Raw genomic sequence first — 56,498 nt, 5'->3', positions numbered from 1 at the left:
CCGAGGTGCGCACCGGCGACGTGCTCACCATCTCGGCCACCGACGCCGACCACACGTCCTACCTGCTCGACTACATCCCTCGCATCACCGGGGCCCTGACGGCCACCACGGTCAGTGCGGTCGGTCTCTGTCTCATTTCCGTACGCCTCGGGCTCGTGGTCCTGATCGGCACGCCGCTCGTGGTGCTGGCCCTGCGCCGCGCCGCGCCCCGGATCACGCACCGGGTCGCCCACCGTCAGGAGGTCGCCGGGCGGGCGTCCTCGCTGGCCACCGACCTGGTCACCGGGCTGCGGCCGATGCGCGGGATCGGCGGCCAGGACGCGGCGGCGGCGCGCTACCGCGACGTGAGCCGGGAATCGTTGCGGGTGACCATGGCGGCGGCCCGCACGCAGGGCACGTTCCTGGCCGCGTCCACCACGGTCAGCACCATGCTGGCCGGCGGCATCGCGATCCTCGCCGGGTGGTCCGCGCTCACCGGGCACATCACCGTGGGCCAGCTCGTCACCGTGATCGGCCTCGCCGCGTTCCTGGCCGACCCGTTCGCGACCCTGGCCACCGCGCCCGGCTGGATCGCGTCCGTGCGTGCCTCCGCGGACCGGATCACCCGGGTGCTGCGGTCCACACCGGTCGCCGCGGCGGCCCGCGGACAGGCCCCGCTCACCCCGTTGGACGGCGAGTGCGTGGGTGTCGTGGTCACGCCCGACGCGGCCGCGTTCACCGAACTCTTCGAGGACGGATCACCCGACGTGCTCGTCGTCCCGCACCACCCCGACCTGTTCACCGGCACGATCCGGGAGAACCTGCTGCGCGGCGGCCCGGTCGAGGACGCCCTGCGCGCCTCGGCCGCCGACGACGTGGTCGCCGCGCACCCCGACGGGCTCGACCACGAGATCTCCGAACGCGGCGCGGCGCTCTCCGGCGGCCAGCGGCAGCGGCTGGCGCTGGCCCGGGCACTGCTCGCGACCCCGGCGATGCTGGTGTTGCAGGACCCGACCACCGCGGTGGACGCGGTCACCGAGCACACCATCGCCCGGGGCATCCGCGACCTGCGGCACCGGCCCGGCTCCCGGCTGCGCACACTGCTGGTCACCACCAGCCCGGCCCTGCTCGCGGTGACCGACCGGGTGGTGGTGCTGCGCGGCGGGATCGTCGTGGCCACCGGGACGCACGAGCTGCTCGCGGCCACCGATCCGGACTACCGGGCGGCGGTGCTGCGATGACCGGCGCGGCGTTGCCGATCGCCTCGTCCGCCCGGACGTGCGCGTGGTTCCTTGCCCGGCTGCGGGAGCACAAGCTCGAGGTGGCCGGGACGGCGGCCGCCGGGCTGGCGGCGGCGACCTCGTCGGTCGTGCCGGTCACCGCGCTCGGCCGGCTGGTCGATCTGGTCCGCGCGGGGGCGCCGCCGCGGGCGCTGCTGCCCATCGCGTTCCTCATCGCCGGTGCGGCGCTGCTCGGCGGGGTCGCCGGCGGGGTTACGTCGGTGCTGGTCAACCGTCTCGCCGAGCGCATCCTGGCGGCACTGCGGGAACAGACCGTGGCGGTGGCGCTGCGGCTGCCGGCCACCGTGCTGGACCGGGCCGGGCGCGGGGACCTGCTGTCCCGGGTGGGGGCGGACGTGGCCGCGGTCGGACGGGCGGCCGCCGACGTGCTCCCCACGATCATCTCCGCGAGCCTGCTGGCGGCGCTCAGCGTGACGGCGATGTTCGGGCTCGACTGGCGGCTCGGGCTGGCGGGGCTTGCGGCGCTGCCGCTGTATCTGCTGGCGCTGCGCTGGTATCTGCCCCGCTCGGCGCCGATCTACGCGGGCGAACGGGCGGCGGTCGCGTCCCGGTCCCAGTTGCTCATGGAGAGCTTGCAAGGTGTCCGCACCGTGCACGCGTACCGGCTGGAACGACGCCACCTGGACCGGATCGAGGAGGCCTCGGAGCGCGCGCGGGAGATGTCTGTCGGGGTGTTCACGCTGTTCACCCGGTTCGTCGGGCGGATCAACCGGGCCGAGCTGGCCAGTCTCGCCACGATCCTGGTCGCCGGGTTCTGGTTCGTGCGGGCGGGGTGGGTGTCGGTCGGCGAGACGGCGGCCGCGGCGGTGCTCATCCATCGGCTGTTCACGCCGGTGTCCGAGATCCTCTACATCTTCGACGAGATCCAGGAGGCGGGCGCCGGCCTGGCCCGGCTCGTCGGGGTGGGGACGCTGCCGGTGGCGCCGGTGGGCACGATCGTTCCGGTGGTCCCGGACCTCACGCTGGACGGGGTCAGCTTCGGGTACGAGTCCGGGGTGCCGGTGCTCGGCGAGGTGGTGCTGCGGGTGGCGCCCGGGGAGCGGGTCGCGCTGGTCGGCTCGACCGGGGCCGGGAAGACCACGGTGGCCTCGATCGCCGCGGGCATCCTGCGGCCCGTCTCGGGCACGGCGTGGGTCGGCGGCGTGCCCGTCGATCAGCTCGCCCCGGGCGTCGTGGCGATCGTCAGCCAGGAGACCCACGTGTTCGCCGGTGCCCTGATCGATGACGTACGGTTGGCCCGCCCGTCGGCTACGGAGAGTGAGGTCGAGTCGGCGCTCGATACTGTCGGTGCTCTCGACTGGGTGATGCGGCTCCCGAACGGCATGGAGACGCTCGTGGGCGAGGGCGGCCGCCCGCTGACGTCGGCGCAGGCGCAGCAGCTGGCGCTGGCCCGGCTTGTCTTGCTGGACCCGCAGGTGGCGATCCTGGACGAGGCGACCGCGGAGGCGGGCAGTGCGGGCGCGCGGCAGCTGGAGGAGTCCGCGATGGCCGCGACCAAGGGCCGCACGACGTTGCTGGTGGCGCACCGGCTCACGCAGGCGGCGACAGCGGATCGTGTTGTGGTGCTCGAACACGGAAGGGTGGTGGAGGAGGGCACCCACGACGATCTGGTCACGGCGGGTGGCCGGTACGCGGAGCTGTGGTCGGCGTGGCAGTCCCGCTCCCGGGTGGCATCCCCCCTACGCACCTGCGGCGACGTCATGTCCTAGCCCACCCAGTGCCCGCCACCTCCGCAGTGCCCGCCACTCTTGCATATACGACATTTCCGGTATCGGCCGGGTCGGCTGGGGCTGCGTGGCCGGATGACAGCGGAGCCGCACGAGCAACGGTGCACGGCTGCGTGGTGGTTCCATTCTGTGGGACAGGTGGCCGCCTGCTGGGACCGGCGACCACATCTTGGGCCAGCGTCCGCATTGCGGGACCCCCGTCCATTGTGGACGATAATTTTTTCGTTTAATGCGGCTATTGCCCGGCAGCTTTTTCCGGCCGTATGTGAACCTTGGAGAGTTATGGCCCGTATGTGGGCGCAACTCTCCAAGGTCTTGAGCGATCCCACCATGTGAGCGAATGGTCTACATAGTGGAACTGTTCAGCTGGTTCTCGCGCCGCTCACCCTCCGATGCGGTGGCCTTCCGTGGCGGACCTGAGGGCCGTCGCTGTGGGGAGCCGGGACGTCCCGGCCGTGACGGGTCCCCACACCCGCTGTGGGTCGCCATGGTGTGGGGAGCCGCAGCCTCCCCGGCGTCGCGATTCCCCACACGTGGGTGTGGGTGGTCGCGGTGTGGGGAGCCACAGCCTCCTAGCCGTCGCGACTCTCCACACGTGGGTGGGGGTGGCCGCGGTGTGGGCAGCCGCAGCCTCCGCGGCGTCGCGACTTCCCACACGTGGGTGGGGGTGGCCGCGGTGTGGGCAACCGCAACCTCCCCGGCGTCGTGACTGCCCACACCCGGGTGGGGGCGCCCGCTGTGGGGAGCTGGGACCTGGCCGGGCCTGGCGGCGTCGCCTCGCACGGGGACTCCCGGCCGACGGAACCAGCTGAACAGTTACACGTAGTGGGAACTTGTACGCCGTTCGCGGATCTAGGCCAGGGGCGTCGTCCGGACCGGCCGCCGGCCTCGGGAGGTCTACTTCCGGGGATTCGCCGGGGACTAGGCCGGGGCGTCAGTAGGGTGCGCGCCATGAAGATCCGTGAGGAAGAAGTTCGGATTCCGGCGCCCGACGCTGCGATCCGGTCCATAGTGATCCGGCCGGTGGGGGACGGGCCGTGGCCCGGGGTGCTGTACTACACCGACATCTTCCAGCTCACCGAGTCCACCCTGCGGACGGCGCGGCGGCTCGCGGCGTACGGGTTTGTCGTCTGCGTGCCGGAGATCTATCCGCGGGGCGAGGTGGCCGGGGTGGCGCTGGAGTTCGACGACGCCGGGAAGCAGGCCGGGCTGAGCGCGGCGGCCGAGACGACGACGGCGCAGTTCGACTCGGACCGGGTGGCGGCGCTGGACTACCTTGGCGGGCGCGACGACGTGAGCCGGCTGTTCGCGACGGGGTTCTGCCTGGGTGGGCATCTGGCGTTCCGGGCGGCGTTCGACCCGCGGGTCGAGGCGACCGTGTGCTTCTATCCGACCGGTCTGCACAACGGCTCGCTGGGCGCGGACGACCCGGGCTCACTGTCGCAGGCCGCCGAGATCCGGGGGCCGATGATGATTGTCTTCGGCTCGCAGGACCCGCATGTGCCGGCCGACGCGCGCCTGCAAACCATTTCTTCCCTGTACGCCTCCGGGCTCACCGACCTGGAGCTGCACGTTTATCGGGGTGGTGAGCACGCGTTCATGCGCGACATCGGCGCACGTCACGACCCGGTGCTGACCGACCTGGCGCTGACCGAGGCGGTGTCGTTCTTCGCCGGGCGCTGACCCGACCGGGCCGTCCGCGCGGGACAGCCCGGTCGGGCGTGCGGAGATGGTTTGGCACCCGGCCGGGCGAGGTCCCGGGGGCTTTTCGCGTGGGCGTACGTCTAAAGGAGCGTGACCGTCCCCTCCTGGCGTGGGTCATCGAGAGCGTGTGCGGCGATTACCCGATATGTCCCAGGGATTCGCTGCCAGCCCGTGTCGGTCCACGTCTCGAATGTGCGGGGCGGGAGTGGGATGTGGACCGTCAGCGTCTCGCCGGGCTGCGCGGAGACGTTGGCGAAGCCGGCCAGCCAGCGCTCGGGGCGGTCCGGGTCGACCGGCGACGGGCCGATGTAGAGCTGCACCACCTCGCGGCCGGGGCGCGTACCCGTGTTGGTCAGCGTTACCGTTGCCGACTCCGCGGTCACCAAAATCGCGTCGTAATTCCAGCTCGTGTAGCCCAGGCCGTGACCGAACGCGTACAGCGGTGCCACTCCGGAGCGCAACCAGCCGCGGTAGCCGATGAAGATGCCCTCGCTGTACTCGACCACGCCGTCGTGCGGCTCGATCGCCAGCACGGGGCAGTCCTCCTCGTTGCGCGGCCACGTCGTGGGCAGCCGGCCGCCCGGCTCCACGACGCCCAGCAGCACGTCGGCCAGCGCGGCGCCGGCCTCCTGACCGGGGAACCAGGTCAGCACGATGGCGGCCACGTCGTCGGCCCACGGCATCAGCACCGGCGAGCCGGCGTTGACCACGACGATCGTCCGCGGGTTTGCCGCCGCCACCCTCGCGACCAGCTCGTCCTGGCGGCCCGGCAACGCCAGTGACGTGCGGTCGAAGCCCTCCGACTCGACCTGCTCGGTGGTGCCCACCACGACCACCGCCACGTCGGACCCGGCGGCCAGCGCCACCGCCTCCTCGATCATGCCGTCCGCGTCGGGGGACGGCGGGCGGTAACCGAGCGTGGTGGCGACCGAGTGGGCCGCACCCTGGGTGATGGACTGGTCGAGGACCACCTTCACCGGTTCGCCGGCCTCCAGCGACACGGTGAACCGCTCCTCGCGCGGCGAGAGCAGCAGCTCGGCCCGGCCCGCGCCCGGCGGGTGCAGGGTGCCGTCGTAGAGCAACCGCTCGCCCACGGCCAGCGTGAACGTGCCGAACCCGGAGATCGCGAGGGTGTGGTCGCCGCTGACGTCCGGCGTCAAGGTGGCTTCCAGGCGCAGACCGTCCACCGAGTCCAGATCCAGGCCGCCGGGCAGCGAGCCGATCCAGCGCACCGCCGTCCGGTCCAGGCCGAACGTGCGGCCGCCGATCGTCATCCGGATGTCCGACCACTGCTCGCCATGACCGGCGGGCAGGAACGGGCGCGGGTCGGCGCCGGTGGCGAAGGACACTCCGGACAGTGCCCGCCGCAGGCCGTCCAGCGGCGAGATCGTATGCGGCGGCGCGACCTGCGCGCTGCCCCCGCCCAGCACCCGGGCGTCCTCGGCCAGCGCGCCGATCACCGCGACCTTGCTGAGCATGGCGGGGTTGAGGGGCAGCGTCAGGTTCTCGTTGCGGACCAGCACGAACGAGCGGGCCGCGACCTCGTGCGCGATCGCGTCGCCGTCCAACGACATTTCCGATTTATCCGGAATGTCGCCGAGGGCGCCGACGCGCGAGGCCAGCAACAAGACGCGGCGCACCTTCTCGTCGATGAGCTTCTCCGGGACCAGGCCGGTGCGCACCGCGTCGATCAGCGCCGCACCCCACGGGTTCTCCAGGTTCGGCATCGCGATGTCCAGACCGCCCAGCGCCGAGCCCACGGTGGAGCGCGCCGCCCGCCAGTCGGATACCACGACCCCGTCGAAGCCCCACTCGCCCTTGAGGATGTCGTCCTGCAGCCGCTTGTTCGAGGCCATCGGCGAGCCGTTCACCCCGTTGTAGGCGCTCATCACCCCCCAACCGCCCGCCTGCACCACCCGCTCGAACGGCGCCAGATACAGCTCGCGCAGGGCCCGCTCGCCGATCCGGACGTCCACCTCCATCCGGTCGGTCTCGAAGTCGTTGCCGACCAGATGCTTGACCGTCGTCGCCACGCCGTGTGCCTGCACGCCGCGTACGAAACCCACCGCGACCTCGGCGGTGAGCAGCGGATCCTCCGAATAGCACTCGAAATGCCGGCCGCCCAGCGGGGTGCGATGCAGGTTGACCGTCGGGCCGAGCAGCACGTGCACGCCCTTGCGCCGCGACTCCTGGCCGAGCAGCCGGCCGGCCCGCTCGGCGAGATCCACATCCCACGCGGCCGCCAGCGCGGTCGGGCTGGGCAGCGCGATCGACGGATCGTCGGGAGCCCAGCCGGTTCCCCGTACGCCGATCGGGCCGTCCGACATCACCAGCGAGCGCAGCCCGATCCGCGGGATCGCCGGCAACGACCAGAGATCCTGCCCGGACAGCAGCGAGACCTTCTCCTCAAGGTCCAGCTGCCTCACGAGATCGTCGATCATGCAAAACTCCAAGCCTCAAGTACGCAGGTACGAGGCCCCATTCAAGTCCAAGATCGCGCCGCTGGCCCACTCGGCCTCCGCTGACGCCAGCCAATGCACCGCGGCGGCCACCTCCTCGGGCCGCGCGATCCGGCCGAACGGGCTCTGCGCGCGGATCGCGTCACCGGCCGGACCCTCCAGGTGTTCACGCACCATGTCGGTCTCGATGAAACCCGGCGCCACGCCCGCCACCGTGATCCCGTACGGCGCCAGCGCGATCGCCAGCGACTGGCCCATCGCGTTCATCGCGGCCTTGCTCGCCCCGTACGCCGGTTGTTCCGGCTCACCACGGAAGGCGCCCCGGGACGAGACGTTGATGATCCGGCCGCCCCGCTCGCGCATGTGCTGCGCGGCCGCCCAGGTCGCGTTCGCCGCCCCGAACAAATTGACCTCGAAGGTCTCCCGCCACGCGTCGCGCCACCCGGCATAGTCGAGCCCGAACACGGGATGCGGCCGGTCCCGTCCGCCGTAGGCGCCGGCGTTGTTGACGAGGACATCCAAGCCGTTCAGCTGTCGCGCGGCGAGATCCACCATTTCCCGTACGGCGTGCGGGTCTGACAAATCGCCTTTTATGAGGATGTGGCCGTCGCCTGGCAAGTCGGATAAGACGGACTCTGCCTCTTTTTGCGAGTCACGGTGGTGCACCGCAACCCGATCGCCCGACCCGGCGAACCGCTGGGCGATCGCCGCACCCAGCCCACGTGATGAACCGGTGACCAGCACCGCCCGAGAAATCATGCACTCACCTTAAGATTCCCCGCGTGGACACCGAATGCCTGTTCTGCCGCATCGTGGCCGGAGAGATCCCCACGACCGTGGTACACGAGACCGACACGACCATCGCGTTCCGGGACATCGACCCCAAGGCCGCCGTCCACGTGCTGGTCATCCCCAAAACCCACTACCCCGACATCGTCGCGCTCGCCGCCGACCCGGCCGCCGCCGCCGACGTGCTCGCCGCCTCCGCAGCGGTCGCCGAAGCCGAGGGCCTGACCGCCGACGGCTTCCGCGTCCTGTTCAACACCGGCCCCTACGCCGGGCAGGAAGTCTTCCACGTGCACGCACACGTCCTCGGCGGCGAACCCCTCGGCCCGATGCTGGCGATCCGATGACCGCACACTCACGCTACGAGCGCGCCACCCGCAAGGCCCAGGCCACCGGCCGCATCCCCGCCCTCTCGGTCGCGCTGCACCGCGCCGACCGCGAACCGTGGGTGCTCACCGTCGGCGACTCCGGCAACCCGGCCCACCCGCTCGGCCCGGACACCCGCTTCCGGATCGGCTCGGTCACCAAAACCTTCACCGCCGTCCTCGTCATGCAGGCCCGCGACGACGGACTGCTCGACCTCGACCGGCCCGTCGCCGACTACCTCGACGTCCCCGCACACGGCGACGCCACCATCCGGCGGCTCCTCTCGCACACCGCCGGCTTCCAGCGCGAACCCTTCGGCGACGTCTGGGACACCCTGCTCGCCCCGTCCTCCGAGGTGATGCTCGACCAGCTCGACCGGGCCGAACGCGTACTGCCCAACGCCCGCCGCTACCACTACTCCAACCTCGGCCTCGCCGTCCTCGGCCAGCTCGTCGCGAAACTCCGCGGCGGCACCTGGGCCGAAATCGTCGACGACCGCGTCCTGAGCCCGCTCGGCCTCACCGCCACCACCGTGACCGCCCCGCCCCAGGCCGCCGTCGGCTACCTCGTCGACAACTGGTCCGACGCGGCCCGCCCGGAACCCCAGATCGACATGGGCGGCGTCGCCCCCGCCGCCCAGCTCTGGAGCACCGCCCAGGACATGGCCAAATGGGCATCGTTCCTGGTCAGCCCCGACACCGTCGACCCGGACGGCAAGGTCCTGGCGGCCGGCACCCTCGACGAGATGCGCTGGCCGCTGACCACCACCGACGAGACCCTTTGGGCCGCCGGATTCGGACTCGGCCTGCTCCTCATGCCGCAAGGCGGACACGTCACCCACGTCGGCCACGACGGCGCGATGCCCGGCTTCCTGGCCGGCGTCTACGGACGGCGCGGCGACGACACCCCCGCCGGGCTCGGCTGCGCCGTGCTCGGATCATCCGGCACCGCCCGCGAAACCATCGAGCTCGCGCACGAACTGCTCCGGCTCGCCGCCGAACTCGACCCCGCCGACATCCGGCCGTGGACAGCCGCCGCCCCGGCCCCGGAGGCGTACCGGTCGGCGCTCGGACCCTGGTGGAGCGAAGGCCAGCAGTTCCACTTCGCCTGGCACCACGGCGTCCTGCAGGGCCGGCTCGCGGACGCCCCGGCCGGCACCCTGCCCGCCGTGTTCCAGCCGCTGCCGGACCGGCCCGACGTGTTGCGGACCACCGCCGGCCGGGAAGCCGGCGAGCTGCTGCGGCTCACCCGCGACGACGCCGGGGTGATCGTCCGCATGCACTGGGCGACGTACCGTTTCACCCGAGTTCAGGAAGGGTTCGACGGCGGCCCCGCCTCGGCCGGTCAGGGAGCGTGATCCTGGGCTCCGGGCCGATAATGGCATCGGCGTCCAAGCTGTCGAACGGATACGATGGCACGATCCTTAAACGCGCCGCCCGCGCCGGGCGACGACGAGAAAGAGAGCAGGTGGCGGAGGCCTCACGGGCCGCCCTATGACCGGTACGCCGAACCCTTCCAGCGCGGGCTCCAGCGGTGCCGCGCGGGTGCAAACCAAGATCTCGGTCTCCGACCCGAAGATCATGGTGAACCTGCTGGGCGCCAAGGACGAAATCCTCCGATACATCGAGCGCAACCTCGCCAGCGATGTGCACGTGCGCGGCAACGAGATCACCATCACCGGGGACCCGGCCGAGAACGCCACCGCCGAGCGCCTGTTCTCCGAGCTCATCGAGCTGATCGAGAAGGGCGAGACGCTCACCGTCGACTCGGTGCGCCGCACCGCCAACATGCTCGAGGAAAACACCACCGAGCGCCCGGCCGAGGTGCTCACGCTGAACATCCTGTCCCGCCGGGGCCGCACGATCCGGCCCAAGACGCTGGGCCAGAAGCACTACGTCGACGCCATCGACGAGAACACGATCGTCTTCGGCATCGGCCCCGCCGGCACCGGCAAGACCTACCTGGCCATGGCCAAGGCGGTGCAGGCGCTGACCGCCAAGCAGGTCAGCCGCATCATCCTGACCCGCCCGGCGGTCGAGGCCGGCGAGCGGCTGGGCTTCCTGCCGGGCACGCTGAACGAAAAGATCGACCCGTATCTGCGGCCGCTCTACGACGCGCTGCACGACATGCTCGACCCGGAGGCCATCCCGCGCCTGATGGCGGCCGGCACGATCGAGGTCGCGCCGCTGGCGTACATGCGTGGCCGGGCGCAGCCGTTGGACGCCAAGGTGCTGACGCCGGAGGGCTGGCGGCCGATCGGTGATCTCGCGGTCGGCGACCTGGTCGTCGGGTCCGACGGCCTGCCCACGCCGGTGCTCGGGGTCTACCCGCAGGGCCGAAAAGAGGTCTATCGCGTCACCACCCAGGACGGCGCGTCAACCATCGCGTGCGGCGAGCACCTGTGGACGGTCCGCACGGTGGATGACCGCAGCCACGGCCGTCCTGCCCGTGTCCTGCAGACCCAGGACATGATCGGCAAGCTCCGCCGCGGGCATGTTCACCGGTACGAGCTGCCGCTGGTCGCGCCCGTGGAGTTCGTCCCGCAGGACGTGCCGATGGACCCGTACGCCTTGGGCCTGCTGCTCGGGGACGGCTGCCTGACAACGCGGAGCACACCGTCGTTCAGTACCGCCGACCCGGAACTGGCCGAAGCGCTGGACGCGGCTCTGCCGAAGATCTCGCTATTCCGTAAGTCCGAGATCGACTATGTGTTGCGTCGTGCCGACGGCGGTGGTCGCGGCGGCGTGATCACCGCGAACCCGGTTACCGCCGTACTCCGTGAGCTGCAACTGGCCGGCACGAAGTCGGAGACGAAGTTCGTCCCCGAGGCGTACCGGTTCAACAGCGCGGCCGTGCGGCTCGCGATCTTGCAGGGCCTGTTCGACAGCGACGGTGGCCCGGTCACCCAGCTTGGGCGCACCTGCCGCATCCAGTACACGACCTGCTCGGAGCGGCTGCGCGACGACGTGGTCTTCCTGGTGCGCTCGCTCGGTGGAGTGGCGTATTGGCGTCGTCGTCCGGCGCTAGGCCGCAAGCCCGGCCTTGCGAAGGGCCGGGAGGTGGGTTACCGGAACGACGCGTTCGTGCTGGACATCCGCCTGCCCGAGGGTGTTCAGCCGTTCCGGCTGGCCCGCAAGCGCGCGGCCTACGACGCCACCGGCGGCGGGCGGCCGATGCGGTTCATCCACGAGATCGAGCCGATGGGCGAGACCGAGACGGTCTGCATCCAGGTCGCCGCGGAAGACTCGCTCTACGTCACCGACGACATGATCGTGACGCACAACACGCTGAACGACGCTTTCATCATTTTGGATGAGGCGCAGAACACGACGCCCGAGCAGATGAAGATGTTCCTCACCCGGCTCGGGTTCGGTGCCAAGATCGTGGTCACCGGCGACGTCACGCAGGTCGACCTGCCCGGCGGGACGACCAGCGGTCTCAAGATCGTGCGCCAGATCCTGCAGGGTGTCGAGGACGTGCACTTCGCGGAGTTGTCCAGCTCCGACGTCGTCCGGCATCGTTTGGTGGCCGAAATCGTTGACGCGTACGCGAAGTACGACGCCGAGCAGGAACAACTCGCCGCTCAATCCGTCCACGCCGTGCCCGGCCGCGCCGCCAGTGGTGGCCGTCCCGGGCGTAGGCGCTGATCCAAGGGGTACAACCACCACTATGTCCATCGAGATCGCCAACGAGTCGGGAGTCGAGGTCGACACCGACGCGATCCTCGCGGTGGCCCGGTACGCGCTCGACGAGATGGGTGTCAACCCGCTCGCCGAGCTGTCCATCCTGCTGGTCGACGTCGACTACATGACCGAGCTGAACCATCGCTGGATGGGTGGCGACGGCCCGACCGACGTCCTCGCGTTCCCGATGGACGAGGGCAGCGTCGACCACGGTCCGGGTGAGGCCGGCACGGGTGAGCCCGCGCTGCTGGGCGACATCGTGCTCGCGCCCGAGGTGGCGGCCAAACAGGCGGCGGCGTCGGGTCACGCGGCGGCCGACGAGCTGGCGCTGCTCACCGTGCACGGCGCGCTGCACCTGCTGGGGTACGACCACGCCGAGCCGGACGAGGAGCGGGAGATGTTCGGGCTTCAGAACCGTCTCCTGGCGAGCTGGCGTGCCGGCCGGCAGGCCGGCTGAGTCCCATGGAGCCCGCCAATCTAATCGCGGCAGGTTCGGCGTCGGCCGGCCTGCCGGACGTTCAGCTGATCATTTACGCGGTCGTGCTGGTGTTCCTGGCCGGTCTGGCGTCGATGGCGGACGCCGCCCTGGGCAGCGTCTCGGCGGCCCGGGCGGCGGAGATGGCCCGCGAGGGCAAGCGCGGCGCCGCGGCGCTGGCCGCCGTCGCCTCCGATGTGGTGCGCCATCTCAATCTGCTGCTTCTGCTGCGGCTGCTCTGTGAGCTGACCGCGACCACGCTGGTCGCGTTGGTGGCCGTGGACAGCTGGGGGATCGGCTGGCGGGCGGCGCTGGTCACGGCCGGAGCGATGACGGTGGTCAGCTTCGTCGTGGTCGGGGTGGCGCCGCGGACGGTCGGCCGCCAGCACGCGTACGCGGTGGGCCTGGCGGCGGCGCCGCTGGTCCGCTGGCTGGGCAAGGTGCTGAACCCGCTGGCGTCGCTGCTGATCCTGATCGGGAACGCGGTGACGCCGGGCCGGGGTTTCCCGGAGGGTCCGTTCGGCAGCCAGGTGGAGCTGCGCGAGCTGGTCGACCTGGCCGAGCAGCGAGGCGTCGTGGAGCACGGCGAGCGCGAGATGATCCATTCGGTGTTCGCGCTGGGTGACACGATCGCCCGTGAGGTGATGGTGCCGCGCACCGAGATGGTGTGGATCGAGGCGTCGAAGTCGCTTCAGCAGGGCCTGTACTTGTTCTTGCGGTCCGGTTTCTCCAGGATTCCGGTGATCGGCGAGAGTGTCGACGACGTGCTGGGCGTCCTGTATCTGAAGGACGTGATCCGCCGTACCCAGTCGGGTGACACGGAGGCGTCGTCGGAGGCAGTGTCGGACGTGATGCGCTCGGCGACGTTCGTGCCGGAGTCGAAGCCGGTGGACGATCTGCTGTCCGAGATGCAGGCGGCGCGCACCCACCTGGTGATCGTGGTGGACGAGTACGGCGGTACGGCCGGGCTGGTCACGATCGAGGACATCCTGGAGGAGATCGTCGGGGAGATCACCGACGAGTACGACGTCGAGCGTCCGCCGGTGGAGCATCTCGACGACGGCGCGGTGCGGGTGACGGCGCGGCTGCCGATCGAGGATCTGGGGGAGATCTTCGGCGTGGAGCTTCCGGCCGACGAGGTGGAGACGGTCGGCGGTCTGCTGGCGCAGACGCTGGGCCGGGTGCCGATTCCGGGTGCGCAGGCCGATGTGGGTGGGCTGCGCCTGGTGGCCGAGGGTACGACGGGCCGGCGCAACCGGATCGATTCGGTGCTGGTCCGCAAGATTGAGCCGGCGCCGGGCGCCGAGGAACATCCCGATACGACTGATTCCGAGGAAAGACAGACCGCTGATGCCTGACCAGATCTTCTCCGGTGCCGCCGTCCCGGCGGCCGACGGCGTGGCGCTGAGCGCCGAGGACGCCAAACTGGTCACGCTGGCGCGCAGCTCACGCGCCCGGGTGGGTGCGGTCGAGGGTGCGGCCGTACGCGATCAGGACGGGCGGACGTACGCCGCTGCCACGGTGGTGTTGCCGAGTTTGGCGGTGACCGCGTTGCAGCTGGCGGTGGCGTCCTCGGTGGCGGCGGGGGCGACGAAGCTGGAGGCGGCGGCGGTGGTGACGGAGGCGTCCGAGTTGGACGGAGCGGGTCACGCGGCGGTGCGCGACATGTCCGCGGAGGCCCCGATCCACGTGGCGGCCCCGGACGGTTCGCTGCTGGGCTCGGTCACCGCATGACCGACAACTCTGGCCGGGACGAGCGTCGGCTCACTCCGGGGGAGCGTAATGAGATCCGGCGTCAGGAGCGTCGTGCGGCCCGGCGGGCTGACGGCGCTGCCGGGGGTGGGTCTGCGGGGAGCACGTCTGGCGGTGGGTCTGCGAAGCGGGCCGCGAGCGCGTCGGGCCGGGATGCGGGGAGCGCCTCCGGCAGCCGGGGTGGGGGCGGCGCCGCTAAGAGCCGCCGGGCTTCTGGGGCCGGTGCCGCAGGCGGGCGTCGCGGGCCAATCCGGGGCCCGGAACGGCGTGGGTCGGCGGGGGCGGAGCCGTCGCGTACGGCTAAAAATGTCGCTGAGCGTGAGTCCGGGTCGGTGAGTTCGGCGCGGCCGGCGCATCGGCATAAGGAAGCGGTGCGCCAGGTTGACCGTGACGACGTCTACCGCGCCGGGTTTGCCTGTTTTGTCGGGCGACCCAACGCGGGCAAGAGCACGCTGACGAACGCGATCATCGGGCAGAAGATCGCGATCACCTCGAACAAGCCGCAGACGACCCGGCACGTGATCCGGGGGATTCTGCATCGGGAGGACGCGCAGCTCGTCCTGGTGGACACGCCGGGGCTGCATCGGCCGCGGACGCTGCTGGGGGAGCGGCTCAACGATCTCGTGCGGGAGGTGTGGAGCGAGGTCGACGTGATCGGCGTGTGTTTCCCGGCGGACGAGCCGGTGGGGCGCGGCGACCGGTTCATCTCGGCGGAGATGGCCGAGCTCAAGGCGACGATCGTGGCGGTGGTGACGAAGGTCGATCTGGTGTCGCCGGAGGTGCTGGCCAAGCACCTGCTCGCGGTCAGTGAGCTGCATGATTTCGCCGAGATCGTGCCGGTGAGCGCGGTGTCCGGGCATCAGGTGCAGACGCTGGTCGACGTGATGATCAAGTATCTGCCGGAGTCGCCGCAGCTGTATCCGGACGACGTGCTGACCGATGAGCCGGAGCAGGTGCTGATCGCGGAGCTGATTCGGGAGGCGGCGCTGGAGGGCGTGCGTGACGAGCTGCCGCACTCGATCGCGGTGCTGGTCGAGGAGATGATGGTCGAGGGTGGCCTCACGAAGATCTACGCGAATCTGTACGTGGAGCGGGACAGCCAGAAGTCGATCGTGATCGGGTCGCGCGGGTCGCGGCTCAAGGACGTCGGCAGCCAGGCGCGGCAAGAGATTGAACAGCTTCTCGGCACCCGGGTGTATCTCGATCTTCATGTGCGGGTAGCGAAGGAGTGGCAGCGTGATCCCCGCCAGCTCCGCAAATTGGGTTTTTGACCATATGGGATAAGTCACGCTGGTTTGAACCTTTAGGCCCGGCTTGGGTAACAACGGGCGTATGCGTAACCGGTACCTGGATCTGCTGCGGGCCGTGGCGACCCTGCGGGTGGTGGTCTACCACTCGACCGGCTGGGCAGCACTAACCGTGATATTTCCGGCAATGTCGGTCATGTTCGCGTTGGCCGGGTCGATGATGGCGGCCTCGCTCGACCGGTACGGTCCCTGGGCCGTCGAGCGCAGGCTGCACCGCCTTCTGCCGGCGGTCTGGGTCCTGGTCGGGGTCGCCGTCCCCAGCATGCTGATCTCCGGCCTGGTGTGGAACTGGACGATCCTGCTCTGGGCGTTCCCGATCCAGGATCCGCCCGCGACCGGCTTCTGGATGGAAGGCCTCGCGGCCATGTGGTATTTGCGGGACTTCCTCTGGTTTGTCCTTCTCTCGCCGCTGGCCCTCCCGGTGTTCCGGCGTTTCCCGCTTCCCACGATCCTTTTCCCGTACGCCGGGTTGGCCGTGATCACCTTCGCCGGTATCGCGCCGCCGGCCGTTGTTCGCGACCTCGCGCTTTACGGCGGCGCCTGGCTGCTGGGGTTCGCCCACAATGACGGCATGCTGACGCGGCGCCGGTGGTGGTTGATCGGGGCGCTGGCGGTTGCCGGTGCGGCGTGGAGTCTCACTCATCCCGGTCCGCGCGGGCTGGACCTGAACGACATCCCGCTGGGTAATGCGCTGTGGTCCGCCGCCTTCATCCTGATTTTTCTGAGTATTTCGCCCGTGATGCGGGCGCGCCGGGTCCTTACTGTTCTGAATGCTCGGGCGCTGACGATCTACCTCTGGCATGTTCCGTTGATCGTGGCGGTGGTGAAGTTTGCCGAGGCGGTCGGGTTGCCGGTGGCGGGCTGGACCGGGATCAGTTGGCGGCTGGCCGTGGTTGCGGTGTTGCTCGCCATCGTGGTGCTTGCGGTGGGGTGGGTGGAGGATGTGTCGGCCGGGCGGCGGCCGTCGTTGGTGCCTGGCGGCCGCCCGGTTGTCGCGGTGTCGCCCGTTGCGCCGGAGTTGGTATCTAGCGCGCGGTGACGGGTCTTTTAGCGCGCGGTCACGGTCGCGTCGCCGCTTCCCGTTCGTACGTCGATCGTGTTCTTCGCGGCCGGATCGTTCGTGATGCCCACGAGTGCCTCGTCGCCGGAGCCGGTGTCGGTGCTGACGCGATAGCTGCCGGCCGGCACCCGCACGTTCACGTCGCCGCTGGTGGTCTGCGCCCGCACCGGATTCGGCGCGGACAGCTCCGCGTTGATGTCGCCCGAGGTGACCTTGAGGTCGACGGCACCGGCCGCGTTCAGCGCCTCGATGTCGCCCGAGGTGGTCTGCACCGTGACCGTGCTCTTCGCGTCCAGCACCCGGATGTCGCCGGATGTGCCGCGCACCTTCACCGGGCCGGTCGGCTCGCGGACCGTCACGTCCCCGCTCGTCAGCTGGAGGTCCGTGGTGCCGACGCCGGTGAGCAGGATGTTGCCGGAGCGCAGCTCGCCGCTGACCGCCACGTTGGCCGGCGCGGTGATCTCGTACGACACCGAGCAGTTGCGCCCGCACGACGTGTCCAGCACCAGGGAGCTGCCGTCCATCCGGTACGAGTCGCCGGGGTTCGCGGTGCCGCGGACCACCCGCTTGACGGCCGTGTCGGCGACCGCTCCCGTGTTCACCACGACGTCGCCGCTGCCGCCGTTGACCCGGATCTCTGTGATCTTCGTCTTCACCGAGTCCTCGTACGTCATCTTCGCCCCGAGAACCCCGGCACAGCCCGTCAGGGTGGTGGCGGCCGCGGTGGCGACGGCGAGGATTCCGGCACGCCGGGCGAATGTGGTGGTCATGTCCATGAACCTATTGATGGTGGGAGCTTCACACCATCGGTCCTGTCACTGACTGACCCCCTAGATGACCCTGAGATCCTGTCAGGGTCCGCTTCGGATCATGTCGTACCCGCGCGGCAGAATGTGCAGATGCCCACCGGATCCGGTTATCGCCGCCAGCTCTACCGCGACGACGCGGTGGTCCTGCGTGTGCAGAAGCTGGGGGAGAGCGACCGGATCATCACGCTGCTGACCCGCCGGCACGGCCGGCTGCGCGCGGTGGCCCGGGGAGTCCGGCGGACGAATTCACGTTTCGGGGCCCGGCTCGAGCCGTTCGGGCACGTCGACCTGCAGCTCGCCGGCTCGCCCGAGGGGCTGGGCAGCTCGCTGCACTCGGTCAGCCAGGTCGAGGCGATCGAGCTGTACGGGAAGAAGTTCCTCACCGACTACCCGCGCTATACGGCGGCCAGCGCCATCGCGGAGACCGCCGAGCGACTCACCCCGATCGAGCGGGACCCGTCGCTGCGGCTTTTCCAGCTCACCCTGGGCGCGTTGCGGGCGCTCGCGGCCGGCGAGCATTCCGGCGGCCTGGTCCTCGACGCCTACCTCTTGCGGGGGATGGCCACCGCCGGTTGGGCGCCCGCGCTCGCCGAGTGCGCGGTCTGCGGCGATCCGGGCCGGCACGCCGCGTTCTCGGTGCCGGCCGGCGGCGCGGTCTGTCCCGACTGCCGCCCGCCCGGCGCCGCGCACCCGAGCCCGGCCACCCTCGCGTTGATGAGTGCCCTCGCCACCGGCGACTGGGCGATAGCGGACGCCACCGAGACCCCGGTGCGCCGCGAGTGCAGCGGCCTGGTCGCCGCACACCTGCAATGGCACATGGAGCGGGCCCTGCGCTCGCTCCCGCTAGTGGATCGACGGGAGATCTGATGACGCGACCACCCACCCCTCATCTGTCCGGTGCCCGGCCACCGGACCTGCCGAAGGCTGCCGTCCCGCGCCACGTGGCGATCGTGATGGACGGCAACGGCCGGTGGGCCAAGGAACGCGGACTAGGCCGCACGAAGGGCCATGAGCAGGGCGAGCACTCGCTGTTCGACACCATCGAGGGGGCCATCGAGATCGGCATCCCGTACCTGTCGGTCTACGCCTTCTCCACCGAGAACTGGAAGCGGTCGCCGGAGGAGGTGCGCTTCCTGATGGGCTTCAACCGCGATGTGATCCGCCGCCGCCGCGACGAGCTGATCGATCTCGGCGTCAAGGTGGTCTGGTCCGGCCGGCGCGGCCGCCTCTGGAAGAGCGTGATCTCCGAGCTGGAGACCGCCGAGGAGATGTCGAAGAACAACAACACGCTGACCCTGCAGTTCTGCGTGAACTACGGCGGCCAGGCCGAGATCGCCGACGCCGCCGCCGCGATCGCGCGCGACGTGGCCGCCGGCAAGCTCAAGGCCGACAAGATCAGCGAGAAGACGATCGCGCGATACCTGTACCACCCCGAGGTTCCCGAGGTGGACATGTTCCTGCGCCCGTCCGGCGAGCAGCGCACGTCCAACTTCATGCTCTGGCAGTCCGCGTACGCCGAGATGGTCTATTTGGACACGCTCTGGCCCGACTTCGACCGCCGCCATTTGTGGTATGCGTGTGAGCTGTTCGCGTCGCGCGACAGGCGGTTTGGCGGCGCGCTGCCCAACCCGGTGAGCCCTACGTAGGAGGTTCGTCGTTTGCTTGTGCCGGGCAGGGCTGGTGGCGGACAGTCCTGCTCAGCTCGCCGGGGTTCGGGGCTCAGCCCGTCAATGCTTTTACGGCCGAGTCCACGTCGGACAAATCGGGTAAGACGATGTGCGCGCCGGCGAGCTCGAGATCGGCCATCCGGGTCGAGCCGGTGGCCACGCCGACGACGAGCGCCCGATTGGCCAGCCCCGCCTCGACGTCGTTCACCGTGTCGCCGACGACGACCGGCGTGAACCGCTCCTCGTACTTGGCCTCCGCCCGTTCCAAGCTGCGCCGCACCAGACTGGCCCGCACGCTGTCGTCGGTGCCGTAGCCGCCGACCTCCGCGTCGAAGACCGTCGCCAGGCCGAACGCCGCGACCTTGGCATGCGCGACCGCCGGCACGTTCCCGGTCACCAGGGTCTGCACGACACTCGTGTCCGCCGACAGCCGGTCGAGCACGTCCTTGACGCCCGGCATCAACGCACCCTGCTCGGCGAAGAGGTGGGCCGTCTCCTCGACCTGTCTGATATATCGGGCGAAAAAGTCCTCCGGGGCATATTCCGTGATCCCGTGCGCCGCGAACACTTCGGCGCATATGTCCAGGTCGGTGCGCCCACCAAAGATCGGCTTCGCCCGCCAGTCCAGCCCGGTGACCTCGGTGAACGCGGCACGCCACGCCGTCGCCGCCACGCCACCCCCACGCAGCAGCGTGTAGTCGACGTCCCACATGACGAGGCGCCTCACTTGCGGAGCACCCCCGTCAGCCGTGCGCGGCTCACTTCCCGAGGGCCCGTTCGCTGTGCGCGAGCCTGGTTCACTCCTGGATTGCGCGTTCGGTGTGTGCGTGCCCGGTTCGCTCCTGGATTGCGCGTTCGGTGTGTGCCTGCCTGGTTCGCTCCTGGATTGCGCGTTCGGTGTGTGCCTGCCTGGTTCGCTCCTGGATTGCGCGTTCGGTGTGTGCCTGCCTGGTTCGCTCCTGGATTGCGCGTTCGGTGTGCGCCTGCCCGGTTCACTCGCGGAGTGTCCGTTCGATGTGCGCGACCTTGGCCTCCAGCGCGTTGGTCACGCCGGGCCGCACGTCGGCCTTCAGCGACAGGCTCACCCGGGGAGCCTTCGCCGACACCACCTCGACGGCCTGCTTGATCACGGCCATGACTTCGTCCCACTCGCCCTCGACGGTGGTGAACATGGCATCGGTCCGGTTCGGCAGCCCGGAGGCTCGCACGACCCGGATCGCCTCGGCCACCAGATCCCCGACAGAGTCACCCACGCCCAGCGGCGTCACAGAGAATGCAACCAGCACACCCCCATGCTCCCAGGCGAGCCCCGCCCGAGCGAGCCCGGCCGATCATCAACGCGCCGGCCCGGCCCCGAGTGCGTGCGGCTGATCGTCAGCCGCCGGTTTCGGCCGAGATCCGCGCGCGGGTGGCGGCACAGGTGCGGACGGGCGTGGCGGCGCGGGCGCGGACAGAATGATTCGCTCCCGATTGCAGCCGCCGTCCAGCTATGTGGGACACGGCAACCGCATCGTGGACTTTCGGCGGACCTTGGAGACTTTGGCCCACATACGAGCCATAACTCTCCAAGGTTCACATCCGGCAGGGAAATGCCCGGGGACGAAAGTCGTGTTGCAGGACAAAAGTTCGTCCATAATGGACACGGGTCTCACATCGCGGACCGCAGGTTCAGGATGTGGTCGCCGCTCCCAGTACCTGGAACTGTTCAGCTGGTTCGGCCCCGCGCGGAGCACTTCGCGACGACCATGCCGGCGGCGACCAATCCCGATAGCATGGCTCAACGGCACATACACGAAATATCGGATATATCCAGGTCGCGAAACGGCGGGCCACGGCATCGGAATGGCCGCGACCGTGATCTGCCGCTGCCGCTGCCGCTGCCGCTGCCGCTGCCGCGACCCGCTGCCGCGACCGTGATCCGCTGCCGCGACCGTGATCCGCTGCCCGCTGCCCGCTGCCCGCTGCCCGCTGCCCGCCGCCTGCGGCCGCCTGCGGCCTGCGGCCTGCAACCCGTCGCCCGCCGCGCAAACGCCCACCTGCGGACCGGAACGCAGCCTTCGTGCGCCGCGAGCAGCGCGCCTGGGCGATCGCCGGGCGCGGGGAAGCGCCCGGCCGCCGGGGTTGTCGCGGCGCCGGGTGGGTGGGTGCGCGGTCAGGCCGGCTGGGGCTGGGCGACCCGGGTTGCCGCGGCGCCGGACGTGTGCGGGCGGGGTCAGGCCGGCTGGGGCTGGGCGACCCGGGCCGCGGCTCGGTCGAGGAGCTGCAGGACGTCGTCTCGGCTGCGGTGCAGGCGGTCGTTCCACGTTGTCAGGTCGCGGACGCGGGCCGCTCGGACCATCGGCGGGCACGGTGGGCCGACCGGGTCGGCGGTGGGGCGTGGGCTCGCGTCGAACAAAGCGTGCCACAGGGCGTCGATGGCCGGGTACGCGTACTCGGCGTGCGGGCTCTGCATCCAGCCCGCGTGCATCACGGCGCCGACCAGGCATGCCTGCACGACGTTCGCGTGGTCCAGGCGGCTCGGGAAGAACCGCTGGCCGGACCGGCGGCGGCCGTGCGGGGTCTGGGTGACGTACCACGTGCGTTGCACCCAGCCCCGGCTGACCACGCCGCGGGCGGCGGTGAGCACGGCTAGTGCTTCCTGATGCCGGCGGTTCACCGGGGTCCCGTACGAAGGCAGCGGGTCGGCCTCGACGGCCGATGGCAATAGCGCGGCCTTCAACGCCGAAGCAAGCCGCGCGGCCAGCCCCGCCGGGCGCTGTGGAGTGATCGTCATGGGCACGTCCGCCTCCCTCACCGACTAGCGTGATCTCCCGATTGTGCCGCGCCCGTCGGCATACGGAGAAGGTCATCGGTGTGCCACGCGTCGCAGGACCCGGCGCGGCGGGGCTTCAGCGCTGCGCGGACGCGAGGGCCTGGCGCATCGTGTCGGCGGTGACCGGGTGGCCGATTCCGCCGTACGGTCCGTAGATCCGGGCGTACGCGGGCTGGCCGACCTCGACGCGCCAGCTGCCGGAAAGACCGCCCACGTCGTACGCGTCGTACCCGATCGCGTCCAGGAAAGCGGTCGCCTGCTTCTTGGCGTCCGGATCGTCGCCCGCGATCGTCAGCACCGAACGGTCCTCGGCGCCCGCCGGCCGGTCCAACGCGCCGAGATGCCGGTAGTTGATGTTGTTGAACACCTTCACCAGCTTGGCGCCGGCCAGGAACCGCTGCTCCAGCTCGGAACTGGTCACCGACTTATCGTCTAATAAGGCGAAATTTCCATCACGACGCGGGTAGTAGTTGTTCGTATCCAGCACGATCTTGCCCGCGAGCGCGTCGACGGGCAGCTCCCGGAACCTCCCGAACGGCACGCTCACCACCACGAGCTCGCCCGCGGCCGCCGCCTCCGAGGGGGTATCCGCCCGCGCGTGCGGACCGAGCGAATCCACCAGGTCCGCAAGCGTCGACGGCCCCCGCGAATTGCTCAGCACCACGTCGTACCCGGCCGCCACCGCTAATCGCGCAACCGTGCCGCCGATTTTCCCGCTTCCGATGAAGCCGATCGTCGTCATACTCCGGAAGCTACTCGGGGATGCTATTGAACAGCAGTACCGCGCAGCAGCCCGGCGACCTCGATCGCCAGGTCGGTCGCCGCCTCGATCTCGGCCTTGCGGATCGAGACGCTTTCCACGTGAAAACCGAACGGCACCCCGAGATCGGCACAGCAGTCGACCAATTCCCGCGCGATCGAGACGCATTCCCGGTACGAGTCGGCGAGTGGATCGGACGAATTCAGCAGCATGCCGGAAACCCGGGGCGGCACCTCCACGCCGAGCCACTGGAGGAATTCGAGCGTCTTCGGCGAGCCGCACAACGACAGCGTGAAGATCACCGGGCGGATCGGGAGGCCGCGGGTCTGGCATTCGGAGGCGTACGAGGTCAGCAATGCTCTTGTCTGTGCGGCGTCGTAGATGACCTGCGAGATGAAGAACGAGCAGCCGCGCTCCTGTTTGGCGACCATCCGCAGGTGCTCGTCGCCGGAACGGGCGTGCCGTTCGGGGATCACCACGGCGCCGAGCGGGAGATCCGGGCGGACCTCGGAGTGCAGTTTCTGGGCCCGGCGCAGGTCGGTCCGCACGGTCTTGCCGCCGGAGGACGCGCCCACGAAGACGCTCAGCACCCGGGACAGATCGAGGTCGGTGAGCCACGTGCGCAGCTCGTCCTCCTCGTACTTGCCGACGCAGCGGTAGATCACCACCGGGCGGTCCCACTCGCCGAGGTGCGTCTCGTAGAACGAGGCCGGGTCCATCGTCGGCAGGTACGGGAACGGGCGCTCGTCCGGGTTGCGATCCGACTCGTCGTCGATGTCGTAGAGGATGAGGCCGTCGAGATCGAGCGGGGCCAGGCGCTGGAGGGTGACCGAGGCGATCTCGCGCACCCGCTCGGGGCTGGCGCTGCGGCGCGGCGGGGTGATGCCGAACAGCATCACCCCGCCTTGCGCCTCCGCGAGTTGCTCTTGCAGAGAAGGACGCGACACCTGGCCCAGCCTAGGGTCAGTGGATCGCGCAGCAGGGGGTGGGGTTGGGGACCTCGAAGGGCCGCAGCACGCCGCCGACGGCGGGCACGATCGTCAGCACCAGCTCCCCGTTACGGAACTGCGGGCGTACGAAATCCTGGGTGTCCAGAATGTCCGAGTCAGCGAAAGGCTCGCCGCCCAGCACCTCCACCCGGTCGATCGCACTGCGGGACACCACGTCGCCGACCGTGATCGTTCCGACCAGTTTGTCCCAGCCCGGATAAATCACGGCACGACCGGATTGTCCGCTCAGCGCCGCCGACGCCCCCGACGACAGCGCCGGCGCCGTCTCGTACGTCCCGGAACCGGTCAGGCTGATCGCCACGTGCGCGAACGGCTCCCGCGCCAGGTGCGTGCAGGCCAGCACCGGGGCCGGGTCCAGCGACAGGATCCAGTGGTCAGCCTCGTGCAGCTCGCGATGACCGAGGCTGACCCCCACCGTGGACAGGGTCACCGGGGCAGGATGAAGATCGGGTTGGCGTAGAACCACAGGTCACCCCACGGGTCCGACCCGCCGGTGGCGTCCAGCTTCGGACCGAACGGGTCGATCGCGGCGCCGTTCAGGCCGGGCTGGGTGCGGTTGCCGTCGGTGCCGCGCAGGCGCACGTAGAACGGCGTGTCGAGACGGCCCAGCGCGTAGGTCACCTTGAACGTGCCGGACTTCTGCGACACCTCGTACGACTTGACCACCTTGGCGGTCGGCGCGGAGAAGCTGTCCTTGTCCTTGACCGGGCCGGTGATCGAGCCGCGGATCACGTCCACCCGGTTGAGCACCGGCAGGTTCTGCGCCCAGTTCGGCATGTCCTGCAGGCCGATCTCGATGGTGAGCTCGACCGAGGTGCCACGCTTGACGAGCAGGACGCCACCCAGCGGCGTACCGCTCGACGAACGACGGTCGCCCGCCTCGCGCACCTGCACGTCCAGCGACTTGATCAGACGGCCGTGGTCCACCCAGACCCGGCCGGCGCGCAGTCCGTCCATGACCGACTTGTACGAGAACGACTTCGCACCCACGTTGGTCCGGCTGTACTGGCCGGGCCAGAAGTCTGCGGCCGTGGTCAGCGTCTTGCCGGTGTAGACCGGGTCGTTGTAGCGGCCGTTCTTCTCGAAGTCGCTGTTCGGGCCGCGGTCGCTCTGGTCGAGGTAGACCACGTGCGAGTCGGAGTTGGCGGTGATCCACCACGACTTGCCCTCGGCCAGCAGACTGTCCCAGAGGCCGCCGACGGTCGAGGTCATCCAGTCGAAGCCACCCCAGGTCCGGTACGACTCGAGCGGGTACGGCTGGAACGAGTCGGCCGCCGGGCTGTTGTCGTAGGAGCCACGGTTGCCGCCCTTGCCGAACGGCGCGGGGATGCCGCCGGCCTGGTGACCGGGCGCGCCCTCCATGCCGACCGCGATGTCCGGGGCGGTGTCGCGCCAGCTACGCAGCTCGTGCGGCGAGTCGAGGCCCTTACGCGCCGGGTGGTTGGCGAAGAACAGCGCGTCGTCGACCTTGCGGGCCTTCACCTGCGAGGCCAGGAACTTGAGACCGGCGAGCGCCTGCGCCTCGTTCTGCGCGACCGTGTTGGTGGCCGGCTGCTGGCTGCCGTCGTAGGTCTGCTCGAACTTCTTGAGCACGTCGACCTCGTGCTGGCCGGGGTGCACGATCACGGTGGCGTGCTCGGCGGCCGGGATGTTCCACTCCAGACCCTGGAACGTGAGCAGATCCTTGATCTGGTCACGGGTCTTGCGGATGTCCGGGTTGACGATGTCCACACCGATCTTGGCGTGCGCGTTGCTGCCGTGGTCGGTGATGACGATCCAGTCGAAGCCGTACGCGTGTGCGTGCTTGGCCTGGTCCACCACCCGGTACTGGCCGTCGTCGCTGTGCTGCGTGTGGATGTGGTGGTCGCCGGCGAGCCACTGGAACTCGCCCTTGTCGTTGCCGCCACCCTGCGGGCCGTGCGAGTGCGTTAAGCCCGCGGCGTTCGCGACGGCCGGGGTGGCCAGCACCGAAGCGGCCGCGCCCGCGCCGAGCAGACCGGCACGGCGAAGGAAGCCACGCCGGGAGACATCGGACGGCGAAAGCTCGCTGTCCGGGATGCTCATGTCGAGGGCCGGCGATGCGTCCGAGCCGGCACCCTCGTGGATGTGCTCGTGACCGTGGTCGTGTCTGTGACCCATGTCGATTTGTCCCCGCAATCCAAGAGTGCATATATGCGTTCGTGCGAAACCATCTCTGGATAGCGGGAACTGCCGATGTCGATTGCGTGAGCGCGCGACTAACTTCGGCGCTCGGTCAACCAATGATGGGACGGAACGCCCCGGCCACGACGGTGATCGTCAGCGTCGCGGCGGCGAGCACACCCGCGCCCGAAATCAGCACGGCGTCGGCCACGGTGAAGACCTGCTTACGGGCGAACGTGCGGGCGTTGCCGGAGTCGAAACCGCGCGCGTCCATCGCCACCGCCAGCCGGCCACCGCGCCGCAGGGCACCGACCAGCAACGCGAACGCGGTCGAGACGAACAGCCGCACCTGGGCGATCGGGTTGCGGCCCGCGTCCACCCCGCGCGCCCGCCGGGCCAGCGTGATCATCTGCCATTCCTCGCCGAGCAGCGGGAGCAGCCGGAACGCCGCCAGCGCGCCGATCGCGAACCGGGCCGGCGCCTTCGCGTTCTGCACGAGCGCGTCGGCCAGATCGGTCGGGTCGGTGGTCGCGAAGACGATCACGCCGGGCACCGCGACGGCGAAAATCCGCAAGATCAAGGCCAAGGCGCTCATCAGTACGCCCGTGGTCACGTCGAACGGGCCCAGTTCGAGCAGCAGCCGCCCACTGCGGTCGGCGGCGAACAGCACGATGGTGACCAGGACCCCGAGTGACGCGATGACCAGCGGCAACGCCCGGCGTGCGAGCACCGGGTAGCGAAGGCCGAACAACGGCAGCACCGCCAGTTCGACGGCCAGCGCGATCGCCGGGGTCAGCGGGTCCAGTGTGGAGACCAGCGGCACCGTGAAGATCAGCGCGGCGCCGAGCTTGGCCACCGGATTGCGCCGGGCGAGCACGGCCGACGGGTCGGCCACCTGCTGAATGATGCCGATGGTCACGAGTGACGCCGCCCGCCGCGCTGGGGGAGCGGATCGTGCAGCCGGGACGAGCCGAGCGCGAACGTGCGGTCGGCGAGCGCCTGCACGAACGCGTCGTCGTGCGTCACCGCGACCACCGCATGGCCCTCGTCGCGCAGCGTGGCGAGCAGCGTGACCAGCTCGATCCAGGTGCGCCGGTCCTGGCCGAAGGTCGGTTCGTCGAGCACCAGCACGCGCGGCGCGGTCGCCAGCGCGGTGGCCACGCTCAGCCGGCGGGCCTCACCACCGGACAATGTGTACGGGTTGGCCGCCGCCAGCCGGGTGAGCCGCAGCCGGTCCAGCAGACGGTCGACCGTCTCGCGCACCTCGTCCACCGGTCGGCCCACCCGTCTCGGGCCCAGTGCCAGCTCGTCGGCGACGCGATGGGTGACGAACTGATGCTCCGGGTTCTGGAAGACCGAGCCGATGCGCTGGGTGAGGGTGGTCGCGCGCCATTTGTGCGGCGGCTTCGCCTCGTCGAATGCCGATATATGTCCATTTGTCGGCGGGAGCAGGCCGCCCAGCGTGAGGGCCAGCGTCGATTTTCCGGCGCCGTTCGGGCCGGTCACGGCCAGCACCTCGCCACCACCGACCGACATCGACACCGGGGCCAGCCGCTTGGCGACCGCCACCTCATCCGCGACGACGAGCGCCTCCGAGGCCGGCAGCGCCGACTTGAGCGGCGGAATCGAGAAGCCCGGCACCCAGACGCCCTCGGCGGCCAGCTGATCGCCGTACGCCGCGAACACCACCTCCGGCGCCCCGTCGGCCCGGATCCCGCCGCCCGGCTCGAGCACCACCACCCGGTCCACCAGCGGCAACGCCTCGGCCACCCGATGCTCCACGATGATCAGTGAGGAGTCGTCGCGGGATCGGGTGATCGCGTCCCGGACCAGGTCGGCGCCGGCCGGATCGAGGTTCGCCGTCGGTTCGTCGAGCAGCAGCAGTCCCGGGCGCAGCGCGAGCACCCCGGCCAGCGCGAGCCGTTGCGCCTCCCCGCCGGACAGGGCCGCGGTGGGCCGGGTGATCGGGTACGGGAAGCCGACCCGGTCGAGCGCGTCGCTGACCCGCGGCCAGATCTGCGCCGCCGCCACCCCGCGGTTCTCCAGGCCGAACGCGACGTCGTCGCCGCTGCGGGCCATCACCAGCTGGGTCTGCGGGTCCTGGAAGACGATGCCGGTGCGTTCGCGTGCCTTGCGCGGGTCGAGCCCGTCGATCTCGATGGTGCCGGCCGACTCGCCGGAATCGGTGGGCAGCAGCCCGGCCAGCGCCGCGAGCAGGGTGCTCTTGCCGGCCCCGGACGGGCCGAGCAGCAGCACCCGCTCGCCGTGCTCGATACGCAGGTCGACGTCGCGGACGGCCCAGGCGCGGCGCCCGGCGTGCCGCCAGCCGAACCCCCGCAGGACGACCTCACTCATGCCTCAGACCAGAGCCCTCTCCCGGCCCGCCGCGAACCGGTCCAGCACACCGGTCTGTGCCAACGCCTTGGTCAACGCCACGCTGCCCAGCCCGGCAACGACGAGCGAGGAGGCGGCCGTGATCAGAATGTACGGGAAGCGCATGCTCGCCCAGGACGTGTCGCCGTACCAGACGAACGCGTCGTACACAGATGCCACCACGCCGGCCGCCGCGCCCGCGAGCAGCGCGACCGGAAGCCGATACACCCGGTAGGCGAACAGCGCGAAGATCACCTCGGCGCCCAGGGCCTCGAGCGGGCCCTGGATCGCGATGGTCCAGCCCCAGCTCGTGCCGAGCGCCACCGACACCAGCGAGGCCACCGTCAGCGTGTAGAAGGCGGCACCCGGCTTGCGCACGATCAGCGCGCCCAGCACCGCGGGGACCAGCCACATCCCGTAGATCACCGCGCGGCCGGGCAGCGGGATGGCGTCGGCCGGCCCGTTCCACAGCAGGTTCCACGCCCAGAAGATGACGCCGAACGCGACCGCGATGATCGACGCGATCACGATGTCGACGGTTCGCCAGCTCCGGCGCTCCGGATTAGTCACAATTTGCCTCCCAGCTCGAACCGGGAGGAGACGCACGCCGTACGCCCTCATTGGCGTTACGACGCGGCTGGAGAAAGACCGAACTTCCTGCGCTGGCATTACCCAGATCAGGTGCGAGGGTCTGCGGGTGGTAACCGCACTCTCAGCGCTGTGCGCTCCCCTGTCGGATTGCATGTGTTTCGATGGAAAACCGTAACACCCAGGGTCGTTTGCGAACAGCGAGGGAGTGATCACACATGGAGGTCAGCGCGCGTGGCTTCACCTTTGACGTCTATGAGGGTGGGCCGGCCGACGGTGAACCCGTGCTCCTGCTGCACGGTTTCCCGCAGGACCATCGCGAGTTCGATCTCCTCACCCCGCACCTCCATTCCCAAGGCCTTCGCACGTACGCCCTGGATCAGCGCGGCACCACGCCCGGCGCCCGCCCGCCGGCCGTCGGCGACTACCGGATTTCCGAGATCGTCGCCGACGCGCTGGCCGTGCTGGACGCCCTCGGGCTGGAGTCCGCGCACGTCGTCGGCCACGACTGGGGTGCGCAGGTGGGCTGGCTGCTGGCCGCGCTGCATCCGGAGCGGGTGCGCACGCTGACCGCCGTCTCGGTACCGCATCCGAAGGCGCTGTTGCTCGCCATGCGGGTCAAGCCGACCCAGAAGGCGCGGATGGCGTACTTCCGGGCTTTCCAGTCGTCGAGGTCCGAGCGGCTGCTGAGCGCGGGGGGCGGCGCCGCGTTGAAGGCGATGCTGCGCCCCGGCGGTCCCCGCGGCCCGATGTACGTGGACGCCATGCTGGCCGAGCCGGAGCGGCTCACCGCGGGGCTGAACTGGTACCGGGCGCTGACCGGTGACCAGCTCAAGAACGTCGGCATGATCACCGTGCCGACCACGTTCGTCTGGAGCGACCGCGACGGCGTGGTCTCGCGTCTGGCCGCGTTGCGCACCCGGGACTGGGTCGAGGCCGACTACCAGTTGGTCGCGATGCGCGGGATCAGTCACTGGGTGCCGGAGCAGGCTCCGCAGTCGCTGGCCGACGCGGTGATCGCTCGCATCCGCAAAGTTTGATGTTCATGGAATCAGGGCACTCGGTTTCGTCATGGTGAGCGAGAAGCGGCGCATCAGGGACGAGTCCGACAAGCATCGATGGGACCGTAACTTCGCGGACCTGCTTCAGGAGCTGCGGGTCACCCAGACCGGCGTGCAGATCCTCTTCGCGTTCCTGCTGACGATCCCGTTCGCCAACGGTTTCCCCCGGACCACGGCGTTCCAGAAGGACGTCTACATGGTCGCGCTGCTGTCCGCGGCCGGCGCGGCCGCGATGATCATCGCCCCGGTGGCGTTCCACCGCGCGTTGTTCCGGCAGGGACGCAAGCCGGAGCTCGTGCGCAACGCGCACCAGATGGCGACCGGTGGCCTGGCCTTCCTGCTGATCTCGATGGTGAGCAGCGTCCTGCTGATCTCGGACTTCATCTTCGCGTGGCCGATGGCGGTGATCTTCACGTCGGCGACGGCGGTCTTCTTCCTGTCGCTGTGGGTCGCCTACCCGCTGTACCGGCACAACTGGATCGACGAGGACGAAGAGGAAGAGGACGACGAGGTCAGCGGCGACGACCTGATGCCGACAGACCGAGCTTCCTGAGTTCCAGCTCGGCCAGCGCGTCGACCGCCTCCGGGTCGCCGTTGCGCCAGCTCTGCGCGATGTCCGGGCCGAGCCGGGTGAGATCGCCCAGCGGCGCGCTCGCGAGTGCCCGCAGGGCGAGCAGGTCACGACCGGCCGGCGCGTCGCGGACCGCGGCCGCCGTCCCGGCTCGCAGGACCCAGCGCAGCCGCAGCGGCAGCCAGAGGAACAACACCAGCGCCAGCGGCACCGCCACCGCGACCAGGGCCATGATCAGTGCCATCTGGTCGACGACTTCCTGCTGCTGGCGGCCCGCGTCGGCGAGCGATCGGGCCGCGTCGGCCGCGCCGTTGAACGGCTTGACCAGTTGGTCGCCGACCAGCGGGACGCGGCCCACCTTGCTCCCGGCGTCGGTCAGGTTGTCGGCGATGCCGCCGCCCGCGCTCTCGAGCTTCTGCCCGGGCACGCCGAGTTTCTGCACCATGTCGTACACCCACATGGCGGCCCGGATCCACAGGTAGACCCAGATGACGACGATGAGATCGGTGATCAGCTGACGAACTGCGGTGGGGAGCCGGTCGGCGTAGAGCTTCACGCGGCTCAGCGTCGCACGTGGAGCGACTCAGCGCTTCCCGGAGCAGTCCTGGCAGGTCCCGAAGATCTCCAACGTGTGCGAGACATCGACGAAGCCGTGTTGTCCGGCCACCTTGTCGGCCCACGACTCGACCGCCGGACCCTCCACCTCCACCGCGGTGCCGCAGGACCGGCAGACCAGATGGTGGTGGTGTCCCTTGTTGCACCGGCGGTACAGGTGCTCGCCGCCGGGCGGCCGCATCACGTCGATCTCGCCGGCGTCGGCCAACCCCTGCAGCGTGCGATAGACCGTGGTCAGGCCGACCCGTTCGCCGCGCGCGCGCAGCTTGGCGTGCAGGTCTTGAGCGCTGTTGAAGCCCTCGGTCTCGGACAGCACGGCACTGACCGCGCTGCGTTGCTTCGTGTTGCGCTCGGTCATCAATCCTCCCTCGCGTGGCTCACGGCATCGGCAACGATATGTGCCACGTGGTCGTCAACAAGGGAGTATGCGATCTCGCGACCACGTCGGGCACCCCGAACCACCCCGGCACCGCGCAGCACCCGCAGGTGCTGCGAGACGAGGGGTTGCGGCGCGCCCAGCTTCTCCACCAACTCGTGCACACAACGCTCACCGACACCGAGCTCGGCGACGATCGCAACCCGGATCGGCGCGGAGAGAGCTCGCAACAGCTCCCCGGCCGACTCGTACGCTTCATAGCCGGAACTCATCGTCGCGACCACCGTATCGCGACGGCCCGGTTACGCATGCAGGACCACATCCGGTGGTTCCACCTCCCGTGGCGGATTGACCCGCCGGCGCAGCGCCCGCCATGCGGCGCCCCCGGCGGTGATGGCGACGAATGCGACCAGCGCCAGGATCACCGTGGTGGCTCCCGGCGCGGTGTCGATCTCGGCGGAGGCGACCACGCCCAGACCGGCCGCGAGCAGGCCGATCAGCATGGCGGCCGCCATCGTCGTACGGAACCCGCGGGTGACCTGTTGCGCGGCGGCCACCGGCACCACCATCAGCGCGGACACCAGCAGCAGGCCGACCGTGCGCATGGCGATCGTGACGGTCACCGCGGCGGTCACCGCCATCAGGATGTTGAGCGTCCGGACCGGCAGGCCGCTCACCCGGGCGTACTCCTCGTCGTTGGAGACCGCGAACAGCGCCGGCCGGAACCCCGTCATGGTGGCCAGCACCAGCACCCCGAGCACCGCTATCACCACGATGTCCTGGGTCGACGTGGTGATCAGCGAGCCGAACAGATACTGCATGAGGTTCGCGTTGCTGCTGTCGTCGGAGAGCCCGACCAGCACCACGCCGCCGGCGATCCCGCCGTAGAAGAGCAGCGCCAGCGCCAGGTCGCCGGAGGTGCGGCCGCGCTGGCGGATCAGCTCGACACCGACCGCGCCGATCGCCGAGACGATCACCGCGGTGATCACCGGGGAGTGGTGCAGCAGCAACCCGACGCCGACGCCGGTGAGCGCCACGTGCCCGATCCCGTCGCCGATCAGCGACAGCCGGCGCTGCACCAGATAGATGCCGAGCGACGGCGCGGCCAGCCCGATGATCAGCGCCCCGACGAGCGCTCTGATCATGAAGTCGTAGGTGAACAGGTCCATCAGTTGGCCGCCATCCGGTCGGTGGGGGCCCAGTCGCAGATGCCGGGCTGCTCCTGCTCGGCGTGCGGGTGCACGTGGTCGTGGTCCGGGTCGGCGTGGTGCCCGGCCGGTTCCGGCAGCGCCACCTGATGCGCGATCCGGCCCTCGTGCACCACCACGGCCCGGTCGATCAGCGGTTGCAGCGGGCCCAGCTCGTGCGCGACCAGCAGAATCGTGCCGCCGCGCTCGCCGAACCGGCCCAGCGAAGCGGCGAACGCCTGCTGGCTGGCCGCGTCCACGCCGGCCGTGGGCTCGTCCAGCACCAGCAGGTCGGGCTTGCCGGCCAGGGCGCGCGCGATCAGCGTGCGCTGCTGCTGGCCACCGGAGAGCGTGCTGACCGGGTCGCCGATCCGGTCCAGCAGACCCACGTCGGTCAACGCCTCGCGCACCGCGGCCCGGTCCGCGCCGCCGGACGGGCGGAAGATCCCGCGGCGGGCCAGCCGGCCGGACGCGACCACCTCGCCCACGGTGGCCGGGACGCCGCTGCCGGCACCCAGGCGCTGCGGCACGTAACCGACCCGGGCCCACTCCCGGAAGCGGCGCAGCGGGGTGCCGAACAGATCGATCCGGCCGCCGCTGACCGGCACCAGCCCGAGGATCGAGCGGATCAGCGTGGACTTGCCCGAGCCGTTCGCGCCGAGCACCGCCACCACCTCGCCCGCGGCGACGCTCATCGTGACGTCGTGGAGGATCGTCCGGCCGTCGTAGCCGACCGCGGCACGGTCCACCTGCACCACACTCATCAAGCACACCCCAGGGCTGTGGTCAGCGCGGCGAGGTTGCCACGCATCACGGAGAAGTAGTCGCCGGGTCCGGTAATTCCTTCGAGCGGGTCGAGCACCGCCGTCTTGGCGCCGACCTCGCGGGCGATCGTGTCGGCCACCTTGGGGCTGACCAGGGTCTCGAAGAAGATTGTCGTGGTGCCGGTGGCGCGGGCGTCCGTCGCCACGTCGGCGAGCCGGCGCGGGGACGGCTCGGCCTCCGGGGAGATCCCGGTGATACCGATCTGGGTCAGGCCGTAACGGTCCGCCAGATAGTGGAAAGCGCTGTGGCTGGTGACGATCTCCCGGCGTACGCAATCCTTGAGGCCTTGGGTGAATTCGGTGTTCAGCGCGTCGAGCTCGGAGTGCACGGCGGCGGCCCGCTGGGTGTAGAGGTCCGCGTGCGCGGGGTCGGCCTCGGCCAGCCGGGCGCCCAGCCGGTCGGCGATGGTGGCGAACCGGACCGGATCGAGCCAGACGTGCGGGTCGGCGCCGCCCAGCGTGTCGTCGCCGTCGCTCGCGCTCAGCAGCGGGACCGTCTCGCCCACGTCGAAGGACCGGCCCTTCGCCTCCTGGGCCACCGCGTCGTCCACGGCCGGCTGGAATCCGCGCAGGTAGACCGCGACACCGGCGTCGGCGACGTCGGCCACCTGGCGAGGGTTCAGCTCGACGTCGTGCGGCTCGGCGCCCGGCTTGGTGAGGTTGGTGACGCGCACCTGGTCGCCGCCGATGCGCTCGCTCAGGAACTGCAGGGGGTAGAAGGCGCTGACCACGTTCAGCCGGCCGGCCTCGAACCCGGCCGCGGACGCGCGTGCGCCACAACCCGCCGCGACCGCGAGGGTCAGCAGGACAGGTAGCAGTCGGCGCATATCACCAACTGTCCATGACAATGATAATGATTGTCAAAAGCGCATATCACAGAGCCTTGGCCACCACCGCGGCCACGAGCAGCGTCAGCAGCATCAGGCGTACCACGCGGGTCGATGGGGACTGGACCGGCCAGGTGGTGTACGTCAATGCGGCCAAGGCCAGGGCCAGCACGAACAGCAGCGCGGCGCCCACGATGCCGGGCAGGAACAGGCCGGCCAGCATCACCGCGAGCGCTCCGATGAACGCTGTGGTCGGATTCACCCGGGCCAGGCGCCGGAGCAGATTGTCGGACGGGGTCAAACTCGGCTCCTCGCGTCGTGCGTACGCTTCGTCGCATGCTGGTGCTCAACCGCTTCGTCGTCCCGCCCGATGCGCCGGACGAGTTCGTCTCGCGCGCGCACGCCGCGCTCGCCGCCCTGGCCGCCAGTACCGGATATGTCTCCGGCCGGCTGACCCGCGCGCTCGACGACCCCGCCCACTGGACCCTGGTGACCGAGTGGGAGTCCGTCGGAGCCTACCGGCGCGCCCTGGGCGGGTTCGACGTGAAGGTGCACGCGACCCCGCTGCTGTCCGAGTCGCTCGACGAGCCGTCCGCGTTCGAGACGTTGGCCAGCGCTTCGCCCGGCGGCGAGATCGTTGTGGCGACAAGTGACCGGGCAACGGAGCAGTGGCGCTGACGACTAGTCTTTTCTCATGACGACGGCGCCTCACGTTCCCGCACCGCCACCGGGCCCCGGCGTCCAACCGCCGTTCCCGGCGCCGCCCGTCGAGGGCAAGGGCCGGCGCATCGGCCTGGCCCTGGGCATCGCGGCGACGGTGCTGGTCCTGGTGTGCGGTGGCGGCGGCATCGCGGTGGTCGGCCTGGGCGCGTCGGCGCAGGGGTCGATGGACGAGCGCGCCCAGGCAGCGGTCCGCGACTATCTGGACGCCCTGCACGACAAGGACTACGCCAAGGCGTACGACCAGCTCTGTGACCAGGCGCAGCGCCAGGAGAGCCCGGCCGAGTTCCGCAGCCGCGTCACGCGCGAGCCGGCCATCGAAACGTATCGGCTCGGCCAGTTCAATCTGGTGTACGGTTCGGTCCCGGTCGATGCCACCTACACCGACGGGCAGACCGGCGAGCTCGAGGCGTTTCTGGGGCAGGACCGCTCCACGGGCGAGTTCGAGGTGTGTGAGCTCTCCGAGTAATCTCGCTGTTTGTCCGGTTCCATCCGTCCTGTACGCCCCGCCGACACCCAGCCGGCGTAGGAGGAAAATGCCCGCCGACCGTATTGACGCCGTCGTCAGCCTGGCCAAGCGCCGGGGGTTCGTCTTCCCCTCCAGCGAGATCTACGGGGGGACCCGCTCGGCCTGGGACTACGGTCCGCTGGGTGTCGAGCTGAAGGAGAACGTACGCCGCGAGTGGTGGCGCACCATGGTCCAGCAGCGTGACGACATCGTCGGCCTCGACTCCGCCGTCATCCTGGCTCGCGACGTCTGGGCCGCCTCCGGGCACCTCGACGCGTTCGTCGACCCGCTGACCGAGTGCCAGTCGTGCCACAAGCGTTTCCGTGCCGATCACCTCGAGGAGGCGTACGAGGGGAAGCATGGGGCGTTGCCTTCGTCGCTGCAGGAACTGAACTGCCCGAACTGCGGGAACAAGGGCACCTTCACCGAGCCGAAGATGTTCAACGGCCTGATGAAGACCTATCTCGGCCCGACCGACAGCGCCGACGGACTGCATTACCTCCGTCCGGAGACCGCGCAGGGCATCTTCGTCAACTACAACAACGTGGCCACCGCGGCGCGCAAGAAGCCGCCGTTCGGTATCGCGCAGGTCGGCAAGAGCTTCCGCAACGAGATCACGCCGGGCAACTTCATCTTCCGTACGCGTGAGTTCGAGCAGATGGAGATGGAATTCTTCGTCGAGCCCGGCAGCGACGAGACGTGGCACGACTACTGGCTGCAGGAACGCTGGAACTGGTATCGCGATCTCGGCCTGTCCGAGACCAACCTGCGGTTCTACGAGCATCCGAAAGAGAAGCTCTCGCACTACTCGAAGCGGACCGTCGACATCGAGTACCGCTTCCAGTTCGGCGGCACCGAGTTCGCCGAGCTGGAGGGCGTCGCCAACCGCACCGACTTCGACCTGTCCACGCACTCGAAGCACTCCGGCGCCGATCTCTCCTATTTCGACCAGGAGAAGCAGGAACGCTGGGTGCCGTACGTGATCGAGCCGGCGGCCGGGCTGACCCGCGCGGTGCTGGCGTTCCTGCTCGAGGCGTACGACGAGGACGAGGCGCCGAACACCAAGGGCGGGGTGGACAAGCGCACGGTGATGCGGTTCGACCCGCGGCTGGCGCCGGTCAAGGTGGCGGTGCTGCCGCTGTCGCGTAACCCGGAGCTGTCCCCGAAGGCCCGCGCGCTGGCGGCGACGCTGCGCAAGCGCTGGATCGTCGAGTTCGACGACTCGCAGGCGATCGGCCGCCGGTACCGCCGCCAGGACGAGATCGGCACCCCGTTCTGCGTGACGGTCGACTTCGACACGCTGACCGACGACGCCGTGACGGTCCGCGACCGCGACACGATGAAGCAGGAGCGGGTCTCCCTCGACCAGATCGAGGACTACCTGATCAAGCGGTTGTATTAGTTGGTTTTTAGAAGTTGAAGCCGCCCGGTCGGTTGTTGCGGTCCGCGATGAGGCCGGCCAGGGTCGCGATGGCGATCTCGGCCGCCGTCCGTGACCCGATGTTGAGGCCGACCGGGCGGTGCACGCGGGCGATCTGATCGTCCGGGACGCCGAGAGCTTTGAGGGCCGCGATGTGCGGCCCTTCTTTCTTCGGGTTGCCGATCACGCCGATCCAGCGGGTCTGCGCTTCGAGGGCTTGCTTGAGCATGTCGCCCAGCTCGGGCCGGTCGTGGTCGGCCATCACGACGTCGGTGTGCTCGTCCAGGTCGGCGGCCGCGAAGTCGTGCACGAAGAGGTCGCCGTGCGGTTTGGGCGTGCCCATGAGCTTGGTCTGGTCCGGTTCGACGAGGACCGACGCGAAGCCGACCTCGACCGCGAGCCGCAGCAGCACTTCCGCGACGGCCGACTCGAACACGACAACGAGCCGCCGCGGCCCCCGATCAACATCCCCCACGCAGCCGACTCTGCCAGACCGGGGGGTCGCGCGTCAGGGGGACTTGTCTAGCGCCTAGTATGTCCGTGCCTGAAAAAGCGATAACCCCGGCGGCATGCCGAGTGGCAGAGGCGACCGGGGTCTTCGTCAACCATCCTAGCGCACGGGGGAACGGAATGACTGGCGGGTCAAGCGAATCAAAGCAATTGGAGCGGCGGTTATCACCCGAAAGGGTCGCTCCGTTCAGGGCCGCCTCAGCCGGTGATCTTGACAAGGCAATGGAACTATATGCCTGGAATGCCATCTTGGCGGGGTCGATGTCGGCAACCATGGCACACGTCGAGGTCATACTTCGGAACGCCATCCACGAGAACCTGAGCGCGTGGTCCGCCCAGCGGTTCGGCGAGCCGAGGTGGTACCTCGATCCCGGAGGCATTCTTCAGCCCAGGGCCCTCGATGACATCCAATCGGCTCGTCGGCGTGCGGCTCGAGGAGGTCGCTCCGAGACGCCAGGCCGGGTTGTCGCCGAGCTGACCCTGGGTTTCTGGCGATACATGCTGGCCAAGCAGTATGACCGGACACTCTGGCGTACGACGCTCTACCAGGCGTTTCCTGGCCAGCGTTCCCGCCGCATCGTCTATGACGCGGCCACCGTTCTGCATTTGTGCCGGAATCGGCTGGCTCACCAGGAAGCGATCTTCAACCGACCCGTGGACGACATCCGTTTCGTGGCGTTGGTGCTGGCCGATTGGATCTGTCCGACCAGTCGCGTCTGGATCGAGCGCCACTGTGAGATCGAGGCGGTGCTGGACGAGCGGCCCTAGCCGGGCGGGCTTCGGGGGCGCGGCGCCGGGCATGGCATGCTCGAAGGCGTGATTTCGCCCCTGAAGCTCGGCAACCGAGCCGTAAGCCCACCCGTCGTGCTGGCGCCCATGGCCGGCATCACCAACGTGGCGTTCCGGCGGCTGTGCCGGGAGCAAGGCGGCGGTGTCTACGTCAACGAGATGATTACGACGCGGGCGCTGGTGGAGCGGATCCCCAAGACGCTGAAGATGATCGCGTTCGCCGAGGACGAGAGCTTCCGGAGCCTGCAGCTGTACGGGGTGGACCCGCAGGTCGTGGGCGCTGCCGTGCGGATGGTCGGCGAGGACAACCTGGCCGATCACGTCGACCTCAACTTCGGCTGTCCGGTGCCCAAGGTGACCCGGCGCGGTGGCGGTGCCGCGCTGCCCTGGCGGCGGCAGCTCTTCGCGCGCATCGTGCACGAAGCGGTCGAGGCGGCCAAGCCGTACGGGATCCCGCTCACCGTCAAGATGCGCAAGGGCATCGACGACGACCATCTGACGTACGTGGAAGCGGGTTTGATCGCCCAGGAAGCGGGCGCCGCCGTGGTGGCTCTGCACGCGCGCACCGCCGAGCAGCGGTATTCGGGCGAGGCGGACTGGGACGCGATCGCCACGCTCAAGCAGGCCCTCGACGTGCCGGTGCTGGGCAACGGGGACATCTGGGAGGGTTCGGACGCGCTGCGGATGGTCGAGCACACCGGCGTGGATGGTGTGGTTGTCGGGCGGGGCTGTCTCGGGCGGCCGTGGCTGTTCGCCGACCTGGAGGCCGCGTTCACGCAGGGTGCGGACTACAAGCCGGTGCTGCCCACGCTCGGTGAGGTCGCGAAGATGATGGCGCGGCACGCCGAGTTGCTGGTCGACGCGCTCGAGGACGAGAGGCACGGCTGCGCCGACTTCCGCAAGCACGTGGCCTGGTATTTGAAGGGCTTCCCGATCGGCGGTGAGCTGCGCCGGCGCCTCGCGATGATCTCGTCGCTGGCCGAGCTCGACGACCTGCTGGGCAAGCTCGACCCGGCCGAGCCGTTCCCGGTCGAGACGCTGGGCCAGCCGCGCGGCCGGGTCAACGCTCCGGGGAAGGTGTCGCTGCCGTACGGCTGGCTGGAGAGCCGCGACGACGTGTCGGTTCCGTCGGGTGCCGAGATGGAGAATTCAGGCGGCTAGGGCGGTCAGCAGCAACGGGATCGCGCACACCACGAACAACCAGGTCAACGGCGCGGGCACGGCGAACAGCCCGTAGAGGCAGACGGCGAACACCTCGCTTGCGAACCCGGCCACCGACAGGACCGTGGTGCGCGCCCGCCCGGTGATCGTGTCCTGCAGGCGGGTCTCGGCGGCGATCATCGCGAACTCCAGCAAGCCGAACGCGGCGGAAACCGCGATCATGCCGGCCGGATGCGGGATCAAGGCCCCCGTAAGCAGGACGGCGGCGACGAGCAGCGGGGGCCGGGGCCCGATCGCGGCGTAGCGGCCGGCGAGTGCGCTGCCCGCGGCCATCGCCAGGGCGGTGACCGCGTAGAACAGGGGCACGCTCGCGGTCGTGGCACCGTGGTCGCGGGCCAGGACCGGCAGATACTCGTCGAGAGCGGTGAATCCGGGGACCAGGGCGGCGACGAGCACGGCCCGGACGACTCGCTTGCTGCCCGTCGCTTGCCGGACGCCATCACGAAGAATACGGAAATATCCGGATTCGTCGTCATCGTCCTCGCCACCGCGGGCAGACTCGGGCAGGCGCAACGCCAACGCGCCACCCACCAGCTTGACGGCGATGCTGACCGCGCCGACCAGCGCATATCCGCCAAACGACCAGGCCGGCGCCGCGACCAGCGTGGCCACGAGAATCGCCAGGGTCGCGACCGTGTTACCCCGGCCCACAATCCGCGCGTACGACGAGGCCTTGCCCGGCTCGGGCTTCGCCGCCGCCTTTGCCGCCGCCGCACCCTCGGCCTGGAGCTCGTCGTAGACCAGCGCCTCCAGCGTCCCCGACCCGAGCGCCCCGCCCACACCCCACAGCACGAACCCGAGCGCGAACCCCGGATAGGCCGGCCAGACGATCCACACCGCATAGCCGGCGGCGGTCAGCCACTCACCGAGGGCGTACAGCTTGCGCCGCGACCAGGTGTCAGCGAGCGCCCCGGACGGAATCTCCGCCACGAAGGACACGACCGACCAGAGGGCGAACAGCGTCGACAACTCGGCCGTGCTGAGACCCCGGTCGGCGAACAGCAGCGCATAGACCGGGTAGAGGAGCACGCCGTCCCCACAGGCACGAACGGCGTAGAACAGCCGGTGTCAGTTTCGAGGTGGGTGCATGGGTTCATGCTGCCCGACGCGTCAAGCGAGTTTCGCCTCGTCGGCCGCGGCCCGGCCGGACTCCCACCCCTCGAGGCTGTCGACACGGCTGCCGCGCGACCGGACCGTACGGGGAAAGGCCTTGTCCATCGCCTCCCGCACCTGCACGTCCCGGTTGCGCAGCACGGGCAGCAGGTCGGTGTGCCGCTCGATCTCGTGCCGTGTCGTCTGCTCGAGGCGCTCGCCGATCCGGACCGCGTACGCGACCAGGAAGCTGCGCCGGAACGCCTTCACCCGCGCCTTGCCCTTGGCCGGTTCGTCGCGCGCCATCGCCCGGTTGGCCTGCACCAGCAGCGACGTGTACAGCAGCTCCACCGCGTCGATGTCCGCGTCGAACCCGAACAGCGTCGAGAACCCGAGCTCCGGCGACCACACCGTACGGCAGGAGTTTGCCCTGGCCACGGCGTCGAGCAGGCTGGCTTTCTCACTCTCGTACGGGTGGTCGACCCCGATCCGCCGCGCGAACGGCGTGACGTCGGCCCGCTCGGAGCTCAACGCGTCGTCGATCCGATGCCGCGCGATCAACTCCTGCGCCTTCGCCGAGAACGCCTCCGCCTCGGCCGGAAAATCCGTCGACTCGGCCTTGGCGAGCAGCGCACGCACCCGATCCAGTACGCGGTTGTCGGCCCCTCCCGCTCGCGGCCCCGCAGGCACCGTGCCCGGCGGCGGAATCAGCACCTGAATAGCCGGCAGCCGGCGCAGCTCCCGAAGCAGCCCGAGCGTCGAGTCCAGCAGCGTCACCCGATCCGGCACCCGCCCCCCGCGCGGCAGCTCCTCGGCCTGCCCCCGCCACCGCGGATCAACATCGTCAAACCCTTGCAAATGCTCCCGTACGGCGTCCGCGGCCAGCCGCCCCTGCACGGGATCCCCGAGCCGCGCCACCACCCGGTAAAGCTCCCCAGGCTGCCACCCACCCCGGATGAGCCGCGTGAACTCGGTCTTCAGAGCACCGGCGAGCACCGGATCAACTTCGGCCGCGGGTGCAACGGTGAGCGCGTCAAGCCCCGCCTCAAAGGGGATGGCCCCGCCAAGCACTCCACGAACAACCTCGTCAACCGACACCCTTCCAACGATATGCGGCGCCCCCGCCCAAGCAGTCCGTGGATCACCCCGCCCCAGGCACCGAGCGATGTCCGCGGCCCGGTCGCGACCCCGGCCCGGTCCCGGTTCCGGCCCGGTCCCGGTCGCGTCGTGGTCCCGGCTCGGTCGCGGTTCCGGCGCGGTTCCGGCCCCGTCGCGTCGCGGTTCCGGCTCGGTCCCGGTCGCGTCGCGGTCCCGGTCGCGTCGCGGTCCCGGTCGCGTCGCGGTCCCGGTCGCGTCGCGGTCGTGTCGTGGTCCCGGTTCCGGTCGCGTCGTGGTCCCGGTCGCGTCGCGGTTCCGGCTCGGTCCCGGCTCGGTCCCGGTCGTGTCGTGGTCCCGGTCCCGGTCGCGTCGCGGTCCCGGTCGCGTAGCGGTCGCGTCGCGTTCCCGGCTCGGTCGCGGCCCCGTCGCGGTTCCGGCTCGGTCGCGGTCCCCGTCTGCGTCCGTCCCCGGCCGGTCACGGCGGACCCGCCAGTTCAGCCGAGCGAACCGCGCTCAGGGCTGCGGATTACCGACTCTTCCCTCATTTCGCGATAAATGGCACAACGTCCGGCACTCGCCGCTGCGGGATCCGGCGGCCTGCAGACATCGCGGCGGCAAATCGTGCCCTCAGTGCCCGCCAATCTGACGATGCGTCCTGCAGTGTGAGAGCGACGGACTACATAGTGGACGCTTATCTACATTGGACAGAATATTTGTATGGCTTCGTAGCTTTTGGGGGCGGCTGCCAAGCCTAGAAATCGAGACCTTGGAGAGTTGCGCCCACATACGAGCCACATACGAGCCCCAACTCTCCAAGGTCTACACCGGACACCCCAAACGAACATTAGAAAAGCTATCTAACCTGACAAAAGGCCCGCCAGAATCCCACGATGCGGATGATCTCTACAGAATGTGAGACGTGGGCACATCCGCGCGGGACAGCCCTTGCGGCCGGTTCTAACGGCGAGCTAATCGGGCGTGGCCGTAGCGAGTGGGTGAATCAGAGGCGGCAGCGCGGCGAGCGGATGTCGTAGGCGGCGACGCGGCGGGTGGGTGTGTCGGGGGCGGTGGCGCGCCGGGTGGGTGTGTCGGAGGCGTTAGCGCGGCGAGTAGATGTGTCGGAGGCGCTAGCGCGAGGAGGCGGCCGCGGATGGGGGTCGAGGGAGACTTCGGCGAGCGGAGGCCGGGGCAGCGCGGCGAGCGGATGTCGGCGGCGGGGGCGGGGCGGCGAGCGGGTGTCGGCGGTAGGGGCGGCGCGGCGAGCGGGTGTCGGAAGCGGGGCGGCGCGGCGAGCGGGTGTCGGAGGTGGGGGCGGCGCGGCGAGCGGGTGTCGGAGGCGGGGGCGGCGTGGCGAGCGGGTGTCGGCGGTGGGGGCGCGGCGGGCTGATGGTGGGACGGGGCGCATGAGCAGGCGGGGAGGGCCCCCGTGGGCCCTCCCCGCCTGGTGGTGGTGCGGACGTCAGACGTCCAGGTCGGCTTCGATTCGCTTGAGCTGGTGGCGGGACATCGCCAGGTTGGCGCGGTCGCGCCGCAGCGCCAGGTACAGGAACAACCCCTTGCCGGAGCGGCTGGTCAGGGGGCGGATCATGTGGTATTGCGTATCGAGCGTGATCAGGATGTCCTCGATCTTCTCGGTGATGTTGAGCATCTCCATCGCCCGGAGTTTTGCTCTGACCACGTCCGTGTTGCCGGCGGCCGCGACCGTCAGGTCCAGCTCCTTGCCGCCGCCGACGGTGCCCAGGGCCATGCCGCTGGTGTGGTCGACCAGGGCGACGCCGATCGCGCCGTCGATTTCCATGATCTCTTTGAGTGCGGTGTCCATGTCCGGCATGGAAACTCCTCCGTTTGCGGTGGGATGGCGGCCCGCCGGGGTGTGCGGCGGGTGCGGTGCGGGGTGCGGCCGTCGTCGGGAGGCCGCCGGACCAGGACGACATTCGCCCAAGTCCGCAGGCGGCGCCGAGAGCGCGCCGCCGGTCTCATCCCGCCGTCTGATGGCGGCGGGCATTCGTGGGCAGGGTGGCCATCGGGGTGCGCCGGGCGAGCGGCGTCGCCGGCCCGGCCTGCATCGGGATCTCCGGTCGCGGTTGAGGCGACGAGTCCAGGGCGAGGATCCGGGCCAGATGGCGTACGCAGCGCCGGGCCTCCAGATGCACCAGGGCCAGGTTGGCGTCACCGGAGGTGACCAAGGTGAGCAGGGCGTTCGGCCCGGCGGTGTACGAGGTGATGTAGCCCCGATCGCACTCCACCACCGCCTCGCGCAGCTCCCCGTGGTTCACCGCGTGGGCGAACCGGCGGGCCAGCGCGAGATGCGCGGCGGCCAGCGCGGCGATGCTGTCCGGCTCGATGCCGTGCGCGTCGTGCGCCACCACCAGCCCGTCCGTGCTAGACAGCACGCTGCCGGAGAGCTCCGGCACGCGGCCGCGGAGGCGGGCGAGCTCCTCGAGTACCGCCGGATCCACCGTCATCCTCGGCCTCTCCTTCTCCCTGAGGGGGTGCGCGCGTCACCGCAAGGCTCGCAACGCCGTACGGATGCGGGTGAGCAGAACTTCATCGGTGCCCTGGTGGATCTGCGTCGTGTCGGCGGCGATCTCCTTGGGCAGCTTCGCCCCGGGTTTGCGCCGCGCCAGCCGAGGAGGGCGGTAGACGGTGCCCCCGTTCGGTGAGCCGGACGGCGGCGGGTCCGGCGCCGGCACCAAACCCGGTGTCGGCAAGCCAGGCGCCGCCAAACCGGGCGCCGCCACAGCACCGGGCACCACCGCCCGCCCACCCGCGACCGGCGCACCGTTGACCAGAGCCGGCCGGGTCGCGTCCACGGAGGTGCCGCGGGCCCGGGGCAGGCGCACGAACTCGGGCCCGTCCGGGCGTACGTCGGGAAGCTCCAGCAGACCCGTCGCGGCCATCCGCCGAAGCTCCTGGATGGTCGCGTATCCGGCCCTGCCCAGCAGCAGCGCGAGGTCGGCCGGCGTGCGCTGGCCGTCCGCGTTGATCAGCAGCTCCCACTGAAACGCGTTGACGGTCACCACCTCGCGCGGTGGGCGCGGCATCACGGTGACCGCCATCGTGTCCACTCGGGCGTCCGGGAAGATTTCGGCGAGCAGGCGCACCCGCCGGCCGACCTCTTTGGTCACCGCCGCCGGGTCGATCTGGACGACCGCGCCGAGCCAATGCGTGGCACCCGCCAGGAACTCCACCGGGGCCGAGGCGGGCGCCAGCACGAAGTACGCCGCGTCGTAGATCGCCCCCAGCACGCACAACTCCAGCTCACCTTGGGTGAGATGGCCCTGTTCCACCAGCAGCTTGCCGACCCGGGCGGTCGAGGTGCCCAGATCCAAGGCGTTCTGCCAGGTACGCCCGGCGAGCCGTCCCGACGACGTGAGCAGCTCGCCGACCCCGGGCGCGGCCGGCGACTCGGCGTAGATGATCCGGCCGTCGACCACGAACACGGCACCCCCGGGCTGGCCACCCACGATCAGCGCGCCGGTCCCCCGCTCGTCCGCGACCTGCGCGAGCAGGGCGGCGGGCGACGCGGTCTTCGCGGGTGTCACCGGTTGTCTCCCGAAAAGGTCAGGCAACGACGAGGTCGTCGGCGAGCTTCTGCATGCGGCGCCGGGCGACCGCGAGGTTGCCCTGCACCCGGTCCAGCCAGACGTAGAGCACGAGCCGGCTGTCGAAGTCGGTCTGCACGACCCGCAGCAGGTGGTAACCGCCGGCGGTCGTGATGATCAGGTCTTCCAACATGTCGTGCGGCACCGCGGAGACGAACAGCGATCTGCTCGTCGCCGCCTGCACCACGTCCGCCGTCCCCGCCGCGGCGGCCTCGTGGTCGGAGTTGGGTGCGGCTCCCGTCGTGGCGACGGGAAATCCGGTCGTGTAGTCGACGATGCTGGCCCCGACCGCGCCAGGTATCGCCATGGCCTCCTGTAGACAGTGATCGACGCCGGGCACGTCTCTCCTCAGCGCTGGTGTGCTCCCGCCGTTCCGGGCGTCGTTGCCGGGTGCGGCGGTCCTGCGAACGGTTCCGGCGTTGCGGGCGAAAACACGCCGTCGCGCCGTCACCGTGGGCCATCCTGTAGCGACCGTGCGGCGACAAGTCGCACCCGCTGTGCGTCAAAAAATCCGAGCCAGTCACGCTCGCCCGGAACGAAGGACACCGGGGCGTCGGCGGCCCACAAAAGTTCGTGCGTGGCGTCACAAATGGCGGTCGTCACACGCATCGCGAGTTCGTGCTGGCCGATCAGGCCCTCGCGCACCAGCAGCCGGCCCACCCGGCCGGTGGCCCGGCCCTCGGCGACCACCCTGGACCAGGCCTGCGCGGCGACCCGTCCGGACGCGACCAGCCGCTCGCCGATGCCGGGGCAGGCCGGCGTCTCGGCGTAGGTGATCCGTCCCGCCACCAGGTAGATCACGCCGCCGGGGCGGCCGCGGACGTGCAGCGCGCCGCTGCTCGCGGACTCACCCAGCTCGATCAAGAGGCTCCGCAACGTACTCACGACGCCATCCTCGGCGGCATCGAGAGGTGTCGTCGGACCGTCAGTGCGCCGACGGCGTACGAGGGAAACTTGTTCGAATATCGCGTAAAATCATCGCCACATTTCGATGCAAGGGGGCCATCTATGCCAAGCCGGTGGGAGCAGATCGTGGTGGATGCGGAAGACCCGGCACGACTGGCCCGCTGGTGGGCGGAGGCCCTCGGCTACGTCATCGTGCACGAGGCGCCGGAGGAGGTGGAGATCCGCCGCAGCGCCGACGAGATGCCCGGCCTGCTGTTCACCCCGGTGCCGGAGGTCAAGACGGTGAAGAACCGCCTGCACATCGACCTACGCCCGGACGATCAGGAGGCCGAGGTGGAACGCCTGGTGGACATGGGCGCCCGGCACGTCGACATCGGTCAGGGCGACGTCGGCTGGGTGATCCTGGCCGACCCGGAGGGCAACGAGTTCTGCGTGCTGTCCAGCAAGAAGATCTAATACCGGAATCGGCCGATCAACGCCTGAATGTCGCCGGCCGCGGAGCTCACCCGTTCCGCCGACGTACGCGTCGTGTCCGCACCCTCCGCGGTCGCCTCGGTGGATCGGGTGATCTCGGAGACCGTCCCGCTGATGTCGCCGGCCGCCGCCGACACCTCACCGACGTGCTTCACCATGAGGTCGGTGGTGGCCGACTGCTCCTCGACGGCCGCGGCGATCATCCGCTGGCCCTCGTCGATCTGCCGGATCACGTCGGTGATCGCCGCGATGGCCACGGTGGTCCCCTCGGTCATCTCCTGAATAGCCGAGATCTTCGCGGTGATGTCCGCGGTCGCCCGGGCCGTCTCCTGGGAGAGTTCCTTCACCTCGCCCGCGACCACCGCGAACCCTTTGCCGGCCTCGCCCGCCCGGGCCGCCTCGATGGTCGCGTTCAGCGCCAGCAGGTTGGTCTGCTCGGCGATCCCGGTGATCAGCCGCACGATGTCGCCGACCTCCCGGCTCGCGTCCGCCAGCCGGGCCACCGCCTCCCCGGTGCGGGACGCGTTCTCGCTGGCCGCGCGGGTGGTCTCGGTCGCCGTCGAGGTCTGCCGGGCGATCTGCCGGATCGACGCGGACAGCTGGTCGGTGGCGGTGTTCATGTCACTGACCGCGGCCGAGACGTGTCGCGCTGAGTCATCGGCGCGCAGCGCCTGCGACGACGTCTGGACCGCCGAGGTGTCCAGGTCGGCGGCCAGCGTTCGGAGATCGCCGCTGGCCGCGCTGAGCGAGCCGGCGCTGGCGGCCGTCGCGGCGACCGTGTCCCGGATCGAGCCCATCGCGCCGTTCAGGGCGTTCGCCATCGCGCCCAGCTCGTCCCGGCGCAGCACCGACACCCGTACGGTGAGATCGCAGCCGGCGGCCGCGCGCAGGCCGCCGAGCATGTCGCGCAGCGGCCGGCGGATGACGCTCAGTGTCCGCAGCGCGGCCGCGGCGGTGATCAGCACGGCCGCCGCGATGGCCAGCGCGATGATCCAGATGCTCGTCCCGGCCGCGGCCACCCCGTGGTCGCTGGCCGCCTGCACCTCGGCCTGCATGCCGTCGTCCAGAGCGCCCAGGTCCTCCTCGAGCTGCCCGTAGAGGTCCAGGTAGCCGGGCAGCAGGCCGACCGCCTTGGCATGGTCGGTGGCGGCCGTCGACACCAGGGTCGCGGCGCTCTCGGTGTAGCGCAGTACCGAGGGGCGTACTCGGGTGAACTCGTCGAGCAACCGCTGCGGCGCCTTGGTGGCGGCCGCGTCGTAGTTCTCCACCAGCGTCCGGCCGTGCTCGGTCACCTCATCCACCGCGTACGCCGTACGCTGCGTATCGGTCCGGGCGTACAGCGCCGACATCACGTCCGCCCGCAGCGCGTCGTGCATCATGTCGGCGTTCCACTGGCGGCTCATCCCGGCGCTCACCGACGCGATCTCCCGGTTCGCCGCGGCCTGCCGGGTCGAGCTGTAGATCGCGAAGCCACCCACCAGCGCGACCGACACCAGACCGGCCGCGCCCATGAGCAACAGCCGCGCGACGATCGTGACGCCGCGTGCGCCGGACGAAACGGACTCCACGGGTTACCCATCGGCAGGAGGGGACACGGCGCTTAGGCTGAGATCATGACGGCGCTCGACGCCCAGCGGTGGCTTCCGGAACCGGTCAAGGACAGCGGCTACGGGCGTACGCCGTTCCAGCGCGACCGGGCCCGGGTGCTGCACTCGGCCGGGTTCCGCCGGCTGGCGGCCAAGACCCAGGTGCACACGGCCGGCTCCGACGACTTCCTCCGTACGCGTCTGACGCACTCCCTGGAGGTCGCCCAGATCTCGCGGGAGATGGGCGAACGCCTCGGCTGCGACCCGGACGTGGTGGACGTGGCCGGCCTCGCGCACGACCTCGGCCACCCGCCGTTCGGGCACAACGGCGAGGACGCGCTGGACCAGGTCGCGCAGGCCTGCGGCGGGTTCGAGGGGAACGCCCAGACGTTGCGGGTGCTCACCCGGCTCGAGGCCAAGGTGCCCGGCGCCGGGCTCAACCTGACCCGGGCCTCGCTCGACGCCACCGCCAAGTACCCGTGGGGCCGCCGCCCGGGGATCCGCAAGTTCGGCGTCTACGAGGACGACCTCGAGGTCTTCGACTGGCTGCATCCGGCCTCGCTGGGCGACCGCCGGTGTCTCGAAGCGCAGGTCATGGACTGGGCCGACGACGTCGCGTACTCGGTGCACGACGTCGAGGACGGCCTGCACGGGGGAGACTTCTCGCTGCGGCCGCTGCTCGACGATCCGGCCGAGCGGCAGGCGTTGTGCGCCGACGTGCGCGGGGTCTACTCGGACGAACCGGTCGATGTGCTGGAGGCGGCGCTCGATCAGTTACTCGCCGATCCGATTGTCGCGCCGGTCGCGGACTACGACGGCACGTACGGCGCCCAGGTGACCCTCAAACGGATGACCAGCGCCCTGACCGGCCGGTTCGTCGCCTCCGCGGTGGGTGCGACGCAGAGCCGGTATGGCACATCCCCGGTACGCCGGTACGACGCCGACCTGATCGTGCCGTCCACCGTGCGTAATCAATGCGCGCTGCTCAAGGGCATGGCGTTGCGGTACGTGATGCGGACCCGGCGCGCCGAGAAGGAACGCCAGCGGACGGTGCTGATCGAGCTGGTGGAGGCGTTGACGCGTACGCCGGAGAAGTTGGACCCGGTCTTCCGTCCGTTGTTTCAGGAAGCGAAAGATGACGCTGCGGCACTTCGCGTGGTCATCGACCAGGTGGCGTCGCTCACCGACCCGGCGGCCGTCGCGTTCCACCGGACCCTGGTGGCGACCGCGGGTTAGCGCGAGGCAGGATGTATGCCGTGGCGGGCAGGGTCAAGGACGAGGACATCGCGCTGGTCCGGGACCGGACGTCGATCGCGGACATCATCGGCGAGTCGGTCACGCTGCGCCCGGCTGGCGGCGGCAACCTGAAGGGCCTGTGCCCGTTCCACGACGAGAAGTCACCGTCGTTCAACGTCGCGCCCGCCCGAAATGTCTACTATTGCTTCGGCTGCGGGCAGGGCGGCGACGCGATCAAGTTCTTGATGGACGCGGAGCATCTCTCGTTCATCGAGTCGATCGAACGGCTGGCCTCGCGGGCGGGCATCCAGCTGCGGTACGAGACCGACAGCGCGGAACGCCACCCGCGGCCGCAGAGCGGGCAGCGCCAGCGGCTGCTCGCCGCGCACGTCGCCGCGGCCGAGTTCTATCAGGACCAGCTGTCCACGCCGGGCGCCCGCAAGGCCCGCGAGTTCCTCGCCCAGCGCGGCTTCGGGCGCGACGCGGCCGAGCGCTACGGCTGCGGCTTCGCCCCCGACTCGTGGGACGCGCTGTCCAAGCACCTGCGGCAGAAGGGCTTCACCGCGGAGGAGCTGAACACCGCGGGGCTCACCAAGCCGGCCCGCTCCGGCTCGATCATCGACCGGTTCCGGGCCCGGCTGCTGTGGCCGATCAAAGACCTGACCGGCGACGTGATCGGGTTCGGCGCGCGCAAGCTGTTCGATGAGGACGACGGCCCGAAATACCTGAACACCCCGGAGTCGCCGCTCTACAAGAAGTCGCACGTGCTGTACGGGATCGACCACGCCAAGCGGGAGATCGCCAAGCGCGGCCGGGCGGTGATCGTGGAGGGCTACACCGACGTGATGGCGTGTCACGAGGCCGGCGAGCCGACCGCGGTCGCGACCTGCGGCACCGCGTTCGGCATCGACCACATCGGGGTGTTGCGCCGCCTGCTGATGGACAGCGACAGCTTCACCGGCGAGATCATCTACACGTTCGACGGGGACGCTGCCGGGCAGAAGGCGGCGTTGCGCGCGTTCGAGGAGGATCAGCGGTTCGTCGGGCGCACGTTCATCGCGGTCAGCCCGGACAACATGGACCCCTGCGAGCTGCGCCTGGCCAAGGGCGACCTCGCGGTCCGCGACATGATCGCCGGCCGGGAGCCGCTTGTCGACTTCGCGCTGCGCCACACGATCAACCGGTTCGATCTGGACACCGTCGAGGGCCGGGTCGACGCGATGCGCCGCGCGGCCCCGCTGGTCGCCAAGATCAAAGACCGGGAGAAGCGCCCCGAGTACGCCCGGAAGCTGGCCGGTGACCTGGGGATGGATCTCGAGCCGGTGCAGCGCGCGGTGAACTCCGCGCTGCGCGGGTCCGAGCCGGAGTCGTCGAGTGGACCACGGCCCACGGCGGAGGCGCCGCAGCGGCTGGTCGAGCGCGAGTCGCTGAAGCTGGCGCTGCAGGAGCCGGTGCTGGCCGGTCCGATGTTCGACGTGGTCGGCCCGGACAACTACGGCGGCGGCCCGTACCAGTCGGTGCGCGCCGCGATCGTGGAGGCCGGCGGGGCGACCTCGGCGTCGTCCGGCGGCGTGGTCTGGATCGAGAAGGTCCGCGACTCCTGTGACGACCTGGCCGGCAAGGTGCTGGTCTCCGAGCTGGCCGTGGAGCCGCTGCGGGTGGACGGTGTGGTCGATCCCCGCTACGTGCAGGTCACCCTGGCACGGCTGCAGGTCGGGGCGGTGACCACCCGGATCCGTGATCTCAAGTCCAAGGTCCAGCGGGTGAACCCGGTCACCCACAAGGATGAGTACCTGGCCTTGGCCGGTGAGCTCTTCTCACTCGAACAGCAGGCGCGGGCCCTGCGTGAACAGGCGGCAGGTGGACTGTGAGTTTCCTTCGGCGTAAGCCCAAGCTTCCGCCCGCGCTTCGTCCCGCGCTGGAACCAGAGGAGCGCGTGCTGACCTGGGCCCCGGTCGGTGACGGCCAGGCACTGGTCGCCACGAACCGTGGCCTGTGGCTGCCGTCCGGCAAGCGGCTCGGCTGGCACGAGATCCACAAGGCTGCCTGGTCGGGCCGGGAACTGCGCATCACGCCGGCCGAGGTGGCCGAGGAACGCGACGACTACACCGTGCTGGTGGACGGCCCGGTCGACGCCTTTCTGCTGCTCGAGCCGGGCGACCTGCCGGATCAGATCCGCACCCGGGTGACCCGCTCGGTGGCGTACACCAGCCATCATCCGCTGACCGCCGGAGGCGTACGGGTGGTGGGTCGTCGGGTGTCCGGTCTCAACGGGCTGAGCTGGGCCGTCCGCTACGACGCGAACACCCCGGTGACGCTGGACGCGGTGGTGGAGCTGACCGACGAGCTGGTCTCGGCGGCGAAGGGCGCGACGACGCCGCCGGACTGAGTCAAACCCCTGCCATCCGCCCGGAATGAGCCGACGAACCGGACTGTCGGCCACCCTGAGGTCGCGCGGTTAGCCGACACTCTCAGTGGGCACACGATGAGCAGGGAGTCTGTGACGGAGGTCCGGTGATGAAGCAGCAGCAGGGCAACCTTGACGACGCGGCCACCACGCGTACCGGCGAGGACAAGACCGACCGCGACCTCAGCACCGTGCCGCCGGACGCCGGCCCGGAGCATCCCGGGAAACTGGGCTTCTCGGGGATCTTCGCCGCACTCAAACGCACCGTCAAGCAGTTCTCTCAGGACAACGTCTCGGACTGGGCGGCCGCGCTTACCTACTACAGCGTGCTGTCGATCTTCCCGGCCGCGCTGGTGCTGCTGTCGATCCTCGGCATGCTCAGCAGCAACGCGAAACAGACGGTGCAGAACACGATCAACGAGATCGCCGAGAACGAGCAGATCCAGCAGTTCGCCAAGACGGTGCTCGACCAGGTGAACGGGACCGGCACGGCGAGCGTCACCGCGGTCATCGGTCTGCTGCTGGCGTTCTGGTCGGCCTCCGGCTACATCGCCGCCTTCATGCGCGCCTCCAACGCCGTCTACGACGTGCCCGAGGGGCGTCCGATCTGGAAGACGCTGCCGATCCGGATCGGCGTGACCGCGGTGATCGGCGTGATGCTGGTGGCGTCCGCGTTCATCGTGGTGTTCACCGGCAACTTCGCCAAGGTGGTCGGCGAGAAGATCGGGCTGGGCGGGGTCGCGGTGACCGTGTGGAGCATCGCGAAGTGGCCGGTACTGGTGATCCTGGTCAGCTTGATGTTCGCGATCCTGTACTGGGCGTCGCCGAACGCCAAGACCGGCGGCTTCCGCTGGGTGAGCCCGGGCGGGATCTTCGCGGTGGTGCTGTGGCTGGTGGCCTCCGGCCTGTTCGCGGTCTACCTGTCGACGTTCGCCAACTACAGCAAGACGTACGGGACGCTGGGCGGGGTGATCGCCTTCCTGGTCTGGCTGTGGATCTCGAACATCGCGATCCTGCTCGGGGCGGAGCTGGACGCGGAGCTGGAACGGGGGCGCGCGATCGCGGCCGGGCACGACCCCGGCGACGAGCCGTTCCTGGAGCTGCGCGACGACAGCAAATTGAAGAAGGGCAGCGAACGGGGCTTGAGCACGAATTGACGGACCTTGATCAACGACCCCTGCAAGGGCCAACTTTTGCTAGGTGCGACAAAAGTTGGCGTTGATCTTCTGGAAAGGTATGGACTCCGGAGGCGGAAGACGCCTACTGTGACGGACACGACACGCAGCGACGCCTGCGATGTCAAACGTCTCCGGAGGTCTTCGTGCACGTCGCCAACCCCCCTCATCTGCAGGTCCTGCGCCTGCTGCGCGATGAGGGACCAGTCTCCCGGGCCGAGCTCGGGGACCGTCTGGAGCTGACCCGGCCGCGTCTGCTCGCCGAGGTCGAGCGCCTCGTCGCGGCCGGCCTGATCTCCGAGGCCGGGATGGCGGCCTCGCGCGGCGGCCGCCGATCCACGCTGGTCGAGCTGCAGCCGCGGCTCCGGTTCGCGGCGGTCGACCTGGGCGCCAGCTCCATCGACATCGAGGTGACGAACGGGCGGCTCGAGCCGGTCGCCGCGTACCGCGAGCCCGCCGACATCCGCTCCGGCCCGAAGGCGATACTGCAGCGAGTCAACGAGTTGCTGGCGAAGGCGCGCACCGACGGGGCGTACGACAAGCTCGACGCGGTCGGCATCGGCGTGCCGGGCCCGGTGAGCTTCCGCGACGGCGTGCCGGTGAGCCCGCCGATCATGCCGGGCTGGGATCGGTACCCGGTTCGCGAGGTGCTGGCCCGCGAGCACGGCTGCCCGGCCGTGGTGGACAACGACGTGAACATCATGGCGATCGGGGAGCGGCACGGCGGGGTCGCCCACTCGGTCGACGACTTCCTCTTCGTCAAGATCGGCACGGGCATCGGCTGCGGCATCCACCTGGCCGGCCACGTCTACCGAGGGGTCGACGGCTGCGCCGGGGACATCGGCCACATCCAGGTCGACTCGAACGGCCCGGTCTGCTCCTGCGGCAACACCGGCTGCCTGGAGGCTCTGTTCTCCGGCTCCGCGGTGGCCCGCGACGCGCTCGCCGCGGCCCGCTCCGGCGAGTCGCCGGCGCTGGCCGAGCGGCTCGCCGCCTACGAGGCCGCCCACGAGGCCCAGGAGGGCGACGACCCGCCGGCCGTGCACATCACCGCCAAGGACGTGGCGGACGGCGCGGCCGAGGGCGACGTCACCTGCATCAAACTGATCCGCGAGGGCGGCCGCCGCGTCGGCGGAGTGCTCGCCACCCTCGTCTCGTTCTCCAACCCCTCCATGATCGTGATCGGTGGCGGTCTCGCGCAGCTCGGCCACGTGCTGCTCGCCGAGATCCGCAGCGTCGTCTACCGCCGATCCCTTCCGCTGGCCACCGGCAACCTGCCGGTGGTGCTCTCCGAGCTGGGTGGCCGGGCCGGCGTCACAGGTGCCGCCGTCCTGGCCAGCGACACGGTGTTCGAGCAGGCGTCATGAGCGAGGAGCCGGATGTGGACACGAGCGAGGCCCCGGCGGTCACCCCGCCGGGATCGGACGATTCAGGTGGCGACGGCCACGAGGTGGTGCTCCGGCTCACCGACGTGGTGAAGACCTTCCCCGGTGTCCGCGCGCTGGACGGCGTCCAGCTGGAGGTGCGCGCCGGCGAGGTGCATTGCCTGCTGGGCCAGAACGGCGCCGGCAAGTCCACTCTCATCAAGGTGCTCGCCGGCGTGCACCACGCGGACAGCGGCGAGGTGCTCTGGCTCGGCGAGCCGTTCGCCCCGGCGACACCGCAGGCCGCGATGCGCGCCCGGATCGCCACCATCTACCAGGAGCTCGACCTGGTCGACGATCTGTCGGTGGCGGAGAACGCGTTCCTCGGCCACGAACAGAGCCGCTTCGGTTTCACCAAACGCCGCTCCGCCGCGGTCAAGACCCGCGAGATCCTGGCCCGTCTCGGCCACGCCGAGATCCCGCCGCGGCAGCTCGTGCGCAGCCTGCCGGCCGCCGCGAAACAGGTCGTCAGCATGGCTCGCGCACTCTCGCACGACGCCCGGCTGATCGTCATGGACGAGCCCAGTGCCGTGCTCGCTCATGACGAGGTGGAAAACCTCTTCCGGATCATCCGCGGGCTCACCGCGCAGGGCATCGCGGTCATCTACATCTCGCACCGGCTCGAGGAGATCCGCGAGATCGGCGACCGGGTGACCGTCCTCAAGGACGGCCGGACCACCGCGGCGAACCTGCCCGCCCGCGACACGCCGACCCGCGAACTGGTCAGCCGGATGACCGGCCGCACCATCGAGTACGTCTTCCCGCCGCGCCCGACCGCACCGACGGCCGAGCCGTTGCTGGTCGTCGAGGGCCTGAGCCGCGCGGGCGAGTTCGCCGACGCGAGCCTCGCGGTCGCCCCCGGCGAGATCGTCGGCATCGCCGGGCTGGTCGGCTCCGGCCGGTCCGAGCTGCTGGAGACCATCTTCGGCGCCCGCCGCGCGGACTCCGGCCGGGTCACCCTCGACGGGCATCGCATCACCAGCGTCGGCGGCGCCGTCCGGCACGGCATGGGCATGGCTCCGGAAGAGCGCAAGAGCCAGGCACTGCTGCTCGACGAGCCGGTCTTCAAGAACATGACGTTGTCGTCGTTCGCCGGGTTCGCGCACGCCGGGTTCACCGACGCGAGCGACGAGCGCAAGGCCGCGTCGAAGACCGCCGACCTGCTGGAGCTGCGGCCGCGCGACGTGAGCCGGCCGGCCCGCACGCTCTCCGGCGGCAACCAGCAGAAGGTCGTGGTGGGCCGCTGGCTGCTGGGCGGCACCAAGCTGCTGCTGCTCGACGAGCCGACCCGCGGCGTGGACGTCGGCGCCCGGGCCGAGCTGTATCAGGTCATCCGCGGTCTGGCCGCGGACGGAGTCGGGGTCCTGCTGGTCTCCAGCGAGGTCCCGGAGGTGCTCGGGCTGGCCGACCGGGTGCTGGTCATGCGGGAGGGACGCCTCATCCACGAGGCACCCGCCGAGGAGTTGGCCGAGGACACGGTGCTCGACCTCGTGATGGCGGGGTCGCTCATGGAAGGGGAGGCGGCATGACCGCCAGAGCATGATCACCGAGACGGCTCCTCCCGAGGTGCAGACCGGCAAGGGCAAGCGCCGGCTCGACGAGAACGTCTTACGCAACCTGGGTCTGGTCGGGGTGCTGGTGCTCCTGGTGATCATCGGGATCATCACCAGGCCCGACCTCTACAGCGACCCGGAGTGGGTCAAGGACAACATCTTCACGATCCTGCAGCAGGCGTCCGCGATCGGCGTGGTCGCGGTCGGCATGACCTTCGTGATCATCGGCGGCGGCATCGACCTCTCGGTCGGGGCGATCATCGCGCTGGCCGGTGTCTGGGCCACCACGCTGGCGACGCAGTCCTACGGTGCGGCCGGCATGATCTTCTGCGCGCTGCTGGTCGGCCTCGCCGTCGGCCTGGTCAACGGCGTGCTCATCTCGTACGGGAAACTGGTCCCGTTCATCGCGACACTGGCCATGATGGTCGCCGCCCGCGGGCTCGCCGCGCAGATCTCCGGCAAGCAGACGCAGGTGTCGACCAACACGACGATCAACGACATCGCCACCACCCGGCCGCTCGGCATCCCGTTGCTGGTCTGGATCCTGGCGCTG

The 56,498-nt window shown here is 70.1% G+C and carries 56 protein-coding genes, 3 pseudogenes and 1 riboswitch (2 of these 60 cut by a window edge); of the genes and pseudogenes, 30 read left to right on the top strand and 29 right to left on the bottom strand.

Going from position 1 to position 56,498, the window contains the following annotated elements; translation table 11 throughout:
• The 3 genes from HH310_RS32900 to HH310_RS32890 form a co-directional block, all read left to right on the top strand.
• Positions 1-1,220: the 3' portion of an ABC transporter ATP-binding protein gene (locus HH310_RS32900; RefSeq protein WP_169179611.1), read on the top strand. The gene continues 319 nt to the left of window position 1, outside the view; the window shows 1,220 of its 1,539 coding nt (coding positions 320-1,539); its start codon lies off the left edge, out of view; its stop codon occupies positions 1,218-1,220.
• Positions 1,217-2,989, top strand: a complete 1,773-nt coding sequence (locus HH310_RS32895) for an ABC transporter ATP-binding protein (protein ID WP_169179610.1) — start codon at positions 1,217-1,219, stop codon at positions 2,987-2,989. The genes HH310_RS32900 and HH310_RS32895 overlap by 4 nt, the downstream gene beginning before the upstream one ends.
• A 969-nt stretch (positions 2,990-3,958) precedes the next feature.
• Entirely contained in the window at positions 3,959-4,690 is a 732-nt protein-coding gene (locus HH310_RS32890; protein ID WP_169179609.1) for a dienelactone hydrolase family protein, read from the top strand.
• Between the two features lie 101 nt (positions 4,691-4,791).
• Here the strand turns inward: HH310_RS32890 and HH310_RS32885 are convergent, their stop codons facing one another.
• Positions 4,792-7,152: a glycoside hydrolase family 3 protein gene (locus HH310_RS32885; RefSeq protein ID WP_169179608.1), complete on the bottom strand. Its 2,361-nt coding sequence runs from the start codon at positions 7,150-7,152 to the stop codon at positions 4,792-4,794.
• A 15-nt stretch (positions 7,153-7,167) separates the two neighbouring features.
• Positions 7,168-7,929, bottom strand: a complete 762-nt coding sequence (locus HH310_RS32880; protein WP_169179607.1) for an SDR family NAD(P)-dependent oxidoreductase — start codon at positions 7,927-7,929, stop codon at positions 7,168-7,170.
• A 23-nt stretch (positions 7,930-7,952) separates the two neighbouring features.
• On the opposite strand from HH310_RS32880, the gene HH310_RS32875 reads away from it, so the two are divergent.
• The 10 genes and pseudogenes from HH310_RS32875 to HH310_RS32840 all read left to right on the top strand — a co-directional run bounded on the left by HH310_RS32875 (position 7,953) and on the right by HH310_RS32840 (position 16,578).
• Positions 7,953-8,303 carry an HIT domain-containing protein gene (locus HH310_RS32875; protein ID WP_169179606.1) on the top strand — a complete coding sequence of 117 codons (351 nt, stop codon included), beginning with the start codon at positions 7,953-7,955 and terminating at the stop codon, positions 8,301-8,303.
• Positions 8,300-9,679 carry a serine hydrolase gene (locus HH310_RS32870; RefSeq protein ID WP_169179605.1) on the top strand — a complete coding sequence of 460 codons (1,380 nt, stop codon included), beginning with the start codon at positions 8,300-8,302 and terminating at the stop codon, positions 9,677-9,679. Before HH310_RS32875 ends, HH310_RS32870 begins: the two co-directional genes overlap by 4 nt.
• A gap of 136 nt (positions 9,680-9,815) precedes the next feature.
• Positions 9,816-10,529: pseudogene (locus tag HH310_RS45585) on the top strand (PhoH family protein); the annotation flags it as partial.
• Positions 10,518-11,327 (top strand): annotated as a pseudogene (locus HH310_RS44355) (LAGLIDADG family homing endonuclease); the annotation flags it as partial. The pseudogenes HH310_RS45585 and HH310_RS44355, both read left to right, overlap by 12 nt.
• A 279-nt stretch (positions 11,328-11,606) precedes the next feature.
• Positions 11,607-11,969, top strand: a pseudogene (locus tag HH310_RS44350) (PhoH family protein); the annotation flags it as partial.
• 22 nt (positions 11,970-11,991) lie between these two features.
• Positions 11,992-12,462 (top strand): rRNA maturation RNase YbeY, encoded by a 471-nt coding sequence (gene ybeY / locus HH310_RS32860; protein WP_169179603.1) that lies wholly within the window; start codon positions 11,992-11,994, stop codon positions 12,460-12,462.
• Positions 12,463-12,467: 5 nt separating this feature from the next.
• Positions 12,468-13,838, top strand: coding sequence for a hemolysin family protein (locus tag HH310_RS32855; RefSeq protein ID WP_169179602.1), 1,371 nt, complete (start codon positions 12,468-12,470; stop codon positions 13,836-13,838).
• Entirely contained in the window at positions 13,831-14,214 is a 384-nt protein-coding gene (locus tag HH310_RS32850; RefSeq protein WP_169179601.1) for a cytidine deaminase, read from the top strand. Before HH310_RS32855 ends, HH310_RS32850 begins: the two co-directional genes overlap by 8 nt.
• 389 nt (positions 14,215-14,603) lie before the next feature.
• On the top strand, positions 14,604-15,503 hold the full coding sequence (gene era, locus HH310_RS44345) for a GTPase Era (RefSeq protein ID WP_169179600.1): 900 nt from the start codon (positions 14,604-14,606) through the stop codon (positions 15,501-15,503).
• 61 nt (positions 15,504-15,564) lie between these two features.
• Positions 15,565-16,578 (top strand): acyltransferase, encoded by a 1,014-nt coding sequence (locus HH310_RS32840; protein ID WP_169179599.1) that lies wholly within the window; start codon positions 15,565-15,567, stop codon positions 16,576-16,578.
• 8 nt (positions 16,579-16,586) lie between these two features.
• Here the strand turns inward: HH310_RS32840 and HH310_RS32835 are convergent, their stop codons facing one another.
• On the bottom strand, positions 16,587-17,369 hold the full coding sequence (locus HH310_RS32835) for a DUF4097 family beta strand repeat-containing protein (protein ID WP_169179598.1): 783 nt from the start codon (positions 17,367-17,369) through the stop codon (positions 16,587-16,589).
• Between the two features lie 129 nt (positions 17,370-17,498).
• Between HH310_RS32835 and recO the strand changes: the two genes are divergently transcribed.
• Together recO and HH310_RS32825 are read left to right on the top strand one after the other, a co-directional pair.
• Positions 17,499-18,275 (top strand): DNA repair protein RecO, encoded by a 777-nt coding sequence (gene recO / locus HH310_RS32830; protein WP_169179597.1) that lies wholly within the window; start codon positions 17,499-17,501, stop codon positions 18,273-18,275.
• Positions 18,275-19,054 (top strand): isoprenyl transferase, encoded by a 780-nt coding sequence (locus tag HH310_RS32825; RefSeq protein WP_169179596.1) that lies wholly within the window; start codon positions 18,275-18,277, stop codon positions 19,052-19,054. Before recO ends, HH310_RS32825 begins: the two co-directional genes overlap by 1 nt.
• A gap of 73 nt (positions 19,055-19,127) precedes the next feature.
• Here HH310_RS32825 and HH310_RS32820 read toward each other — a convergent pair whose 3' ends face one another.
• From HH310_RS32820 to HH310_RS32775, 10 genes are all read right to left on the bottom strand, one after another.
• Positions 19,128-19,802, bottom strand: coding sequence for a haloacid dehalogenase-like hydrolase (locus HH310_RS32820; protein WP_312034477.1), 675 nt, complete (start codon positions 19,800-19,802; stop codon positions 19,128-19,130).
• 265 nt (positions 19,803-20,067) lie between these two features.
• Complete coding sequence (locus tag HH310_RS32815) at positions 20,068-20,361, bottom strand: MTH1187 family thiamine-binding protein (RefSeq protein ID WP_169179595.1); 294 nt, start codon at positions 20,359-20,361, stop codon at positions 20,068-20,070.
• A 926-nt stretch (positions 20,362-21,287) separates the two neighbouring features.
• A complete protein-coding gene (locus HH310_RS32810; protein WP_169179594.1) occupies positions 21,288-21,848 on the bottom strand; it encodes a hypothetical protein in 561 nt (186 codons plus the stop codon).
• Between the two features lie 115 nt (positions 21,849-21,963).
• Positions 21,964-22,629 (bottom strand): NADPH-dependent F420 reductase, encoded by a 666-nt coding sequence (locus tag HH310_RS32805; RefSeq protein ID WP_169179593.1) that lies wholly within the window; start codon positions 22,627-22,629, stop codon positions 21,964-21,966.
• Positions 22,630-22,652: 23 nt separating this feature from the next.
• The gene (locus HH310_RS32800; protein ID WP_169179592.1) at positions 22,653-23,594 is read right to left on the bottom strand and encodes a methylenetetrahydrofolate reductase; all 942 of its coding nucleotides are present in this window, start codon (positions 23,592-23,594) and stop codon (positions 22,653-22,655) included.
• A gap of 16 nt (positions 23,595-23,610) precedes the next feature.
• Positions 23,611-24,087, bottom strand: coding sequence for a hypothetical protein (locus tag HH310_RS32795; RefSeq protein ID WP_312034476.1), 477 nt, complete (start codon positions 24,085-24,087; stop codon positions 23,611-23,613).
• Positions 24,084-25,796, bottom strand: coding sequence for a PHP domain-containing protein (locus tag HH310_RS32790; protein ID WP_169179590.1), 1,713 nt, complete (start codon positions 25,794-25,796; stop codon positions 24,084-24,086). Before HH310_RS32790 ends, HH310_RS32795 begins: the two co-directional genes overlap by 4 nt.
• A gap of 115 nt (positions 25,797-25,911) precedes the next feature.
• The gene (locus tag HH310_RS32785; RefSeq protein WP_169179627.1) at positions 25,912-26,712 is read right to left on the bottom strand and encodes an energy-coupling factor transporter transmembrane component T; all 801 of its coding nucleotides are present in this window, start codon (positions 26,710-26,712) and stop codon (positions 25,912-25,914) included.
• A gap of 2 nt (positions 26,713-26,714) precedes the next feature.
• A complete protein-coding gene (locus HH310_RS32780) occupies positions 26,715-28,154 on the bottom strand; it encodes an ABC transporter ATP-binding protein (protein ID WP_169179589.1) in 1,440 nt (479 codons plus the stop codon).
• 3 nt (positions 28,155-28,157) lie between these two features.
• On the bottom strand, positions 28,158-28,742 hold the full coding sequence (locus HH310_RS32775) for an ECF transporter S component (protein WP_312034475.1): 585 nt from the start codon (positions 28,740-28,742) through the stop codon (positions 28,158-28,160).
• Between the two features lie 66 nt (positions 28,743-28,808).
• A riboswitch (TPP riboswitch) is annotated at positions 28,809-28,914 on the bottom strand.
• A 64-nt stretch (positions 28,915-28,978) separates the two neighbouring features.
• On the opposite strand from HH310_RS32775, the gene HH310_RS32770 reads away from it, so the two are divergent.
• Both HH310_RS32770 and HH310_RS32765 read left to right on the top strand, forming a co-directional pair.
• Positions 28,979-29,800, top strand: a complete 822-nt coding sequence (locus tag HH310_RS32770) for an alpha/beta fold hydrolase (RefSeq protein ID WP_169179587.1) — start codon at positions 28,979-28,981, stop codon at positions 29,798-29,800.
• A gap of 31 nt (positions 29,801-29,831) precedes the next feature.
• A complete protein-coding gene (locus HH310_RS32765; RefSeq protein ID WP_211192904.1) occupies positions 29,832-30,374 on the top strand; it encodes a DUF6328 family protein in 543 nt (180 codons plus the stop codon).
• Here HH310_RS32765 and HH310_RS32760 read toward each other — a convergent pair.
• Genes HH310_RS32760 through HH310_RS32730 form a run of 7 tightly spaced genes read right to left on the bottom strand, consistent with a single transcriptional unit; the run spans position 30,334 to position 34,522 of the window.
• A complete protein-coding gene (locus HH310_RS32760) occupies positions 30,334-30,948 on the bottom strand; it encodes a hypothetical protein (protein WP_169179586.1) in 615 nt (204 codons plus the stop codon). The two genes, HH310_RS32765 and HH310_RS32760, sit on opposite strands and share 41 nt — an antisense overlap.
• A gap of 27 nt (positions 30,949-30,975) precedes the next feature.
• Positions 30,976-31,365, bottom strand: coding sequence for a Fur family transcriptional regulator (locus tag HH310_RS32755; RefSeq protein WP_169179585.1), 390 nt, complete (start codon positions 31,363-31,365; stop codon positions 30,976-30,978).
• Complete coding sequence (locus HH310_RS32750) at positions 31,365-31,655, bottom strand: metalloregulator ArsR/SmtB family transcription factor (protein ID WP_169179584.1); 291 nt, start codon at positions 31,653-31,655, stop codon at positions 31,365-31,367. The genes HH310_RS32755 and HH310_RS32750 overlap by 1 nt, the downstream gene beginning before the upstream one ends.
• Positions 31,656-31,685: 30 nt before the next feature.
• Positions 31,686-32,552 (bottom strand): metal ABC transporter permease, encoded by an 867-nt coding sequence (locus HH310_RS32745; protein ID WP_169179583.1) that lies wholly within the window; start codon positions 32,550-32,552, stop codon positions 31,686-31,688.
• On the bottom strand, positions 32,552-33,334 hold the full coding sequence (locus HH310_RS32740) for a metal ABC transporter ATP-binding protein (RefSeq protein WP_169179582.1): 783 nt from the start codon (positions 33,332-33,334) through the stop codon (positions 32,552-32,554). Before HH310_RS32740 ends, HH310_RS32745 begins: the two co-directional genes overlap by 1 nt.
• Positions 33,334-34,221: a metal ABC transporter substrate-binding protein gene (locus HH310_RS32735; protein ID WP_169179581.1), complete on the bottom strand. Its 888-nt coding sequence runs from the start codon at positions 34,219-34,221 to the stop codon at positions 33,334-33,336. Before HH310_RS32735 ends, HH310_RS32740 begins: the two co-directional genes overlap by 1 nt.
• Positions 34,222-34,267: 46 nt before the next feature.
• A complete protein-coding gene (locus HH310_RS32730; RefSeq protein WP_169179580.1) occupies positions 34,268-34,522 on the bottom strand; it encodes a DUF6703 family protein in 255 nt (84 codons plus the stop codon).
• 35 nt (positions 34,523-34,557) lie between these two features.
• Between HH310_RS32730 and HH310_RS32725 the strand changes: the two genes are divergently transcribed.
• The 3 genes from HH310_RS32725 to HH310_RS32715 all read left to right on the top strand — a co-directional run bounded on the left by HH310_RS32725 (position 34,558) and on the right by HH310_RS32715 (position 36,851).
• Positions 34,558-34,899, top strand: coding sequence for an antibiotic biosynthesis monooxygenase (locus HH310_RS32725; protein WP_169179579.1), 342 nt, complete (start codon positions 34,558-34,560; stop codon positions 34,897-34,899).
• A gap of 16 nt (positions 34,900-34,915) precedes the next feature.
• The gene (locus HH310_RS32720; protein WP_169179578.1) at positions 34,916-35,410 is read left to right on the top strand and encodes a hypothetical protein; all 495 of its coding nucleotides are present in this window, start codon (positions 34,916-34,918) and stop codon (positions 35,408-35,410) included.
• A 67-nt stretch (positions 35,411-35,477) separates the two neighbouring features.
• Positions 35,478-36,851 carry a glycine--tRNA ligase gene (locus HH310_RS32715; protein ID WP_169179577.1) on the top strand — a complete coding sequence of 458 codons (1,374 nt, stop codon included), beginning with the start codon at positions 35,478-35,480 and terminating at the stop codon, positions 36,849-36,851.
• 7 nt (positions 36,852-36,858) lie between these two features.
• Here the strand turns inward: HH310_RS32715 and HH310_RS32710 are convergent, their stop codons facing one another.
• On the bottom strand, positions 36,859-37,344 hold the full coding sequence (locus HH310_RS32710; RefSeq protein WP_312034473.1) for an XdhC family protein: 486 nt from the start codon (positions 37,342-37,344) through the stop codon (positions 36,859-36,861).
• 308 nt (positions 37,345-37,652) lie between these two features.
• Between HH310_RS32710 and HH310_RS32705 the strand changes: the two genes are divergently transcribed.
• Together HH310_RS32705 and dusB are read left to right on the top strand one after the other, a co-directional pair.
• On the top strand, positions 37,653-38,147 hold the full coding sequence (locus tag HH310_RS32705; protein ID WP_211192903.1) for a hypothetical protein: 495 nt from the start codon (positions 37,653-37,655) through the stop codon (positions 38,145-38,147).
• 36 nt (positions 38,148-38,183) lie between these two features.
• A complete protein-coding gene (dusB, locus tag HH310_RS32700; RefSeq protein ID WP_169179575.1) occupies positions 38,184-39,329 on the top strand; it encodes a tRNA dihydrouridine synthase DusB in 1,146 nt (381 codons plus the stop codon).
• Here the strand turns inward: dusB and HH310_RS32695 are convergent.
• The 7 genes from HH310_RS32695 to HH310_RS32665 form a co-directional block, all read right to left on the bottom strand.
• Positions 39,318-40,418: an MFS transporter gene (locus tag HH310_RS32695; protein WP_312034472.1), complete on the bottom strand. Its 1,101-nt coding sequence runs from the start codon at positions 40,416-40,418 to the stop codon at positions 39,318-39,320. The two genes, dusB and HH310_RS32695, sit on opposite strands and share 12 nt — an antisense overlap.
• An 81-nt stretch (positions 40,419-40,499) precedes the next feature.
• Positions 40,500-41,579 carry a DUF2786 domain-containing protein gene (locus tag HH310_RS32690; protein ID WP_169179574.1) on the bottom strand — a complete coding sequence of 360 codons (1,080 nt, stop codon included), beginning with the start codon at positions 41,577-41,579 and terminating at the stop codon, positions 40,500-40,502.
• A 1,459-nt stretch (positions 41,580-43,038) separates the two neighbouring features.
• A complete protein-coding gene (locus tag HH310_RS32685) occupies positions 43,039-43,410 on the bottom strand; it encodes a hypothetical protein (RefSeq protein ID WP_169179573.1) in 372 nt (123 codons plus the stop codon).
• Positions 43,411-43,555: 145 nt separating this feature from the next.
• Entirely contained in the window at positions 43,556-44,044 is a 489-nt protein-coding gene (locus HH310_RS32680) for a roadblock/LC7 domain-containing protein (protein ID WP_169179572.1), read from the bottom strand.
• A gap of 36 nt (positions 44,045-44,080) precedes the next feature.
• Entirely contained in the window at positions 44,081-45,124 is a 1,044-nt protein-coding gene (locus HH310_RS32675) for a DUF4388 domain-containing protein (RefSeq protein ID WP_169179571.1), read from the bottom strand.
• Positions 45,125-45,143: 19 nt separating this feature from the next.
• Positions 45,144-45,491: a hypothetical protein gene (locus HH310_RS32670; RefSeq protein ID WP_211192901.1), complete on the bottom strand. Its 348-nt coding sequence runs from the start codon at positions 45,489-45,491 to the stop codon at positions 45,144-45,146.
• A 140-nt stretch (positions 45,492-45,631) separates the two neighbouring features.
• On the bottom strand, positions 45,632-46,069 hold the full coding sequence (locus HH310_RS32665) for a DUF4388 domain-containing protein (protein WP_169179569.1): 438 nt from the start codon (positions 46,067-46,069) through the stop codon (positions 45,632-45,634).
• Positions 46,070-46,192: 123 nt separating this feature from the next.
• On the opposite strand from HH310_RS32665, the gene HH310_RS32660 reads away from it, so the two are divergent.
• Positions 46,193-46,546 carry a VOC family protein gene (locus tag HH310_RS32660; protein WP_169179568.1) on the top strand — a complete coding sequence of 118 codons (354 nt, stop codon included), beginning with the start codon at positions 46,193-46,195 and terminating at the stop codon, positions 46,544-46,546.
• On the opposite strand, the gene HH310_RS32655 is transcribed toward HH310_RS32660, so the two are convergent.
• A complete protein-coding gene (locus HH310_RS32655; protein ID WP_312034470.1) occupies positions 46,543-48,132 on the bottom strand; it encodes a methyl-accepting chemotaxis protein in 1,590 nt (529 codons plus the stop codon). The genes HH310_RS32660 and HH310_RS32655 overlap by 4 nt on opposite strands.
• 45 nt (positions 48,133-48,177) lie before the next feature.
• Between HH310_RS32655 and HH310_RS32650 the strand changes: the two genes are divergently transcribed.
• The 7 genes from HH310_RS32650 to HH310_RS32620 all read left to right on the top strand — a co-directional run.
• Positions 48,178-49,386: a deoxyguanosinetriphosphate triphosphohydrolase gene (locus HH310_RS32650; RefSeq protein ID WP_169179567.1), complete on the top strand. Its 1,209-nt coding sequence runs from the start codon at positions 48,178-48,180 to the stop codon at positions 49,384-49,386.
• 11 nt (positions 49,387-49,397) lie between these two features.
• A complete protein-coding gene (gene dnaG / locus HH310_RS32645; protein WP_169179566.1) occupies positions 49,398-51,257 on the top strand; it encodes a DNA primase in 1,860 nt (619 codons plus the stop codon).
• A complete protein-coding gene (locus HH310_RS32640; RefSeq protein ID WP_169179565.1) occupies positions 51,254-51,775 on the top strand; it encodes a hypothetical protein in 522 nt (173 codons plus the stop codon). The genes dnaG and HH310_RS32640 overlap by 4 nt, the downstream gene beginning before the upstream one ends.
• A gap of 128 nt (positions 51,776-51,903) precedes the next feature.
• The gene (locus tag HH310_RS32635; protein ID WP_169179622.1) at positions 51,904-52,950 is read left to right on the top strand and encodes a YihY/virulence factor BrkB family protein; all 1,047 of its coding nucleotides are present in this window, start codon (positions 51,904-51,906) and stop codon (positions 52,948-52,950) included.
• Between the two features lie 164 nt (positions 52,951-53,114).
• On the top strand, positions 53,115-54,335 hold the full coding sequence (locus HH310_RS32630; RefSeq protein ID WP_169179564.1) for an ROK family transcriptional regulator: 1,221 nt from the start codon (positions 53,115-53,117) through the stop codon (positions 54,333-54,335).
• A gap of 83 nt (positions 54,336-54,418) precedes the next feature.
• Entirely contained in the window at positions 54,419-55,921 is a 1,503-nt protein-coding gene (locus HH310_RS32625; protein ID WP_312034479.1) for a sugar ABC transporter ATP-binding protein, read from the top strand.
• A 10-nt stretch (positions 55,922-55,931) separates the two neighbouring features.
• Positions 55,932-56,498 carry the 5' portion of an ABC transporter permease gene (locus HH310_RS32620; RefSeq protein WP_169179562.1) on the top strand. Its footprint extends 450 nt past the window's final position, so only the first 567 of its 1,017 coding nucleotides appear in the window; the start codon lies at positions 55,932-55,934; the stop codon falls past the right edge of the window.

The organism is Actinoplanes sp. TBRC 11911 (genome assembly GCF_012933445.1).
Taxonomy (GTDB): Bacteria; Actinomycetota; Actinomycetes; order Mycobacteriales; family Micromonosporaceae; genus Actinoplanes.
Note: the sequence above shows the minus strand (reverse complement) of the source record. Positions and strands in the feature narration are given on the sequence as shown.

Excerpts from the sequence above, each read along its gene's own strand:
- HH310_RS32895 (WP_169179610.1), top strand. The coding sequence starts at position 1,217 with ATGACCGGCGCGGCGTTGCCGATCGCCTCGTCCGCCCGGACGTGCGCG.
- HH310_RS32890 (WP_169179609.1), top strand. The coding sequence starts at position 3,959 with ATGAAGATCCGTGAGGAAGAAGTTCGGATTCCGGCGCCCGACGCTGCG.
- HH310_RS32885 (WP_169179608.1), bottom strand. The coding sequence starts at position 7,152 with ATGATCGACGATCTCGTGAGGCAGCTGGACCTTGAGGAGAAGGTCTCG.
- HH310_RS32880 (WP_169179607.1), bottom strand. The coding sequence starts at position 7,929 with ATGATTTCTCGGGCGGTGCTGGTCACCGGTTCATCACGTGGGCTGGGT.
- HH310_RS32870 (WP_169179605.1), top strand. The coding sequence starts at position 8,300 with ATGACCGCACACTCACGCTACGAGCGCGCCACCCGCAAGGCCCAGGCC.
- ybeY (WP_169179603.1), top strand. The coding sequence starts at position 11,992 with ATGTCCATCGAGATCGCCAACGAGTCGGGAGTCGAGGTCGACACCGAC.
- HH310_RS32855 (WP_169179602.1), top strand. The coding sequence starts at position 12,468 with ATGGAGCCCGCCAATCTAATCGCGGCAGGTTCGGCGTCGGCCGGCCTG.
- HH310_RS32850 (WP_169179601.1), top strand. The coding sequence starts at position 13,831 with ATGCCTGACCAGATCTTCTCCGGTGCCGCCGTCCCGGCGGCCGACGGC.
- HH310_RS32840 (WP_169179599.1), top strand. The coding sequence starts at position 15,565 with ATGCGTAACCGGTACCTGGATCTGCTGCGGGCCGTGGCGACCCTGCGG.
- HH310_RS32835 (WP_169179598.1), bottom strand. The coding sequence starts at position 17,369 with ATGACCACCACATTCGCCCGGCGTGCCGGAATCCTCGCCGTCGCCACC.
- recO (WP_169179597.1), top strand. The coding sequence starts at position 17,499 with ATGCCCACCGGATCCGGTTATCGCCGCCAGCTCTACCGCGACGACGCG.
- HH310_RS32825 (WP_169179596.1), top strand. The coding sequence starts at position 18,275 with ATGACGCGACCACCCACCCCTCATCTGTCCGGTGCCCGGCCACCGGAC.
- HH310_RS32810 (WP_169179594.1), bottom strand. The coding sequence starts at position 21,848 with ATGACGATCACTCCACAGCGCCCGGCGGGGCTGGCCGCGCGGCTTGCT.
- HH310_RS32805 (WP_169179593.1), bottom strand. The coding sequence starts at position 22,629 with ATGACGACGATCGGCTTCATCGGAAGCGGGAAAATCGGCGGCACGGTT.
- HH310_RS32790 (WP_169179590.1), bottom strand. The coding sequence starts at position 25,796 with ATGGGTCACAGACACGACCACGGTCACGAGCACATCCACGAGGGTGCC.
- HH310_RS32780 (WP_169179589.1), bottom strand. The coding sequence starts at position 28,154 with ATGAGTGAGGTCGTCCTGCGGGGGTTCGGCTGGCGGCACGCCGGGCGC.
- HH310_RS32770 (WP_169179587.1), top strand. The coding sequence starts at position 28,979 with ATGGAGGTCAGCGCGCGTGGCTTCACCTTTGACGTCTATGAGGGTGGG.
- HH310_RS32765 (WP_211192904.1), top strand. The coding sequence starts at position 29,832 with ATGGTGAGCGAGAAGCGGCGCATCAGGGACGAGTCCGACAAGCATCGA.
- HH310_RS32755 (WP_169179585.1), bottom strand. The coding sequence starts at position 31,365 with ATGACCGAGCGCAACACGAAGCAACGCAGCGCGGTCAGTGCCGTGCTG.
- HH310_RS32750 (WP_169179584.1), bottom strand. The coding sequence starts at position 31,655 with ATGAGTTCCGGCTATGAAGCGTACGAGTCGGCCGGGGAGCTGTTGCGA.
- HH310_RS32745 (WP_169179583.1), bottom strand. The coding sequence starts at position 32,552 with ATGGACCTGTTCACCTACGACTTCATGATCAGAGCGCTCGTCGGGGCG.
- HH310_RS32740 (WP_169179582.1), bottom strand. The coding sequence starts at position 33,334 with ATGAGTGTGGTGCAGGTGGACCGTGCCGCGGTCGGCTACGACGGCCGG.
- HH310_RS32735 (WP_169179581.1), bottom strand. The coding sequence starts at position 34,221 with ATGCGCCGACTGCTACCTGTCCTGCTGACCCTCGCGGTCGCGGCGGGT.
- HH310_RS32725 (WP_169179579.1), top strand. The coding sequence starts at position 34,558 with ATGCTGGTGCTCAACCGCTTCGTCGTCCCGCCCGATGCGCCGGACGAG.
- HH310_RS32720 (WP_169179578.1), top strand. The coding sequence starts at position 34,916 with ATGACGACGGCGCCTCACGTTCCCGCACCGCCACCGGGCCCCGGCGTC.
- HH310_RS32715 (WP_169179577.1), top strand. The coding sequence starts at position 35,478 with ATGCCCGCCGACCGTATTGACGCCGTCGTCAGCCTGGCCAAGCGCCGG.
- HH310_RS32705 (WP_211192903.1), top strand. The coding sequence starts at position 37,653 with ATGGCACACGTCGAGGTCATACTTCGGAACGCCATCCACGAGAACCTG.
- dusB (WP_169179575.1), top strand. The coding sequence starts at position 38,184 with ATGCTCGAAGGCGTGATTTCGCCCCTGAAGCTCGGCAACCGAGCCGTA.
- HH310_RS32685 (WP_169179573.1), bottom strand. The coding sequence starts at position 43,410 with ATGCCGGACATGGACACCGCACTCAAAGAGATCATGGAAATCGACGGC.
- HH310_RS32680 (WP_169179572.1), bottom strand. The coding sequence starts at position 44,044 with ATGACGGTGGATCCGGCGGTACTCGAGGAGCTCGCCCGCCTCCGCGGC.
- HH310_RS32670 (WP_211192901.1), bottom strand. The coding sequence starts at position 45,491 with ATGGCGATACCTGGCGCGGTCGGGGCCAGCATCGTCGACTACACGACC.
- HH310_RS32660 (WP_169179568.1), top strand. The coding sequence starts at position 46,193 with ATGCCAAGCCGGTGGGAGCAGATCGTGGTGGATGCGGAAGACCCGGCA.
- HH310_RS32650 (WP_169179567.1), top strand. The coding sequence starts at position 48,178 with ATGACGGCGCTCGACGCCCAGCGGTGGCTTCCGGAACCGGTCAAGGAC.
- dnaG (WP_169179566.1), top strand. The coding sequence starts at position 49,398 with ATGTATGCCGTGGCGGGCAGGGTCAAGGACGAGGACATCGCGCTGGTC.
- HH310_RS32635 (WP_169179622.1), top strand. The coding sequence starts at position 51,904 with ATGAAGCAGCAGCAGGGCAACCTTGACGACGCGGCCACCACGCGTACC.